Source organism: Halospina denitrificans (genome assembly GCF_004364635.1).
Classification (GTDB): domain Bacteria; phylum Pseudomonadota; class Gammaproteobacteria; order Pseudomonadales; family Oleiphilaceae; genus Halospina; species Halospina denitrificans.
In genome coordinates this window covers 1-57,490 of the sequence record NZ_SOAX01000001.1, presented here as the reverse complement: position 1 = coordinate 57,490, position 57,490 = coordinate 1, and the positions used below count along the sequence as shown (strand labels likewise).

50 protein-coding genes (1 of these 50 cut by a window edge) are annotated in these 57,490 nt (G+C 60.6%); 39 read left to right on the top strand and 11 right to left on the bottom strand.

Annotation, left to right across the window (positions count from 1 at the left end; all coding sequences use genetic code 11):
* The 11 genes from tssF to DES49_RS00195 form a co-directional block, all read left to right on the top strand.
* A protein-coding gene (tssF, locus tag DES49_RS00245) for a type VI secretion system baseplate subunit TssF (protein WP_133734388.1) crosses the window boundary here: on the top strand, positions 1–1,254 show its 3' portion. 561 nt of this gene lie to the left of the window's left edge; only the last 1,254 of its 1,815 coding nucleotides appear in the window; its start codon lies beyond the left edge, outside the window; its stop codon occupies positions 1,252–1,254.
* Entirely contained in the window at positions 1,251–2,249 is a 999-nt protein-coding gene (tssG, locus tag DES49_RS00240; protein ID WP_133734387.1) for a type VI secretion system baseplate subunit TssG, read from the top strand. The genes tssF and tssG overlap by 4 nt, the downstream gene beginning before the upstream one ends.
* Positions 2,237–4,906 carry a type VI secretion system ATPase TssH gene (gene tssH, locus DES49_RS00235; protein ID WP_133734386.1) on the top strand — a complete coding sequence of 890 codons (2,670 nt, stop codon included), beginning with the start codon at positions 2,237–2,239 and terminating at the stop codon, positions 4,904–4,906. Before tssG ends, tssH begins: the two co-directional genes overlap by 13 nt.
* A 92-nt stretch (positions 4,907–4,998) precedes the next feature.
* Positions 4,999–5,478 carry an Hcp family type VI secretion system effector gene (locus DES49_RS00230; protein WP_133734385.1) on the top strand — a complete coding sequence of 160 codons (480 nt, stop codon included), beginning with the start codon at positions 4,999–5,001 and terminating at the stop codon, positions 5,476–5,478.
* An 81-nt stretch (positions 5,479–5,559) separates the two neighbouring features.
* Complete coding sequence (locus tag DES49_RS00225; protein ID WP_166645942.1) at positions 5,560–7,407, top strand: type VI secretion system Vgr family protein; 1,848 nt, start codon at positions 5,560–5,562, stop codon at positions 7,405–7,407.
* A gap of 31 nt (positions 7,408–7,438) precedes the next feature.
* Entirely contained in the window at positions 7,439–8,476 is a 1,038-nt protein-coding gene (locus tag DES49_RS00220) for a hypothetical protein (RefSeq protein ID WP_133734383.1), read from the top strand.
* Positions 8,473–9,141 carry a hypothetical protein gene (locus DES49_RS00215; RefSeq protein WP_133734382.1) on the top strand — a complete coding sequence of 223 codons (669 nt, stop codon included), beginning with the start codon at positions 8,473–8,475 and terminating at the stop codon, positions 9,139–9,141. Before DES49_RS00220 ends, DES49_RS00215 begins: the two co-directional genes overlap by 4 nt.
* Positions 9,142–9,180: 39 nt before the next feature.
* A complete protein-coding gene (locus tag DES49_RS00210) occupies positions 9,181–10,086 on the top strand; it encodes a hypothetical protein (RefSeq protein ID WP_133734381.1) in 906 nt (301 codons plus the stop codon).
* Positions 10,068–10,859: a hypothetical protein gene (locus tag DES49_RS00205; protein WP_133734380.1), complete on the top strand. Its 792-nt coding sequence runs from the start codon at positions 10,068–10,070 to the stop codon at positions 10,857–10,859. Before DES49_RS00210 ends, DES49_RS00205 begins: the two co-directional genes overlap by 19 nt.
* 26 nt (positions 10,860–10,885) lie before the next feature.
* Positions 10,886–14,791: an RHS repeat-associated core domain-containing protein gene (locus DES49_RS00200; RefSeq protein WP_133734379.1), complete on the top strand. Its 3,906-nt coding sequence runs from the start codon at positions 10,886–10,888 to the stop codon at positions 14,789–14,791.
* A gap of 19 nt (positions 14,792–14,810) precedes the next feature.
* Positions 14,811–15,086, top strand: coding sequence for a hypothetical protein (locus DES49_RS00195; protein ID WP_133734378.1), 276 nt, complete (start codon positions 14,811–14,813; stop codon positions 15,084–15,086).
* A 201-nt stretch (positions 15,087–15,287) separates the two neighbouring features.
* Here the strand turns inward: DES49_RS00195 and DES49_RS00190 are convergent, their stop codons facing one another.
* Complete coding sequence (locus DES49_RS00190; protein WP_166645941.1) at positions 15,288–15,914, bottom strand: HD domain-containing protein; 627 nt, start codon at positions 15,912–15,914, stop codon at positions 15,288–15,290.
* A gap of 69 nt (positions 15,915–15,983) precedes the next feature.
* Complete coding sequence (locus tag DES49_RS00185) at positions 15,984–16,850, bottom strand: LysR family transcriptional regulator (RefSeq protein WP_341776769.1); 867 nt, start codon at positions 16,848–16,850, stop codon at positions 15,984–15,986.
* Between the two features lie 143 nt (positions 16,851–16,993).
* On the opposite strand from DES49_RS00185, the gene DES49_RS00180 reads away from it, so the two are divergent.
* The 6 genes from DES49_RS00180 (at position 16,994) to DES49_RS00155 (ending at position 24,396) form a co-directional block, all read left to right on the top strand.
* Positions 16,994–17,596, top strand: coding sequence for an FMN-dependent NADH-azoreductase (locus DES49_RS00180; RefSeq protein ID WP_133734376.1), 603 nt, complete (start codon positions 16,994–16,996; stop codon positions 17,594–17,596).
* Positions 17,597–17,760: 164 nt separating this feature from the next.
* Entirely contained in the window at positions 17,761–20,388 is a 2,628-nt protein-coding gene (locus tag DES49_RS00175; RefSeq protein WP_133734375.1) for an EAL domain-containing protein, read from the top strand.
* Between the two features lie 12 nt (positions 20,389–20,400).
* Entirely contained in the window at positions 20,401–20,589 is a 189-nt protein-coding gene (locus tag DES49_RS00170) for a CPXCG motif-containing cysteine-rich protein (protein ID WP_133734374.1), read from the top strand.
* 16 nt (positions 20,590–20,605) lie between these two features.
* Complete coding sequence (locus DES49_RS00165) at positions 20,606–21,007, top strand: MAPEG family protein (RefSeq protein ID WP_133734373.1); 402 nt, start codon at positions 20,606–20,608, stop codon at positions 21,005–21,007.
* 152 nt (positions 21,008–21,159) lie between these two features.
* Entirely contained in the window at positions 21,160–23,832 is a 2,673-nt protein-coding gene (gene acnA, locus DES49_RS00160; RefSeq protein ID WP_133734372.1) for an aconitate hydratase AcnA, read from the top strand.
* Between the two features lie 243 nt (positions 23,833–24,075).
* Positions 24,076–24,396: a DUF2288 domain-containing protein gene (locus DES49_RS00155; protein WP_133734371.1), complete on the top strand. Its 321-nt coding sequence runs from the start codon at positions 24,076–24,078 to the stop codon at positions 24,394–24,396.
* Between the two features lie 145 nt (positions 24,397–24,541).
* On the opposite strand, the gene DES49_RS00150 is transcribed toward DES49_RS00155, so the two are convergent.
* Together DES49_RS00150 and DES49_RS00145 are read right to left on the bottom strand one after the other, a co-directional pair.
* Complete coding sequence (locus tag DES49_RS00150) at positions 24,542–25,363, bottom strand: TatD family hydrolase (RefSeq protein ID WP_133734370.1); 822 nt, start codon at positions 25,361–25,363, stop codon at positions 24,542–24,544.
* Positions 25,364–25,383: 20 nt separating this feature from the next.
* The gene (locus DES49_RS00145) at positions 25,384–25,836 is read right to left on the bottom strand and encodes an acyl-CoA thioesterase (RefSeq protein WP_133734369.1); all 453 of its coding nucleotides are present in this window, start codon (positions 25,834–25,836) and stop codon (positions 25,384–25,386) included.
* A gap of 85 nt (positions 25,837–25,921) precedes the next feature.
* Between DES49_RS00145 and DES49_RS00140 the strand changes: the two genes are divergently transcribed.
* On the top strand, positions 25,922–26,251 hold the full coding sequence (locus tag DES49_RS00140) for a DUF6164 family protein (RefSeq protein WP_133734368.1): 330 nt from the start codon (positions 25,922–25,924) through the stop codon (positions 26,249–26,251).
* Between the two features lie 52 nt (positions 26,252–26,303).
* A complete protein-coding gene (locus tag DES49_RS00135) occupies positions 26,304–26,666 on the top strand; it encodes a DUF4870 family protein (protein ID WP_133734367.1) in 363 nt (120 codons plus the stop codon).
* An 8-nt stretch (positions 26,667–26,674) separates the two neighbouring features.
* Here the strand turns inward: DES49_RS00135 and DES49_RS00130 are convergent, their stop codons facing one another.
* Positions 26,675–28,918, bottom strand: coding sequence for an ATP-dependent helicase (locus tag DES49_RS00130; protein ID WP_133734366.1), 2,244 nt, complete (start codon positions 28,916–28,918; stop codon positions 26,675–26,677).
* A 64-nt stretch (positions 28,919–28,982) separates the two neighbouring features.
* Here DES49_RS00130 and DES49_RS00125 point away from each other — a divergent pair, with 64 nt between their 5' ends.
* The 3 genes from DES49_RS00125 to DES49_RS00115 all read left to right on the top strand — a co-directional run bounded on the left by DES49_RS00125 (position 28,983) and on the right by DES49_RS00115 (position 32,220).
* Positions 28,983–29,366: a DUF2237 family protein gene (locus DES49_RS00125; protein ID WP_133734365.1), complete on the top strand. Its 384-nt coding sequence runs from the start codon at positions 28,983–28,985 to the stop codon at positions 29,364–29,366.
* 2 nt (positions 29,367–29,368) lie between these two features.
* Positions 29,369–31,468: a tRNA(Met) cytidine acetyltransferase TmcA gene (locus DES49_RS00120; RefSeq protein ID WP_133734364.1), complete on the top strand. Its 2,100-nt coding sequence runs from the start codon at positions 29,369–29,371 to the stop codon at positions 31,466–31,468.
* A gap of 71 nt (positions 31,469–31,539) precedes the next feature.
* On the top strand, positions 31,540–32,220 hold the full coding sequence (locus DES49_RS00115; protein ID WP_133734363.1) for an ankyrin repeat domain-containing protein: 681 nt from the start codon (positions 31,540–31,542) through the stop codon (positions 32,218–32,220).
* 10 nt (positions 32,221–32,230) lie between these two features.
* On the opposite strand, the gene DES49_RS00110 is transcribed toward DES49_RS00115, so the two are convergent.
* Together DES49_RS00110 and ppnN are read right to left on the bottom strand one after the other, a co-directional pair.
* Complete coding sequence (locus DES49_RS00110; protein WP_133734362.1) at positions 32,231–33,373, bottom strand: enoyl-CoA hydratase/isomerase family protein; 1,143 nt, start codon at positions 33,371–33,373, stop codon at positions 32,231–32,233.
* A 72-nt stretch (positions 33,374–33,445) separates the two neighbouring features.
* Entirely contained in the window at positions 33,446–34,822 is a 1,377-nt protein-coding gene (gene ppnN, locus DES49_RS00105) for a nucleotide 5'-monophosphate nucleosidase PpnN (RefSeq protein ID WP_133734361.1), read from the bottom strand.
* A 131-nt stretch (positions 34,823–34,953) separates the two neighbouring features.
* Here ppnN and thiI point away from each other — a divergent pair, with 131 nt between their 5' ends.
* The 7 genes from thiI (at position 34,954) to DES49_RS00075 (ending at position 44,284) form a co-directional block, all read left to right on the top strand.
* Positions 34,954–36,468, top strand: a complete 1,515-nt coding sequence (gene thiI, locus DES49_RS00100; protein ID WP_133734360.1) for a tRNA uracil 4-sulfurtransferase ThiI — start codon at positions 34,954–34,956, stop codon at positions 36,466–36,468.
* Positions 36,469–36,522: 54 nt separating this feature from the next.
* On the top strand, positions 36,523–36,933 hold the full coding sequence (locus DES49_RS00095) for a BlaI/MecI/CopY family transcriptional regulator (RefSeq protein WP_133734359.1): 411 nt from the start codon (positions 36,523–36,525) through the stop codon (positions 36,931–36,933).
* A 3-nt stretch (positions 36,934–36,936) separates the two neighbouring features.
* Positions 36,937–37,908, top strand: coding sequence for a M56 family metallopeptidase (locus DES49_RS00090; protein ID WP_133734358.1), 972 nt, complete (start codon positions 36,937–36,939; stop codon positions 37,906–37,908).
* Between the two features lie 4 nt (positions 37,909–37,912).
* Entirely contained in the window at positions 37,913–39,193 is a 1,281-nt protein-coding gene (locus tag DES49_RS00085) for a TolC family protein (RefSeq protein WP_133734357.1), read from the top strand.
* Between the two features lie 62 nt (positions 39,194–39,255).
* Positions 39,256–39,567 (top strand): hypothetical protein, encoded by a 312-nt coding sequence (locus tag DES49_RS15435; protein WP_166645940.1) that lies wholly within the window; start codon positions 39,256–39,258, stop codon positions 39,565–39,567.
* Positions 39,557–41,152 carry an efflux RND transporter periplasmic adaptor subunit gene (locus DES49_RS00080; RefSeq protein WP_166645939.1) on the top strand — a complete coding sequence of 532 codons (1,596 nt, stop codon included), beginning with the start codon at positions 39,557–39,559 and terminating at the stop codon, positions 41,150–41,152. The genes DES49_RS15435 and DES49_RS00080 overlap by 11 nt, the downstream gene beginning before the upstream one ends.
* 24 nt (positions 41,153–41,176) lie before the next feature.
* Positions 41,177–44,284, top strand: a complete 3,108-nt coding sequence (locus DES49_RS00075; protein WP_133734355.1) for an efflux RND transporter permease subunit — start codon at positions 41,177–41,179, stop codon at positions 44,282–44,284.
* Between the two features lie 53 nt (positions 44,285–44,337).
* Here DES49_RS00075 and DES49_RS00070 read toward each other — a convergent pair whose 3' ends face one another.
* Positions 44,338–44,712 (bottom strand): DUF6746 family protein, encoded by a 375-nt coding sequence (locus DES49_RS00070; RefSeq protein ID WP_133734354.1) that lies wholly within the window; start codon positions 44,710–44,712, stop codon positions 44,338–44,340.
* 197 nt (positions 44,713–44,909) lie between these two features.
* Entirely contained in the window at positions 44,910–45,767 is an 858-nt protein-coding gene (locus DES49_RS00065) for an SIS domain-containing protein (protein WP_243864773.1), read from the bottom strand.
* A gap of 146 nt (positions 45,768–45,913) precedes the next feature.
* Here DES49_RS00065 and uvrD point away from each other — a divergent pair, with 146 nt between their 5' ends.
* From uvrD to DES49_RS00045, 4 genes are all read left to right on the top strand, one after another.
* Entirely contained in the window at positions 45,914–48,070 is a 2,157-nt protein-coding gene (gene uvrD, locus DES49_RS00060; RefSeq protein ID WP_133734353.1) for a DNA helicase II, read from the top strand.
* 135 nt (positions 48,071–48,205) lie between these two features.
* Complete coding sequence (locus DES49_RS00055; RefSeq protein WP_133734352.1) at positions 48,206–48,898, top strand: TIGR00266 family protein; 693 nt, start codon at positions 48,206–48,208, stop codon at positions 48,896–48,898.
* A 2-nt stretch (positions 48,899–48,900) separates the two neighbouring features.
* Positions 48,901–49,605 carry a TIGR00266 family protein gene (locus DES49_RS00050; protein ID WP_133734351.1) on the top strand — a complete coding sequence of 235 codons (705 nt, stop codon included), beginning with the start codon at positions 48,901–48,903 and terminating at the stop codon, positions 49,603–49,605.
* On the top strand, positions 49,602–50,543 hold the full coding sequence (locus DES49_RS00045; protein WP_133734350.1) for a TIGR00266 family protein: 942 nt from the start codon (positions 49,602–49,604) through the stop codon (positions 50,541–50,543). The genes DES49_RS00050 and DES49_RS00045 overlap by 4 nt, the downstream gene beginning before the upstream one ends.
* Here the strand turns inward: DES49_RS00045 and DES49_RS00040 are convergent.
* Both DES49_RS00040 and DES49_RS00035 read right to left on the bottom strand, forming a co-directional pair.
* Positions 50,471–51,385 carry a patatin-like phospholipase family protein gene (locus DES49_RS00040; RefSeq protein WP_166645938.1) on the bottom strand — a complete coding sequence of 305 codons (915 nt, stop codon included), beginning with the start codon at positions 51,383–51,385 and terminating at the stop codon, positions 50,471–50,473. The genes DES49_RS00045 and DES49_RS00040 overlap by 73 nt on opposite strands.
* Positions 51,386–51,617: 232 nt before the next feature.
* Positions 51,618–52,586: an integron integrase gene (locus tag DES49_RS00035; protein WP_133734348.1), complete on the bottom strand. Its 969-nt coding sequence runs from the start codon at positions 52,584–52,586 to the stop codon at positions 51,618–51,620.
* 237 nt (positions 52,587–52,823) lie between these two features.
* Here DES49_RS00035 and DES49_RS00030 point away from each other — a divergent pair, with 237 nt between their 5' ends.
* The 6 genes from DES49_RS00030 (at position 52,824) to DES49_RS00005 (ending at position 57,322) form a co-directional block, all read left to right on the top strand.
* Complete coding sequence (locus DES49_RS00030; RefSeq protein ID WP_133734347.1) at positions 52,824–53,702, top strand: tetratricopeptide repeat protein; 879 nt, start codon at positions 52,824–52,826, stop codon at positions 53,700–53,702.
* Positions 53,703–54,193: 491 nt separating this feature from the next.
* The gene (locus DES49_RS00025) at positions 54,194–54,946 is read left to right on the top strand and encodes an endonuclease/exonuclease/phosphatase family protein (RefSeq protein WP_133734346.1); all 753 of its coding nucleotides are present in this window, start codon (positions 54,194–54,196) and stop codon (positions 54,944–54,946) included.
* 130 nt (positions 54,947–55,076) lie between these two features.
* Positions 55,077–55,340 carry a BrnT family toxin gene (locus DES49_RS00020; protein WP_133734345.1) on the top strand — a complete coding sequence of 88 codons (264 nt, stop codon included), beginning with the start codon at positions 55,077–55,079 and terminating at the stop codon, positions 55,338–55,340.
* On the top strand, positions 55,330–55,599 hold the full coding sequence (gene brnA / locus DES49_RS00015; RefSeq protein WP_133734344.1) for a type II toxin-antitoxin system BrnA family antitoxin: 270 nt from the start codon (positions 55,330–55,332) through the stop codon (positions 55,597–55,599). Before DES49_RS00020 ends, brnA begins: the two co-directional genes overlap by 11 nt.
* Before the next feature lie 63 nt (positions 55,600–55,662).
* A complete protein-coding gene (locus tag DES49_RS00010; protein ID WP_166645937.1) occupies positions 55,663–56,574 on the top strand; it encodes an N-acyl homoserine lactonase family protein in 912 nt (303 codons plus the stop codon).
* A 28-nt stretch (positions 56,575–56,602) separates the two neighbouring features.
* Positions 56,603–57,322 carry a hypothetical protein gene (locus DES49_RS00005; RefSeq protein ID WP_133734342.1) on the top strand — a complete coding sequence of 240 codons (720 nt, stop codon included), beginning with the start codon at positions 56,603–56,605 and terminating at the stop codon, positions 57,320–57,322.
* Positions 57,323–57,490 lie beyond the last annotated feature (168 nt).

Here is a 57,490-nt window from a genome sequence, read left to right as displayed (position 1 = left end):
CAGCCCCACCAGAGCCATGAGCTGTACGACCTGATCCTGCGCACAGGCCTCGGTTTCGCGATGGTGCCGGTTAATGACCGGCGCCAGGTCCGCTTCTTCCCCGCCGAACGGATCAAGCCCGTGGGCTTCTCGGAAGAAGACGCCATGGTGCCCTACGGCCAGCGCAGTTTTGAGGGATACCGGCTGCTTGTGGAGCACTTCCTGTTTCCCGAAAAGTTCCTCTTCGCCCAGCTGGACGGGCTCGCGGACCAGTGGCCGGACGACAGCGAGGTGGATCTCTACATCTATCTCGGTGAAGGCTCCACGGAGCAGGAAAAGAGTTTCGTGGCCGATCACATGCGACTGTGGTGCCTGCCGGCGATCAACCTCTTCGAGGAGAACCTGGAGCCGGTGCGCCGTGACGAGACGGATCACGCGTACCACCTGGTTCCGCGTTACCGCAACAGTGATGCCTACGAGGTCGTGGGCGTGAACCGGGTTGATCTGGTCAACAATGACCGGGTCCGCGAACTGGCCCCCTATTACGGGCTTGGCCACCCACGGTGGCAGAACGACATCAACGTCTACTGGCACCTGCACCGCCAGAGCGCGGACTGGGCGGGTGGCCAGTATGAGCCGGGCACCGAGTCCTACCTGAGCCTGGTGGACCAGCGGTTCGAGCATCAGGGCATGGCGGCCCTGCCGAAGGATGAAATGCTGGTGGTGCGGGCCCAGTGCTGCAACCGCAACGTGCCGGCGAGTCTGCCCTTCGGCGGTGGCGAGCCGCGCTTCAAGGCGGTGACCGAGCCCCTGGTCAAGCGCGCCAACGCCCTGGTTGCGCCCACGGCCACGGTGCGTCCGGAGCTGGACGATGCCAGCCGGTGGCAGTTCATACAGCACCTGACCCTGGACCACTTTGCCGGTGATGACGCGCGCGAGCGCCTTAAGACGGTGCTGCAGCTTCACGATTTCCGCAAGACGCCGGAATCACAGGCGCTGATCGACGGCATCGAGGATGTGACCATCAAGCCGGCAGTCGCCCGTGTGGGCAGCGGTGTACAGCGCGGCGTCTGCCGGGGCAGCGAGATTGTCATTACCTTCTCCAAGCCCCGCTATGCAGGCACCAGCATCTATCTGTTCTCGGCGGTTCTGGATCGCTTTTTCGCGCACTTCGCCCAGATCAACAGCTTCACGCGGTTGCGCATCCGGCTCAGCGGGCAGAACCAGGATTATCACGTCTGGCCGGCCCGGACGGGAGAGAAGGCGCTGCTATGAGCATCGGACCTGCTGCTGGTAACCAGGACTTCTTCCGCACGGTCTGGCGCATCGAGCGCCAGATCCGGAACGAACGCTCACCCTATCACCGGGTCGGCCACGACGGTTGGCCGAGCCAGGAGCTGGTGCGTTTCCGCACGAGCCAGCATATGGGCTTTGCGGGGCAGGACCTGGTCGAGGCGCGGGAGGAACGGCTGCCGGAAGGCTCACTGAGCGCGGAACTGACCGTGGACAGCCTGGGCCTGACCGGCGCCCGGGGCGCGCTGCCGGCACACTACACCGAGATGGTGCTGTCACAGCTCAAGGCCCGGTCTCCGGCACTGAAGGACTTCCTGGATCTCTTCAACCATCGGCTGCTGTCGCTGTTCTATCGCAGCTGGGAGAAAACACAGCCGGCCGTGCATCAGGAACGCACAGAAGGGGATATTTTCACCACCATTCTCCGCTCCCTGACGGGCAGCGAGTCGGACTGGGAAATCCATTATGGCGCCGCCCTGGCGCGGGGCCCGCGTTCCGCCACCACCATCCGGACCATGCTCGAGGATGTTGCGGACATGCCGGTTGAGGTGCAGTCGCTCAAGGGCGGATGGGAGCCTGTTTCTCCCGGGGACCAGACAATATTGCCCAGCCGGACCATGGAGAAAGGGCAGTACGCCCACCTCGGCGAAGCCATGCTGGGCGGCCGGGCATGGATTGCGGACAAGGGCGCGGACATCGTGTTCCATCCGAAGGATAACGCCCAGCTGGAATCCCTGTTGCCCGGTGGTCGTGCCAGTGCGGCCGTGGCCAGGCTCACCAGCCGACTTGTCGGTCACCAGATCCAGCTTCGCTACCGCGCCGTGGCCAACCTCGACGGCGTCAAGGGAGTACGCTTGGGTGAGCGGGGCCGACTGGGTACGGACAGTTTCATCAGCACCTGCCGGACACAGGACCGGAAGGTCGACATCAGTTTTAAGCCAAGCCAGGGAAAGGATAAGCAGTCATGTCATCAATGACGTTGAAATCACTCGTGGAGAAGATGAATGATTCGGCCCGCCAGGCCATGGAGCGGGCGGTCGGGCTCTGCCATCAGCGCAGTCATCACAGTGTCGAGGTTGAGCACCTGCTCAAGTCGCTGTTCACGGAGCAGGACCAGGACCTGGTGCGTATCCTCGATCATTACGGGCTCGACCGGGGTCGGCTGGAAGGCCAGCTCGACCAGGCCCTGGAAGCCTTCAAGACCGGCAACGGCGCCACGCCCAGCCTGTCACCGCGGCTGGTGGACCTGCTGCGCCAGTGCTGGCTGGATACCTCCATTGAATTCGGGGAGCCGCTCATGCGCGGCGCCACGCTGCTGTTCAGCCTGCTGAACGATCCGGCCATGGCGGCGCTGTCCACCCGCTACGCCAAGGAGCTGGAACAGCTGGACGCGCAGCGCCTGCTCAGTGACTGGCCGAGCCTGCGGGACAGCCTGGGGAACGAAGGTCAGCCTCAACCCGCAAAAGGCCCGGGCAAGGAGCAGCATCTGGCCCAGTACACCATCGACCTGACGGCCCAGGCCGCCGAGGGCAGCATCGATCCGGTCCTGGGGCGGGATGACGAGATCCGCCAGATGATCGACATCCTGACCCGCCGTCGCCAGAACAACCCCATCCTCACGGGTGAGGCCGGCGTCGGCAAGACGGCCGTGGTCGAAGGCCTGGCCCGGCGCATTGCCGAAGGCCAGGTACCGGAAGCGCTGCAGAACGCCCGGCTGCTGACCCTGGACCTGGCACTGCTGCAGGCCGGCGCGGGCGTGAAGGGCGAGTTCGAAAACCGGCTCAAGGGCGTGATCGACGAGGTCAAGGCGGCCACCCAGCCGATCCTCCTGTTCATCGACGAAGCCCACAACATGATCGGCGCCGGCAACCAGGCCGGCCAGAACGACGCGGCCAACCTGCTCAAGCCGGCGCTGGCCCGGGGCGAGCTGCGCACCATCGCCGCCACCACCTGGGCCGAGTACAAGAAGTACTTCGAGAAGGACGCGGCCCTGACCCGCCGCTTCCAGGTGGTGAAAGTGGACGAACCCGACGAGGAAACCGCCGTCCAGATCCTGCGCGGCCTCGCGCCCACGCTGGAAGAGCACCATGGCGTGGGCATTACCGATGCCGCCCTCCGCTCCGGCGTTCACCTGTCAACGCGCTACCTCGCCGGTCGCCAGCTTCCGGACAAGGCCGTCGCGCTGCTCGATACCGCCTGCGCCCGGGTGGCCATGAGCCAGGCCAGCCTTCCGTCCGCGCTCGAGGAAACCCGCGCCCGCTACAACGGCCTGCAGGCCGAATCGGACCGGCTTGCGGCCGAGAGTCGCATGGGTGTCGAACACGGCCGTCGCCAGGACGAGGTGGCTACCCAGCTGCACACACTTGAGAGTTCCCTTGAGGAGCTGGAAACCGCCTGGGCGGACGAGAAGGAGAAGGTCCGGTCCGCCCGTGAGCTTGGCCGCCAGCTGAGCCAGGAAGAAGACGGCGCCCTGCTCGAGGAACTCAACGCCATTCGCGCCCAGCTCTCCGAAAGGGTTGAGCCCATGGTCCACTGGCAGGTGGACGAGCAGCTCGTGGCGGAAGTGCTGGCCGACTGGACCGGCATCCCCATGGGCCGCATGCAGTCCGATGAAGTAGCCAATGTCCTGGCACTGGATGAACAGCTGCGCGAACGGGTTCGCGGCCAGGACCATGCCATCGAGGACATTGCCCGCACCATCCGCATCGCGCGCGCCGATCTCGCGGACGAGAAGAAGCCCCTGGGCGTCTTCCTGCTGGTGGGCCCCAGCGGCGTGGGCAAGACCGAGACGGCCCTGGCGCTGGCGGAACAGGTCTACGGCAGCGAAGACAACATGACCGTCATCAACATGTCCGAGTTCAAGGAAGAGCACAAGCTCTCCCAGCTGGTGGGCTCGCCACCCGGATATGTGGGCTACGGCGAGGGCGGCGTGCTGACCGAAGCCGTTCGGCGCAAGCCCTACAGCGTCATCCTGCTGGATGAAATGGAAAAGGCCCATCCGGGTGTGCAGGACATTTTCTATCAGGTCTTCGACAAGGGCCAGCTGCGCGATGGCGAGGGACGGGATGTGGACTTCCGCAACACCGTCATCCTCATGACCTCCAACGCGGGCTCCGGCATGATCACGGATCTTTATGCCGACGAACTCACGGCCCCGGAGCCCATGGCGCTGAAGGATGCGATCTGGGATGAGCTGCTGACCATCTTCAAGCCGGCCTTCCTCGGCCGCACCTCGGTGCTGCCCTACAAGCCGCTTGAGCGCACCCAGCTCGGGGAGATCGCGCGCATCCAGCTGGGCCGGGTGGCCGAGCGCATCCATCGCCACCACGACTCGACGCTCAATTACACCGACGACGTCATCGAGGCCATCGTGGACCGCTGCACCGAGAGCACCTCCGGCGCACGCAACATCCAGCGCATCCTTCAGCAGGAAGTGCTGCCCGTCATGTCGCGCCGGGTGCTTGAGTGCCTGGGCGATGAGAAGCAACCGGGGCCGGTCAATCTGTCGGTGATCGACAATGAGCTGACGGTGGAAGTTGCGGACCGGAGCGAGTGGCTCGAACCGGAAGAGGAATTCAGCGAAGCCGGCAATACGCCGGTGGAATCTGAGCAGTATTCTGGGGCCCTTGGATAAGGGCCCGGAATGTATGCCCAACGCTTCGGCAGTGGGCAAAATCGCCATGTCCTAGTTACAGGACGTAACGTCAAGAAGAAAGGAGCTAATCAATGCAAACCAATACCTACCTCGACTTCGGTGGCCTCAAGGGTGAAGCGACTGCTGAGGATTACAAGGATCTGATCACAGTGGACACCCTGGACTTCAACGTTCACCGCGAAATCGCTGCCCCGACCGGCACCGCGATGGACCGTGAAGCCTCCGCGACCCGCCTTGGTGATATCACTATTACCAAGAAGCAGGACAAGGCATCCCCCGATCTCTTCAAGGAAGCCACTATTGGCAAGGGTAAGCCGGCAACGCTCTACCTCACCAAGCAGGGCGACAAGATCGAAGAAATCATGAAGATCGAACTCTCCGATGCCATGATCTCCGACTACAACGTCTCTGTTGAGGGCGATCGTCCGCAGGAGTCCATCACCATCAGCTACACCGAGATGACCATGTCCGTCACTCCGACTGACGACACCAACGCGGCCACTGCTCCGCTGGTCTACGGTTACAGCGGTGTTAAGGGCCAGCAGCTCTAAGAATGGCGCAAGCCATTGTTTACTGGAGAGGGCTCTGCCCTCTCCGTATCTGTTTGACCGACCAGGATGGCGCAGAGGTTCATGGCAACGGAACAGCAGCATCACCATCTCAAGATTCAGAGCTCACTGGGTAAAGACGCCCTGGCGCTTGAAAGCATCAGGGTCAGCGATGGCATGTCCCGGCTGTTCGAGATAACAGTCCGGTTCGTGGCCAATAAGCGGATCAGTGACATGCAGGGCCAGGTGGGAGAAGAGGTGACAATCAGCCTCACACTCAGCGGCCAGGCGAAAGCCAAGGAGCGCTACTTCCATGGCCACATCCGCACCATCTGTGAGCTGGGCAAGCCATTGCACAACAAGGACGGGCAGCGCTACGAAGCGGTGATCGTGCCCCGTGCCTGGTCCGCCCAGAACCGCACCAACTGTCGCATCTTCCAGGACGAGACCGCGGCGGATATCGTGGAAACCGTGCTGAGCGAACATGACGTTGATCTCACCAAGAAGATTGACGGCGAACTTCATACCTACAAATACTGCGTCCAGTACAACGAAACCGACTGGGCATTCGTGTGCCGGCTTCTGGCCCAGGAAGGTCTGTTCTTCTACTTTGAACACAGCAAGTCCGGCCACAAAATGGTGATCTCGGACAACGTGAACGCCTACCAACCCGCGGAAGAGAACAAGGTCGTTTTCCGGTCTGGCAGCACCGGCGACTGTCGCATTGCCAGCTGGTACACAGGGCATCGGGCCACGCCCAACGCCATGGTGGAGCAGGGCTTTGACTTCACCAAGCCCAAGGAAAGCATCGAGGACCCGACCGAAGAAAAGGTCCCCGGCAAGGCATTCGGGGGGCGGGAACTTTTCCGCTATATCGGCGAGGATGCGCCGCTGAACGAGAACACCAAACTGGCCAAGACACACCTCCAGGGCTTGGCGCAGGACGCGAGTCTTTTCCAGGGCACGACCAATTACCCCTCATTTGGCGTCGGCCTCACCTTCGAGTTCAGGGAACATGAGGACGCTATTCCATCCCATAACGAATTCGTGATCACGGAGATGGAACTCACCGCCAGCGCGCCCATCAACAGCGATGGCGGTTCACGTGGTGCAGCAGTCAGTTTCAACACCACCTTCGAGTGCATCCCCACGGATAAGGTCTACGTCCCGACACGTATCAAGAAGCCTTCCATACCCGGCGTCCAGACAGCCACCGTTACCGTTGGCTCTGGCGAGGAACTCCACGTGGACGAGCACGGACGAGTCAAGGTCCAGTTCCACTGGGACCGGGAAGGCAAGAACAACCACAAGAGTTCCTGCTGGATCCGCGTGGCCCAGAGCTGGGCCGGTGACGGCTTCGGCGCCCAGTTCCTGCCCCGGGAAGGCCAGGAAGTGATGGTGGAGTTCGTCAATGGCGACCCGGACCAGCCGCTGATCACCGGTACCGTATACAACGGCGACAACCGGATGCCCTATTCACCCAAGGACCAGTTCAACTCCTCGGGCATCCGCTCGCGCTCGACCACCAAGGGCGGCAAGGACAACTACAGCGAGATCCGGTTCGACGACGACAAGGGCGAGGAACTGCTGGTCCTGCATGCGGAAAAGGACCATGAGCTGACCGTCGAGAACGACGAAACCGACGACGTTGGCAACAACCGGAAAACCAAGGTCGGCAATGACGATAACCTTGCCGTCAAGAACAACCAGACGGTGGACATTACCGGGGATCAGAAGACCGACATTGGCGGCAGCCAGACCATCAAGGCGGGCAAGAGCGTCACCGTCGATGCCGGCACCAGCATCACGCTCCAAACCGGCGCCGCGACGATCACGCTGGAGAGTTCCGGAGCCATCTCCATCGAGGGAACCCAGATCAGCCTCAATGGCACAACCATCGCCCTGAAGGGGGCGAGCATCAGCCTTAACTAAGGTGCAGGGATAGCGAAAAGGGATTCAACGGATGCTCAGACGCGAACACCAGTTCAGGGCGAACCTCGGACGCATCTACTCGTTCACCCGGGGTCTGCGCATGGACGACAATGGCGACTTTCGCCGCCCGGACGTCCTGGCGTGCGAAGCCTATGCCCGCCAGACGCTGGACAGCATCGTCCGCGGCCCCGACGACCCCTTCGGGTATCGCCTGCAGGAACTCTGGCTCGACGTCTTCCAGCGCCCTTGGGACCAGCCCACGGACCTGGATGAACTGCTCGCGGATCTTGCCGAAAAGGTTGGGAACGGGGAGCTCAAGGTTTATCTGGAGTATGACCCGAATGATTGCGTGTTTGACGTGTCAGGCGCTGGGATCCGGAAGACAGGTTCCGATGCAGAGAGTGGTTCTGGAGAGGCGGATGAGGCGCGCACACAGAAAGCTGGTGGGAGTACAAACGAAGAGGGACCATTGGCCCCCTCGAATGGTGAATCACCACACCCGGGGTTGCACAATAAGGAATGGCCAAAAAAGGGCGGGATTAAGTCGGAGGGTTTCCAAACCCGTCGCGAAGTGGACATGGATGACTTGTCAGAGTCTGAGAAGCAAGCTGTTGCGCAACTGGAGGAACAAGGTTGGGATGAGCAGAAAACTAGAGAGATCCTGGGGTCGGGAAGCGATTTCCGTACCAAGGAGCTGCAGCAGGGAGACAAGTTATACGGGGTGACTTCTAAAGGATTTGCCAAGAACCTCGAGACTTCGCCCTATTGGCTCGATGAGGAAGGTTTCGCGGAACTTAAGGATAAACACTATCGAGATGGAGCCTGGGATCGGGAGGCTGTCAAAAACGAGCTTGCACTACCCTGCTTTAATCGAGCTGATGCTATTGATATTGCTGAAGTCACGGAACCAATGAATGCAGTAGAGTCTGAAATCGGAAAAGCCACCGAGCTGATCAGCTATACGGACTCGGACGGCAGTACTGGATTGATCCCGAAAATGATGAGCGGTGGCGGTACTCAACTCGCGCCGAATCCTAGCAAGCTGAAAAGCGTAGTGAGCCAAAAATGATGAGTGGTGATGAGCGTAAAGGCGATGTTATTGAGGTTTGTAACGTACTTTTAGAAAAATTGGGCGACTTCCCTCAGACCGACTCTACTCCGGAGGGGCGCATGGTATCTCAGCTTAGATGGCTTAAAGAGCGAGCTGAGGCCGGGGAGTTAGATCTGCCTGTTGATCCTCGGTACATCGGAACACTTCGATACGTTTATACCGAGGGGGCATTGGCTCGACTTTCAGACTCTTATGAGGAATATGTTCGAGAAATCGAGGTTCCTTTGTATCGCCTGATGGCTCTTACGAAGGACGGCTCTTTGCTGGCAAAGCGTTCTTATTACCCCTATGCAGCACGCTGCGTGAATAAGCTGGTAAATATTCTGACCAGTCCGCAAAGTCGTACGCTATCGCCAAGCGAGAGTGCGGCTATACCTGAGCTCGAGGCTCTTGAGGAAAAGCTTAAAAATGAGGAGATTGAGCCTCCTGTCCTGGGCTGGAGAAAGTCTTCGGCGTTTGGCAATTTTCGGAAGGTTTACTCACTGGCAGGCAGCAGTATTGATGATCTTCCCAGGGCAAAAGAAATAACTCGATTGGTGGTGGATTTCGTTTTCAATGGGAAACGGCCAGCTAGTTGGAATACCCCTGAAGCAGCAGACCAACAAACCGCGTTTTCTGATTAGTTTTTACCACCAGGGCACAATATCTGGAACCAGCAAGTTATGGAAGACGAACTAGCGCTTTACCTGAACCAGAGGGCCGAGCTGATCATCAGCGATGACGCGGACCTCGGCCAGCTCAGAAAACAGGATCGCAAGCTTCTTTCCGCCATGGATCGCGGGCAGCTGGAATCACCCCTGGCCCAGCGCGAAGGCGCGGACGAGGCGTTGCTGGAAGCGCTGGAAACGGATCCTGAACAGAACGCCCTGTTGCTGGAAGCGCGGGATCGTATCTGGCCCGGTGAGCTCGCCAGAGTTCAGCAGCAGCTGATCGCGCAGGAAGGGGACAGGGGTGCTGCCTGGTGGCTGGCTGCTCATTATTCCCATCTGCCCTGTCCGGAGGATTTCCCCTCGGCCTGGTTCTCTCAGGTCTGGGCGGCACGGGCCCTGTATCGGCGGGGAAAGATTGAGGAATTGCCGGAGCCCTGGTCGCTTTGGGTCGGGGCCCAGTCGGAGGGAGTGGCGGTAAAGGAAGCCGCGATCGCGCTCTGGGAAGCGGGTGATGGGGCTCTCTGGGAACACTGGCTGCCACGTCTACTGGTGGCGTCCGATTCGGATGGTGCCTCGGCGCTGGTTAATGGTCTGGCGCCATATTTGACGGATGAGGAACTGATCCAGCTTATGGGCATGAGCTGCCAGAGCCGCTTCCTGCCCTGGCTGGCGAGCTTCCGGCACGATGAAGAGTTGAAAGAGATGGCCCTTCGGGAAGTCCGGTGGCTTACCGGGGATCAACAGAAGCGTCACCAGGGCCGGCAGTGCTGGGGCGAGGACATTTCGGAAGCGCCCTGGCAGCAGCTTTTTCAGTCCCTGCCGCTGGGGTTCCGGAGTCGGCTCTGGCACTGGTGTGCTGATGCGGTTGAGGGCGCCTCGAACTCGTTGCAGGGAGGACGATGGTGCGCTGGCAACTGACGTCGATTGAGGGACAACTGGGAGCATGGCCTGCGGCCGACCTCCTGGCGCCCGGCCTGACGAATTCGCCCCTGATGCCGGATGAGCAGGGACAGTGCCTGATTGAGCCGAAGACGGAGGTTTCCGACAAGGAGCGCCTCTGGTCTTGGATCCAGCCATTGCTCCGTGCCGACAAGCCGAACTGGGTGCTCCTTCCGGAGGCCCAGCGTCCTAACCGGGAGTGGTGGGAAGCGCATCTGAGCGATATCGCTGAACCGGGCTTCGGACGAGGCGCGGCGGCGCTGGCACTGAGCCAGCTCAACCGGCTGGCGACCCCCGGACGTCTCATAGCGGCGCATGCGCCTGAGGAAGGCTGCGAGGGCATTGAAGGGGTGTTGGCCCTGGAGTGGGCACCGTCGGACAGGGGCATGACCTTTGACCTGACCCGCATGGACGGGCGCCTGGATGGCAAGACCGACGTGGGGGCCCTGCTGAACCTGGGCCGTGAAACCGTCAGCCAGCCGGAAGCACTTCTGTGCCCGGGCACCGGTGGCGATGGCTACCTGGAACGACTGCTGCCTTTTCTCACTGAACTGGGCCCCTGGGCGCGCCCGGAAGTGCGCTGGGAATTCCCGGAGGCACGGCTTGGGCGCCTCGGTGTGGTGGGCAGCCTCTATGGCTGGGCCTGGCTGGAAGCGGGGTACCGGCTGGGGGACTGGAGCGGCCCTTGCGCCGTCATGGAAATGGATGAAAGCCACCTGGTGGGGCTGTCAGTCGTCAGCTGGCACGAATGAACAATCTGAGCTGAGCAAGGGAACGCATGAGCCAATCAAAGCCCATTGAAATCATTGCGGATAACGGTGATGCCTATGTCTTCGGTCTGTCCGAGGTGTCGGGGCCCGGTGACGTGGTAACTCATGAATCCAAGCAGGGCTGGAAGAAGTGGTTGGGCGACCTCTTCAGTTTCACATTCTTTGATCGCGTCCAGGAGTGGGAGATTCTGCTGCAACAGGCTGGAGATACCGATCCAGTCCAACGGCCCGCCGGGACATTTGAGCGCGTGGCACCGCTGATCAATGAAGGCACTATCCAGGTCTGGCGGCGGTGCAATTCCAATTCCTCTACCAACCAGAAAAAACCGGCCGAGGGTGAACCCGCCTCGCAAATGCGTTCCCAAACCGCTGCAGGGTCCGGGAGCGGGGGAGCGGCTGCCGACGGATCGACGGCCGAGTCCCAGGGAGCCACCCACGAGGACCCCGGTCCCACCACCGTGGAAATGCAGTCCAAGGGTGATCCGGTTTCTCCTGTTACCGGCGAGGAAATCCTCATTCTGGATGATTTTTCGGTGGTGGCTCCCATGCCTTTTCATTGGCGCCGTCGTTACCGCTCTCGCCAAACCGACAGGGACCTTGGCCTTGGAGCCGGCTGGTCCGTTGATTGCCTGCGGCTGATCTGGGAAGACGAGGAGGCAATTTGGGTACTTGATCACGAGGCACGCCCAATCCGCTTCCCCTCTCTTTTAAAGGGTGGCATCGCCTGGCAGGCGGCGGCGGGTCTGCGCCTGGAGCGCAAGCAGGATGACCAGATGATCCTCACCGAACCCGATGGGCGAGTGTGGATAATGGCGCTGGCGGGCGACCAGCTGTGGTGGCCGGTCAGCGTCCAGAACAGCATGGGGCATCAGTGGCAGTTCGGTTACGACGAAGGGCTGAGATTGGCGCGGATCGAAGTGTCGCAGCAGAGAAGCATTGAGTTTGTGTACGGGGCTGAAAACCGTATTCAACAGATCCAGCTGCGCCAGGGCGAGACGAAACAGGTACTGGCCAGCTACCGCTACGATGGTGTCGGCAACCTGATCGCCGCGACCACTGATACGGGCATCGAGCGCTACGGCTACAATGGCCACCAGATTGCCAATCGCGAACTGCCCACCGGCTATCATTTCCTCTTTCATTGGGACGATGATGGGCCCGAGGCACGGTGCGTGCGAACCCATGGCGAGGACGGCGATTACGACTTCCAGTTCAACTACCAGCCCGAGTATTACCTCACGCTGGTGACCAATGCCTTAGGCCAGACCCAGGCTTTTCACTACGACGAGCGCGATCGCATTGTTGGCCGTCAGGATCCGGATGGCAGTGTCCATCAATGGGCCTATGACGAGCAGGGACGGCTAATTGCTCATCGTCTGCCTGATGGCCGCACCACCAGCTATGACTACGACAACCGAGGTTTGTTGGTCCGCGAGCGCCTGCCCGACGGACGCGAACACCGCTGGCATTACAACGCTCTGGGGTTTTGTACGGCCGAGACCATGCCCGACGGGAGTTCCATCCGGCGGCAGTTTGACGCACTTGGCCGTATTTTGTGGCAACAGCGCGCCGACGGGAGCCAGTGGTACTACCATTACGATGCCCAGGGCTGGCCCAGCGAGACCGTCAGCGACACCGGCGAGGTTCGTCGCACCGGATTTGACAACGATGGCCAACTGTTGGCCGATGAACAGCAGGGCGTTCTGACCCGCTTTGCCTTCGACCACAGAGGCCGGATCGAGGGTCGGCTGGACCAGGATCGCGTGACCGAGTATGACTATGACGGTGCCAACATCAGCGCCATCCACCAGTATCCGGAAGCCGCTCTCGAGCAGCGTCGCAGTCGTTTCTACCAGTACGACAGCGCCGGCCGCCTGACCGGCTTTACCGCCGCTACGGGCGAAGTCCATGGTTTTGAGTACGGTAGACTGGCTCACCCCGAACGCTATCAGCGTCCGGACGGAAAATACGTCTTCTACCAGTACGACCAGGAACAGCGCCTCACCCAGGTGATCCGTCCCGATGGCGGCCAGTGGGGACTGGAATACGATAGTAAGGGCCAGGTCATTGCAAGCCGGGCTCCGGATGGCCGCTACGTCCGTTTCAGCTATGACGCCGCCGGCGACATCGTCCACCGTGAACAGGAGGGTGACTGGGTTCAGCACCTCAAGCGCGACGCCGGTGGTCGTGTCCTACAGCAGACTAGCCAAGGCCGAAACCGCGATCCGGTGCGCAAGCGCTTCCATTACGATGCCTACGGGCGTCGCACCCACGCAAACGTCGCTGACAGCACCCTCTCATGGAGCTACGACACGTTCGGCCGCGTTACCCATCATCAGCAGGGTGACCATGGGGTTCGTTACGACTACGGCTCAGGTCAGCAGTTGAAGGGGCTAACGCTGCCCGACGGTACCGCCATCACCTACGAGTATGACCGGCGGGGCCGCTGGAAAACCGTCTCCATTAATGCTGAAACGGCCATTGAGCGGGATTTCGACCCCCAGGGCCGGGAGCGCCATCGCGAGGCCGCGAATAACAAGCAGAGCCAGGTCTGGGACCGCTACGACTGTCTGGTGAAACGCCGTTGGCAGGCCTCCTCCGGGAACGACGAAACAAAAACCACCCGCACCCGGCGCTACCACTGGGACGCTGAATCGCGTCTGGAAGGCTTCAGCGATAGTGACGAGGGCGAGTGCACTTTTACACGCGACCCCCAGGGCCTGCTAATCGGTGAGAACGACCAGCGGTTCAGCTACGACAATGGTGGCAACCGCCTGCCCGACGACCACGCCGAACTCGAGCGCGACCGCCTTATCCAGACGGCCGATGCCCAGCGCCGCTACGATGAACTTGGGGCCGAGACAACAGTGCTCGGAGACAGCCCCGAATACCGGCGCTTCGACGCCGAAGGCCAACTGACACAGATCAAGCGTGAAGGGCTTCAGGTCCAGTACGGCTACGACGCTCTGAATCGCCGCGCTTGGCGCAAAAGCGCCGAGGGCACGACCAACTATCTATGGCATGGAGACGTGCTACTAGGCGAACACCGCCCGGACGGAATCTGGCAGTTCTATATCCGTGATCCCCAGACGGACGCACCGCTACTGACCCTGATCAACGGCACGCCCTATTACTATGAACTCGATTGGCGCTCCATGCCTATTCGGTTGTGGAGCGAAGAAGGCAATCTTGTTTGGAAGGCGAACGCTGACGCTTGGGGTAACTGTGATCCGGAAACACCCAACGGGCCTATCCATCAACCCATACGGATGCCGGGGCAGTTCGAAGATGAGTTGACTGGTTTATACAATAATCGGTTCAGGGACTATGATCCTACCACTGGACGGTATCTGACAGCTGATCCTATTGGCATTAAGGGTGGGCTCAACAGTTATCGATATACTAAAAATCCTGTGGATTATGTGGACCCCTTGGGTTTAAAAGACAAGCAGGTTGTCACCGGAGCAAATGCTGATCGGGGCGAAGAGGCGCCTCTGGAAGACGATATTCCAGATATGGCGGAGGTGCCAATAATTGGCGAAGGTGGCAGAGTGACCGGCTCACTTCCGATTAATACCAATATGGCAAGATTTGAACCACGGGACGTGCCGACTCCAATGCAACCCCATCAATCACCGAAATACTTCGATGTGAGCAAAGCCATGGAATACGGCCTTAAACGCGATTTTTATGATGCCTTATTCGTGGTCTCCGATGATAAATTAGATCGTCTAAGAAATCTTCGAGAAAAACAGGGCTACTTTGAGGATGACGTAGTATTGCGCCAAAAGACTCTTGGAAGTATTTTGAAAGAAAACCCCGATGCCAAAGTCTTGCGTGATTATAGGTTTGATGGGTCAGTCCTTGGAGATGATGGCGGGTATATAGTTGTTTCTAAAAAATCTAAGTATTAATGGTAAGAGTTAATTATTTATGAACACAGATTATTTAACAATGGCTGACGTCAATAGGATAACTAGAGAGTGTGATAATACAGAATTATTTAAAGAAAGATGGGGGAGCGATTACGTCGATCGTGCAATGGATTTTTGGGGAGATGTTCTAAATGCATATAGAAATGGTGAATCTGTAGATTTGACGAAAGAAGAAGCAATGTTTGTAGCCGTGTATCATTATGCTGTTGGAGGACATTTGCCAGGCGAGGATGATCCTATCCCTTTCTTTAAATGGATTTTAGAAATGGCTTGATTGTATGTACAGTTCCAGTATTCCACTGACACATGCTTCCGATGGAGCCCTTATTTAAGCAGGTTTTTCATCTGCTTTGTTGTCGTTGGTTTTGGGCTGTTTGGGCGGGCCCTTCTTGAATACGCAATAAGGTGACTGGCCACTCACGTTGCGACTCTGATGGCTAAGACGGAAGGAACTTACAAGTAATTGGGGTGAATGTCAGGGAAGGGTACCCGCTTTAAGGCTCCTCACACTCCATTCGAGATTGTTCCTGGCTTGCTTCTCCCGAGCTTCAAAAAAGCCTGGTGTCCGGTAAATCGCCGTCTGCCCCAGAAACGACTCAAGAACCTCCGTTCTTTTCCTGCGATACACGCCTTCCGGAACCCACTGGTACTCAAACCGCACCTGGCGTTCATAGTCTTCAAATCCCTGGCGGTTGGCGCCGAGGATGCTCAGGTCGATATCCAACAGGAAGCAGTCATCCCGGGTCTGTGGTTCGGACGGATGCTCGGTCACGCGGATCATCCGGGCCACTTCCTGTTGGCATTCCGCTGTTTCTCCCAACTCCGTCAGCTCCTTGGTGGCCATTTGCGCACTCTGTTCCTCGTTGTCATCGGCGCGCGGGTCGTAGATGACGTCGTGGTACCACAGGGCCAGCTCCATGGTCCGGGGGTTCTGCAGTTCTGGTTTGATGGTATCCAGCAGTTCCAGGCAGCTGAGGATATGATCAAAGGTGTGGTAGGCGCGGTGGGGTTCGGCGTAATGCGCGCGGAGGCGTTTATAGGCCTCGGTGGCCCGGGAATGAGTGTCTTCCGGGAAAAGGCTAAGCCAACGGTTCAGGGCCACGGTCACGTCTCCTGCCAGGTTAACCGGAAGTTTTTCATGGTGGCGCGGAACCAGGCAAGTAATGGCCGATCAAGGGTTACCGCCTAACTGGTTCGCAGCCGTGGCTTCACGCAGCAGCGCGCCCAATTGCCGCGTTGCGGGCCCGGCGCCATCGGGGTCTGCATAGGCCAGATAGAGGTTGCCCCAACGCTCCCCACCCTGCGCGAGGGGCAGGGGTAGCAGGCTGCCGTCATTGAGTTCGTCGCGGATGATGTCCTCCGCGAACCAGGCGAATCCCAGCCCCATGCAGGCGGCGCGGATGGAGGTGGCCTTGTGGCTCACGGTCCAGCGGTGTTCGGTGACTTCCCAGCCGCCGGAGCGTTCGCGGCGTGAGCCGCTGTCGCGCACGAACAGGTGGCGGTGCTGGCTGAGGTCGTCCATGGTCAGTTCTCTCCCCAGGTGGTGCAGGGGATGGGAGGGTGCTGCCACGGCGATGAAACGGACCTGCATCAGCGGATCGCCCACGAACCCTGACGGCACGCGCGAGCAAATGGCCAGATCCACTTGACCCTGTTCCAGCAACTCCTCGCCGCCGCCGAGCACGGTCTCGTAGAGTTCAATGCGGGTGTCGGGGAAAGACCCGGCAAAGGTTTCCAGGCACTGGAGCAGCAGCCAGGTGGGGTAGAGGATCTCCGCGCCCAGGCCCAGTTCCGCTTCCACGCCGGCGCCGAGACGGGCGGCGGTTTCCTCGAGCCGGCCTGCCTGTTCAATCAGGGCACGGCCGCGCCGATAGAGCACCCCGCCTGCCTGAGTAAGTACGGCACGGCGCCCCTCAATCCGGAAAACGGGCACATCCAGCTGGTCCTCAATACGCTGGATGGCGTAGCTGACGGAGGATTGCGTCTTGTGCAGCGCCTCCGCCGCACGGGCGTAGCTGCCCATGTCCACCACCGCCACGAGGGCTCGTCATTGGTCCAGGGAAATCCTTGGCGTCATATCAATCGTCTAATTTGATCAATTCAAGCAAATATTTCCGATTTTTTATCGAACTGGCTCATTGTTCAATAGGGGCACAGTCAAAAAGACGAGGAAACAGCCCCATGACAACGATTCTGCAACTGAACAACAGTGTTTTCGGCGACAATGGCCAGTCATCCCAACTGGCGGACGAATTTGTGGCGAAGCGGCTTGAGGCCGAGCCGAATGTTCGGGTCATCCGCAGGGATCTTGCCGCGGAGCCGGTTGATCATCTCAACGGGGAGCGTTTCAAGGCTGCTCTTACGTCCCCGGAAGAGCGATCCCCGGCGCAGGCCCGGGAAGCGGCGCTGGCCGACACCCTGATCGAGGAGCTTCAGGCGGCGGATGAGGTGGTAATTGCCGCGCCCACTTATAACTTCAACGTGGCCTCGACCCTCAAGGCCTGGTTTGATCATGTGGCGCGGGCGGGCACCACCTTCCGGTATACGGAGAACGGGCCCCAGGGGCTTTTGACCGGTAAGACGGCCTATGTGTTTGTCACCAGCGGGGGTCAGTATGCCGGCACTGATCTGGATTTCCAGAAGCCCTATATCCAGCATTTCCTGGGCTTTCTCGGGATCGGTAATGTCCATTTCGTTCGCGCGGAAGGCCTGGCAATGGGCGAACAGACCAGCCAGGCAGCGCTGACGGAGGCGGGAGAGGCCATGCAGAAGCTCGCGGCATAAGATCCTCGGGGAGGCTCGTCGGCCTCCCATTCCCTTCGCTCAGGCCTCTATCCGGCAGGCAGACGACCCGAACCGGGTCTATACTCCATTACTCGGAAAGATTGTTCACGCCCGGAGCCGTCACGGAAGACCGGGTTGTGCGGTAGAAACTGAAGAGTCCGGGAATGGAAAGGGTTGCCATCGTGCTGAAACGGGTTGCTGGCCTCAGACATCTCATACTCCTGCTGTGCCTTATGACAGTCGCGGTGATCGGGATGAGTTCCAGCCTGACTCTGATGCCGGAGGCCTCCTACCAGTCGGTTGCGGACCATACCCAATACCAGCTTGAGTCCGGGCAGCGGCTGTCTCCCGAGTCAGTGATTGAGGGAGCGCGCAGTAGCGACTGGCAGGACGTCGACGGCACCATCAACTTCGGCTACACCACGAAGACTTACTGGTATCGCGTCCGGCTGGAAAATCCCACCGATAGCCGGAGCGAGCGGCTTCTTGAGGTGGATTATCCACTGCTTGATCACATCGAGTTCTATGAGGTCAGTAATGGCGAGGTTCAGGATCAGGCGCTCACCGGGGACCAACATCCGCTCAGCTCACGCCCCCTGCGACATCGCACCTTTGTTTTTCCTGTTGCAATGGCCCCCAACGGGACGACGGATGTCTATCTGCGCGTAACCACATCCGGCTCCCACCAGGTGCCACTGGCACTCTGGAAACCGGATGCCTTTTTCGAGGCCAATGAGAAAGACATGGTGGGGCGCAGCATGTTTTACGGCATGCTCGTCATCATCGTTATTTTCAATGGCTTTCTCTACCTGGTGCTGCGCGAACGCAGTTACCTGTATTACGTGCTGACCAATGCCGCGCTACTGGTCGTTATTTCCAGTCTCCACGGGGTAGCTTTCCAGTTCTTCTACCCGGAACAGCCGGAGCTCAATGAACGTATCACGCTCGTGAGCTCGGCGCTCCTCACCCTGTTTTTCAGTCTTTTTGCGCGGACCTTTCTGGGTATCAATGAGCAGATGCGGGTGGCCAACTGGCTGTTCAGGGTGCTGGTCTATGCCACCAGTGCGAACGTGGTTGGCTCTTTCTTTATGTCCTATGCCATATCCACGCGCTTCTCTGTGGCTCTGGCCGTATTGGTAAACCTTGTCATGCTTGCCGTGGGGCTTGTGATGGCGGCCAGGGGTGACCGTGACGCGCGTTACTTCATGGCAGCCTGGATTCTGTTGCTTGTGGGCGTCATGGTCTGGCTGTGTAACCTTATTGGCCTGTTGCCCGCCAACTTCGGGACGCAACACGGCATTGAAATCGGCGCCATTGCCCAGGCCTTGCTGCTTACCTTTGCCCTTGGTGACCGTTTCAATCGTGAGCGTGAGCAGCGGATCATTGAACAGAAAGCCCGGCTTAAAGCCATGGAGGAGCGTGAAACCCTGGAGCTTGACCTGTTGGAACAGGCCAGCCATCACAGCCTCACGCGACTGCCCGGACGCAATCTGCTGGAGGACGCGCTGGAGCGGTGCATCCAGAAGGTGGATGAGGGCAATGATGAGCGTCTGGCGCTGGTGCTGATCCATTTCCGGGGCTTTGATGACATCAACAAGACATTGGGTCATGAAAACGCGGACCAGCTTCTTTATCAGCTGGCACACCGGATGAATGATGTGGTCCTCAGCCTGCGGGACACGGCTGTTATCGAGGACGACGGCAACAAGCGCAGTGCCGTGGCACACGTTGAGGGCATCACCTTTGCCTGCGTCTTCCACCCGCAGCGTCGCGAGGCCATGGTGGAGCAGATGGAAACGCTGGTGGAGGCACTGCGCCAGCCCGTGGAATTCCGGGGGCTCAGCCTGGATATGCGGATGGTGGGCGGGTGTTCCTTCTACCCCGATGACAGCCATGACGTGGCCACATTATTGCGTCATGCCTTTATTGCTTTTGACCAGGCGGAATCGGGCGTCAGCCACGTCGCCGCCTACACCGAGGACATCAACCCCTACAGCGAGCGACGCCTGACCCTGATGACGGAGTTGCGGCGCGCCATCCACGAGGATGCACTCAGCCTGCATTTCCAGCCCCAGGTTCGGGTCAGCAGTGGCGAGGTATGCGGCTTTGAGGTGCTGCTGCGATGGACGCACCCGGAGCACGGTTTTATCCCACCGGATGAGTTCATCCCCATGGCGGAGCAGACCGGATTGATCAAGCCGCTTACCCAATGGGTCCTGGACAGGTCACTGGCGTTCTGCCGTGCGATGCAGGACTCGGGTGTGCGCGTGCGGATGTCCGTCAACATTTCCGCCATCAACCTGCAGGAGCGGGCCTTCGCCGAAAACATTAGCCACCTGTTGGATGAGCACGGGGTCGAGCCTGGTCAGCTCATCCTGGAGGTGACGGAAACGGCAACCATGATCAATCCGCAGGCTGCCCTGACCGCCCTGCGTGTGCTCTATGATGCGGGTATCCGACTGGCGATTGATGATTTCGGGACCGGGTATTCCTCCCTGTCCTACATCCGCAAGCTGCCCGTGCATGAGATCAAGATCGATCGCTCCTTCGTCATGGAGATGGACAGCAACCGCGACGACGCCACCATCGTGAGAACGACAATCAACATGTGCCACGATCTCGGGTTTGAGGTAGTAGCCGAGGGTGTGGAGAGTAACGACACCTGCGAATTGCTGCGTTCAATGAGTTGCGACATCATGCAGGGGTTCTATCTGGCCAGGCCCATGCCGGACGACCGTGTTGGGCCCTGGCTGTATGACTACCGTGACGGCACGGCGGTGCCCGGTGTGTGAGGAATTCCCGTGATGCTTGTTGAGACGGTTGAGCTGCAGTGCCCCTTCTGCGGCGAAATCATTTCGGTTCTGGTTGACTGTTCGCTGGGGGAGCAGAGTTACGTCGAGGACTGCTCCGTGTGCTGTCAACCAATGCTGCTGACCATTCGTATGGACGAAGACGGAAGCCCGAGCGTTGAAGCGCTTCCCGAAAATATCTGAACCCCAGAGGTAACCGATGCTTGCACCCGCAACCGCTTTCTATGCTGTCGCCCTTGTTGCACTCAAACTGTTGTTGGTCGGGCGGATCATTGCGTTGCGTCAGCGCCTTGGAGTGGGAATCGGTGATGGTGGGCACCGGGAACTCCAGACCGCGATCCGTGTTCATGGCAATTACCTCGAATACCTGCCGCTGGTTCTGGTGCTGATGTTCATTGCCGAGATGAACGGTGTGAACTATGCGGCGCTGCACGTGGCGGGCCTTGTCTTCGTGGTGAGCCGCTTCGGGCATGCCTACGGTCTCAGTGAAGGCCAGGGGGCCTGGCATTGGGCGCGGGCGGCCGGCGTTGTGGGTACCTGGCTGTCATTGCTGTTCCTGTGCGGACTGCTGGTCCACAATGGGCTCTCCGTCAGTTACTGAGCGCACTGCGGCGGTGCATCGCGAAACCCTTTGTAAGCGCACCTACAGTTTTCCCGTCATTTCCAGTACAATTCCCGCCCGATCCGGGGCGTCCTGAGCTAGCGAATCTGGTACAATCGCCCCATCGAATAACCCTACATAGGGAGGATGTCATGTCGCCTGTAGACAGTTTCAACACCGCTCAGACCCTGGAGTCTGACGGCCAGAAGTACCGCTATTACAGCCTGGAAGAGGCCGCCAAGTCACTCGGTGACCTGCAGCAGCTTCCGGTTTCGCTGAAGGTTCTGCTCGAGAATCTTCTCCGCCACGAAGACGGTTCCACCGTCACCAAGGACGACGTTCAGGCCATTGCCAGCTGGCTCAAGACGCGCTCTTCCGACCGCGAGATCCAGTATCGTCCGGCGCGTGTTCTCATGCAGGATTTCACCGGCGTTCCCGGTGTAGTGGACCTGGCCGCGATGCGTGACGCGGTGAAGAAAGCCGGTGGTGATCCCGAAAAGATCAACCCGCTGTCTCCGGTGGACCTGGTGATCGACCACTCCGTGATGGTCGACAAGTACGCCTCTTCCGACGCCTTCCGCGCCAACGTCGACATCGAGATGACCCGTAACCGCGAGCGTTACGAGTTCCTGCGCTGGGGCCAGGAAGCCTTTGACAACTTCCGCGTGGTACCCCCGGGCACCGGTATCTGCCACCAGGTCAACCTCGAGTACCTGGGCAAGGTTGCCTGGACCAAGGAACAGGACGGCGAGACCCAGGTCTATCCGGACACCCTGGTCGGCACCGACTCCCACACCACCATGATCAACGCCCTGGGTATCCTGGGCTGGGGTGTCGGCGGCATCGAGGCGGAAGCCGTGATGCTGGGTCAGCCCATCTCCATGCTGATCCCGGAAGTGGTTGGCTTCCGTCTGACCGGTTCCATGAAGGAAGGCGTGACCGCCACCGACCTGGTACTGACCGTTACCCAGATGCTGCGTGAGAAGGGCGTGGTCGGCAAGTTCGTCGAATTCTACGGACCCGGCCTGGACAACCTGCCGCTGGCGGACCGGGCGACCATCTCCAACATGGCGCCGGAATACGGCGCGACCTGTGGCTTCTTCCCGGTCGACCAGGAAACCCTGAACTACATGAAGCTCTCCGGTCGCTCCGAAGAGCAGATCCGTCTGGTCGAGGAGTACACCAAGGCGCAGGGCATGTGGCGCGACTCCAACAAGCCGGAGCCGCAGTTCACTGACAGCCTGGAACTCGACCTGGGCGACGTTAAGGCGTCCCTGGCCGGCCCGAAGCGGCCCCAGGATCGCGTCGACCTGCCGGCGATGAAAAGCACCTTCGAGAAGCTGCTTGATGACAACGGCGTTAAGGACAAGGGCAAGCGTGTTCCGGTCAAGGGTCAGGACTACGATCTGGGCCACGGCGACGTGGTGATCGCGGCGATCACCTCCTGCACCAACACCTCCAACCCGAGCGTACTGATGGCTGCCGGCCTGGTTGCCAAGAAGGCACGCGAGAAGGGCCTGGACCGCAAGCCCTGGGTCAAGTCCTCGCTGGCACCCGGCTCCAAGGTCGTAACCGACTATCTGGATACCGCCGGCCTCAGCGAAGAGCTTAATGGGCTCGGTTTCAATCTGGTCGGCTATGGCTGCACCACCTGTATCGGTAACTCCGGCCCATTGATGGACGAGATTGGCGATGCCATCAACGAAGGCGGCCTTCAGGTCTCCTCCGTGCTCTCCGGTAACCGGAACTTCGAAGGTCGCGTTCACCCGGATGTGAAGGCTAACTGGCTGGCGTCACCGCCGCTGGTCGTTGCCTTCGCCCTGGCCGGTACGACCCGTATCGACATGGAGAACGAGCCGCTGGGTAACGACCAGAGCGGTAACCCCGTCTACCTCAAGGACATCTGGCCTTCCAACGCGGAAATCGCCCACGAAGTCTCCAAGGTGGACGACGCCATGTTCCGTAAGGAATACGCGGACGTCTTCAAGGGCGACGAAGTCTGGCAGGGCATTCCGTTCAGCAAGGACAAGACGTACCAGTGGGATGACGAGTCCACGTACGTGAAGAACCCGCCGTTCTTCGAGGGCATCGAGAAGCCGCTGAAGCCGCCGAGGGACATTGAAGGCGCCCGTATGCTGGCGCTGTTCGGCGACTCCATCACCACGGACCACATCAGCCCGGCCGGCTCCATCAAGCCGGATTCCCCGGCAGGTAAGTACCTGCAGGAAAAGGGCGTGCATCCGAAGAACTTCAACAGCTACGGCTCGCGTCGTGGTAACCATGAAGTGATGATGCGCGGCACCTTCGCCAACGTCCGCATCAAGAACCAGATGCTGGATGACGTGGAAGGCGGCTTCACCAAGTACGTGCCTACCGGCGAAGTAATGCCCATGTACGATGCGGCCATGAAGTACCAGGAAGACGGTACGCCGCTGGTGGTCATTGCTGGTAAGGAATACGGTACTGGTTCTTCCCGTGACTGGGCGGCCAAGGGTACACGCCTGCTGGGCGTGGAAGCCGTGGTTGCCGAGAGCTTCGAGCGGATCCACCGTTCCAACCTGGTTGGCATGGGTGTCCTTCCGCTGCAGTTCAAGGAAGGCGAGAACCGCGAGACGCTGGGTCTAACCGGCGAAGAGAAGGTCAGCCTGCTGGGTCTGGATGAGAATCTGGAGCCGCGTAAGCGCCTGAAGATGTCCGTTGAACGTCCGGATGGCAGCACCACCGAGACTGAGGTGATCTGCCGGATCGATACGGTCAATGAGATGGCTTACTTCCGTAACGGCGGTATCCTCCACTACGTGCTGCGGAACCTGATCGCAGAGTAAGTAGTGAGGAAGTGCTGCCGGGAATCGGTAGTCTGATGAAAGCGGGTGGCCTTCGGGCTGCCCGTTTTTTTGTTTATTGTTTATCTAGCCTGTTTAGTATGAGCAGGCAGGTAATCGGGGAAGCCCCTCAGGGAATCGCCACGAATACATCCATGTAGGCTGCGCTTCCGCCATCCATGGCTCCAGAGCTTCCCTGAGGGGCTTCCCCGATTACCTGCTTCTGAGTTAAGTGGAGTTCGCCAAATGTCGCTGGAAACTGATGGAATACCGGAAAACGATGATGAACTGCGTGCCAAGCTTGTTCAGGAGACTGGCCGCATTGGTTGGCATGAGCTGCAGCGGTTCTATGCGCGGGGGAACGTCGTTCGCGTGGCCGAGGGGCAGGATCTGATCGAGGTGGGCGTTGCGCTTGTCCGTGACCGCAAGGATGAGTTCCAGCAGTGGATCAGTGATGGGATCATCACTGAAGTAAAACCCGATGAAGCGCAGCGGTGGCATGACGAAGAAGCTAGCGTCTGGGCACTGGTCGTTGCTCCCTGGGTTCTGGTGCAGCCGGTCGCCTAAACGCGGAGTTGGGAGCTCGGTAAGGAGGTTGGGGCCCTTTCTCCGGGAAGCTCTGGAGCCATGGATGGCGGAAGCGCAGCCTACATGGATGTACTTGTGGCGATTCCCGGAGAAAGGGCCCCAACCTCCTTATCGGGCTTACCCCTTAGCCAGAGTTCCGAAAAAACAAAGCCTCACTGTTCCGATAAGCCTGCGCCAGAAACTCCTCCACCTCGAGCCCCTTGTGCTGGGCAATGAACTCGCCCACGAAGGGTAGGTAATAGGGCATGTTTTCCTTGCCCCGATAGGGCACCGGCGCCAGGAAGGGCGAGTCGGTCTCCAGCAGGATCCGGTCCGCCGGCGTCAGATCAATGATCTCGCGAACATTCTCCGCCTTCTTGAAGGTGCAGATCCCATTGAACCCGATGTACCAACCCTGATCCAGTGCATAGCGAGCCAGCTTCTCCCCCGACGTGAAACTGTGCACCACACCCCGCTGCTTCAGCGTGCCCTCGAACTCCTTCAGGATCTCGATGGTGTCCTCATCCGCTTCGCGGGTATGGATCACCACCGGCATGTCCAGCTCCGAGGCCATCTGAAGCTGCTTGCGGAACACCGCCTTCTGGGTCTCCGGCTCGCTGAAGTCGTAATGGTAATCCAGTCCGATCTCGCCGATGGCCAGCAGCCGATTAGGGCTGGTCCGCATCGCATCCCGGATTTTCGTGTCGAGACCGTCGTGCCAGTTATCAGCCTCATGGGGGTGGATTCCCTGGGTGCCGTAGACGCGCGGGTGGGCGCAGGCCAGGTGGTGCACGGTGTCGAGATTCTCCGGGGAGACCGTAATGGTGATCAGACGTTCAATATTCGCCTTCTCCGCCGCCATGACCACATCTTCCAGTGGCTCGCCCTTGAGGTAATCCAGGTGGCAGTGCGTCTCGATGATCGGGTGGTGGAAGACGGGGACGGGGCGGCGTTTGTGTTTGCTCATAGGTCTCGGCGGATCGTCGCTTAAGGGGTTTGGTCTTCGCCCGCGTGGCTGATGACCACGCCAGGGGCGCCCTGTTCCAGGGATTGGCGCATGGTCTCCGGAATCGGTTTCTTGGTCAACGAGTCCGGGGAGACGAATACATAGGTCAGTTCCGCGTGGGCAACAGGCTCAGCTTCCGGATAACGGCTGAAATCCACGCCAATGGTGAACGACGTGTTGCCCAGTTTCTGTGTCTGCACACGGGCACAGAGCACATCATCAAAGCGCGCCGGAGCCTGCCAGTTGATGGTCATGCTTACCACCTGGATGTCCAGGTCCTGATCCAGCAGGTTCTGGTAGTTCCCGAAGAGGGTGCGCACAAACTCGTTCATGGCCAGGTCCGCGTAATCCCCGTAGCGGGCATTGAATACCACGCCCTGGGCATCGCACTCGGCGTAACGCACCCGCAGGCGGTATTCGAAGGGCGTCGACATCGCGTTGCTCCCTCACCGGTTCAGCTCCGGTGGCCGTGAACTGGTATACTGCGGGCCAATGATACCGCAACAGAAAGGGGTTGGCATGGCGCGTCTGCTGCTGAATCTGCGCAATGTTCCCGAGGACGAGCATCTGGAAGTACGGGAACTGCTCGACTCGCACGATATCGCGTACTACGAGACCGAACCCAGTCCCTGGATGATCTCCTTCGGGGCCATCTGGCTCCAGGACGAGGATCGTGAGGATGAGGCGCTGTCCCTTCTGGCGGACTACCAGGAGCAGCGCCAGTCCCGTGAGCGTGCCCGCTATGAGGCGGAAGGCCCTTACCCCCAGAGCCCACTGCGCCTGCTGGTTGCTGTGGTGGCTATTGGGGTGGTGCTCTACCTGGCGCTGATGCCGTTTCTCTCGCTGTGATCCGGACTTGCCGCTACACTGACCTTCCATTCACCCGCAGGAATGCCCGCCGATGAACTACATTGAGACGCCGCCTGACAAGACCTGGCCAATGATTGTTTATGTCCTTTATCTGGCCAGTTTTCTGAACGGTATTTTCAGCTTCAGCATTACGGCTGTTATTGGTGTGATCATCGCGTACGTGAATGCGACAGACCCCGACGAGCGCCTCCGAAGCCACTATCGCTTTCAGATCCGGACCTTCTGGATCGGTCTCCTCTACGCTGTGGTGGGGAGCATGACAGTACTGATTGGAATTGGCGTCCTGATCCTGATCTGGGCCGTGGTCTGGTTCATCATCCGTTGCGTGAAGGGCATGGTTGCCCTGAACGAGGGTCGGGCTCACCCGGACCCGGGCAGCTGGCTGTTCGGCTGAAACCGGCGTCAGTGTGAGAGCGCGCTGAAATACAGGTGGGCGCTCTTCTTGCTGAAGTTCAGGACCCGTCCTGAGTGGAAACGCACCTCAAAGGAGGTGTCGTCCTCGCGCAGGATGCTACCCGCTCCAAAGAGCACATGCTCCACTTCACGCGCGTGCCATACTGGCGATGCGTTATTGGCGTCGGGTTCCGGCGGCGCAGGGCAGTCCAGGTCGGTGTCATGGAGCTTGGCGTAGCGGTGGGCGATGGTTGAGGCCGGCTCTGAAAGCGTGATCCTTCCCCCTGAGTCGCGCCCATGCAGGGTGCCGCCAAGCTCGTTGCTGAGCCCGAAGTGGAACTCGGCCACGAAGCGGCTCGGCAGTCGGTCATCGCCTTCCGTGTCACTGCAGGTCAGAAGGTGCAGACTGTTGATAGCGCGCGTCATGCCCACGTAGAGCAGGCGCCGCTCGCTTTCCAGCAGTGAGGCGAGGTTCTCGTCGCCCCGGGCGGTGTAGGGGAAGACCTTCTCCTGCAGCCCGGGGATGATGACTACCGGCCACTCCAGCCCCTTGGTGCGGTGGATGGTGGACAGGTGCACCCCGTTCTGTTCGCCGGAGCCCGCCCGTGCCTTGAGTTCCCGAAGATGCTTGAGGGCCGTCGCGGCGTCCAGGTCCAGGGTGCTCAGGTAGCGCTGGAAACCGGTTACGGTGCCGATGCGCTCATCCGCCGTTTCATGGGTCAGCGCCAGGCTGCGGATGCCCTCGAACAGCTCCGTGGTATTGGCGTAGTCCTCGATGATTCTGTGGGCCGGCATTTGGCTGCTCTCCGCCGCCTCCAGGGCCTCGCCCAACTTGCGGAGCTTGCGGGCGGGCAGGGGCTTGAGGTTGCTGGTGTCCATGGACTGGAGCACCTTGCCCCAGTCGCAGCTGAACCCGGCCAGCCAGTCCGTCATGGCATTGAGTTCCGGTTCCTTCAGCCCGCAATGGGGAAAGCGCATCAGTTGCTGGAAGAGCTGGCGCCGTTCCCGGAAGGCGGTTTCGTTCCCCGGCTGGCGGTGCTCGCCGGCGGCCAGGGCCAGCAGGTGCATCAGGCTGTCCATCTCGCGGGTGAAGAGCGCGCCCTTGTGGGCGTCGATCCGGTAGGGGATCTGGCGCGCCAGCAGCTTGAGTTCGATAGGCACGCTCTGGCTCCAGACACGCACCAGCACCGCCACGTCATTGAGTGGCTCCCCGGCTTCCATGCGTTCCTGGGCCATTCGGATGATGTAGTCCGCGTCCTCGCGCACCGCCGTCAGGTGTACGTCCGTGTCCGGCGTGTCCGGATGGGAATGGCAGAGCACGTCCTTGCGGTCCTGGTTGTGGGCAATCAGGTGGTTGGCCAGCAGAGCCACCCGGTGCCCGTAGCGGAAGGTGTAGGAGAGGTTCAGGGACACCGGCTCCGGGAATTCCTCGCGGAAGCGGGACAGGATGAAATCCGGCCGCGCGCCCCGGAATTCGTAGATGGTCTGGTCCGGGTCGCCCACCACCGTGACGCGGGCGCGCTCGCCGGCGACGTACTTGAGCAGCAGGTGCTGGATCTCGTTGGTGTCCTGGTACTCGTCCACCAGGATCAGGTCCATCTTGTTGCCCACCAGTTGCTGCAGCGGCGGGTTGTTGTGGATGGCAACGACGGGTTCGTGGAGCATGTCCGCGAAGGTGATGCGGCGGTGGTCCCGGCGCCACTGCTCGAAGGCATGGAAGACGTCCAGCAGGTAACGGTGGCGATTCTCGAAGCCGAGGGCTTCGAAGACGGTCTCGGGAGGCTTCAGGGTGGTTTTTACCCGGTCTATGAAGGCGGTGGCCGTCTCCACGAATTCCTTCTTGTTGCGCCGGACTTCGTCCTGGAGGTCCTCGGGTGCCAGTTGCTGGGTCAGCAGCCAGGCCTGGAAGTTGACCTCCTGTTCGGTCAGCACTTCCCCCTGGAAGGCGGGCAGATAGCCTTCCTTGATAAAACGCCGATACAGCCGCAGCCCCATGGCATGATAGGTTCGTATTTCCGGGAGCCGTAACCGGGTTCCCTGGCAGAGTTCCTGGAGCTTGCGCTGGAAATCGGCGCGGGCGCTGCGGTTGAACATCAGGATGAGCATGCGCTCGGGGTCGTGGCCCTGCTCGAGCAGGTGGCGGATGCGCCAGGCCAGGGTGGTGGTCTTGCCGCTGCCGGCCACGGCCGTGATCACGCAGTGCTGGTAGCCCAGGGTGACAATGGCTTTCTGTTCGTCGGTCAGTGACATCATGATCGGTTCGGCTCCCGCAGCGCGCGCCTATTGTAACGGCACAGACAACCAAGAGGGTAATGGAATGAGTGAGACGCAGAGTGTGCAGCGCAATGTACTGGGCGAGTCCCTCAAAGCCTGCGGATATGACCCCATGACCGGCTTCTACCGGGACGGGTGCTGCCACGTGGGCAGAGACGACATGGGCGTGCACGCGGTCTGCAGTGAAGTGACCGAGGCCTTCCTGGAGTTCTCCAACGCCCGGGGCAATGACCTGTCTACCCCAAGGCCCGAGTTCGGCTTCGAAGGGCTGAAACCCGGTGACCGCTGGTGCCTCTGTGCCGCCCGCTGGAAAGAGGCCCATGACGCCGGCTGCGCGCCCCGGGTCGTGCTGCAGGCCACCCATGAATCCATGCTGGAATACGCGGGTTTGGCAGAACTGAAGCCCTACGCGGTAGACCTGAACTGACCATGGAGGCGGTGCTGTCCGACTGGGTGACACGGGCTCGATCTTCCCTGGCCCGCAGCCGGCACCGGGCGGTGCTGGTAATTGCCGGGCCGCGCGACTGGGGACGGGAGCAGGCTGCGGCCGTGGCGGGCGCGATCGGTGGCGAGGGCCTCTGGGTTGGCGACGAAACCCAGGCTCTCGGCCTTTTCCAGTGCAGCGGTTCCGAGGCACGGCAGTGGCTGGGGCGGGATCTGGAACTGATTGTCTGGGACAGTCATTCGGGTACCCATCCCTCCGGATTGGGCGCAGTCAGCGGTGCCCTGGTCGGCGGAGGCCTGCTGGTCTGGGTGGTGCCGCCGCTGGACGAATGGGCCCAGGGACCGGATCCGGACTATGACCGGCTTCGGCATCATCAGCCGCCTTACCGATTCCTCGCCCGCCTGGCCCGAATCCTGGAAACAGAGGCGGTTCAGCCGCCTCATGGGCTTATTACGCCCGAGGCACAGTACCTCTCGCCACCGTTAACGCCGACCAAAACGGTGGAGCGACCTGCCGGCCCAACGTCGGACCAACAGAGCGCCGTGGATGCCATACTCGCGCTGGCGCGCGAAACAGTGCCGGCACCGCGCGTACTCAGGGCGGACCGGGGCCGGGGCAAGTCTGCCGCGCTTGGGATGGCGGCAAGCCGGTTGGTCAGGGAGTCGGGTTGCAGGGTGGGCATCACGGCGGCGCGGCCCTCGGCTCTGGGCAGCTTCTGGGATTTCATCGCGCCGGAGTCTCGGGACGGGGTCCATTTCGGGGCGCCGGATGAATTGCTGCGCAATCCACCAGAGCTGGACCTGTTGCTGGTGGACGAGGCGGCCACACTGCCGGTGCCTATGCTCAGCGCCCTGGTGGCGCATTGGCCCCGCATGGCACTGGCTACCACGGTGCACGGTTACGAGGGCACTGGGCGGGGGTTTGACCTGCGCTTTCGCGCCATCCTGGACCGCGACCATCCGGGCTGGCAGCAGATTGAACTCACCACACCGATCCGTTGGGCCCCGGATGATCCGCTGGAGGCGCTGATGAACCGTCTTCTCTGTCTGGACGCGGACCTTCCGGAGTCCAATGCCAGTGAGCAACGCCCCGTTTACGAACCTGTATCCCAGGATCAGCTGCTCGCGGATGAGGGGCTCCTGTCGGATCTGATGGGGTTGTTGGTCAGTGCCCATTACCAGACCTCCCCGGATGACCTTCGCCAGCTCCTGGACGACCCGGACACGGAACTGCATGCCGCCCTGGTTGACGGCCGGCCTGTGGGTGTCGCCTGGGTGCTCCACGAGGGGGGACTGGAGGAAGCCCTTGCGCGGGCGGTCTGGCTGGGGCAGCGGCGCCCCCGGGGGCACCTGATGGCGCAGTCCCTGGCCTTCCAGGGGGGTGATCCGGAGGCGGCCCGGCTGCGCTATTCACGGGTGACCCGTATTGCCGTGCACGCCGCGTGGCGGCGCCGCGGTATTGGGCTGGAGCTGCTGGCGCGGGTGGAAAGGGCCGTTCTGGAAGGGGGGGCGGATCTTCTCGGAGTGAGCTTCGGCGCCACCCCGGACCTGTTGGATTTCTGGACGGCGGCCGGCTTCCGCCTGCTGCGGCTGGGAACCCGGCGCGACGCCGCCAGCGGGAGCCACGCGGCCATGCTCGGAAAACCCCTGACGACTAAGGGTGAGACTCTCTGCGAGGCTCAGCGCCAACGCTTTGCCCAGCACTGGCCCTGGCTGCAATCGAGTTTTCAGCGCCTGGAGCCCGAACTGCTAAGCCGGTTGCAGACACTGCTGCCCGAACCGCATGACCCGGAAGGATCAGCCCTGACGGACGCGGACCGGCGGGAACTCTACGCTTTTGTTCACGGCTTTCGCGAGCTGGAACCGACCCGCCTGCCCCTGAACCGCCTCGATGCACTGACGCAAGACGCCGGGCTCCGTTGGCCGCAAGCGGACCGACAACTCTGGCAGCGCGCGGTCATCGACGGGGCCGGGTGGGAAACCCTGCGCCGGGAGGCGCTGATCGACGGGCGCCGCCAGGGCCTGAAGCGGCTGCGCGAACTGGCCCTTCAGTGTCTGCCCGAGACCCTCAGCCCGGGTTTGTGACCGCTTCGGTTTCATTTTGCATGTGATCCACCAACAATACGCCAAACATTCAAGACTGAGAGCGCCTCCTCATGAACGCGATTGAACGGTTTGGTCTGAAAACCCTGCTGCTTGCCGGCATTCTTGGCCTGTCGGCCTGCGGCAGCACTCCCGAGGTGGATCGCAGCCGGATCGAAACCAGCGAACGGACAACCCTCATGGATGCCGCCGCCAAGGGCAACGTTGACTGGGTCGAGTCGCGGCTGGACGCTGGTGCCCAGATCAACGCCATGAGCCCTGATGGAACGCCGCTCTTCCTGGCGGCTGCGAATGAGCACGATGCGGTGGTCTGGACCCTGCTGCGCCAGGGCGCTGACCCGGACCGGGGCCGGCCGGATGGCACAACACCCCTGATGGCAGCCGCCAGTGTCGGGTATGAGCGCATTGTGGATATGTTGCTCACCGCCGGGGCGGACATTGAGGCCAGGAATGATAACGGAGATACCGCGCTGAGTTACGCGGTGCTCAACAGCCAGCTGGTGGTCACCAAGCGGTTGCTCAGAGCCGGCGCCGATGTGAACGTTGTCAACGAGGCCGGGGAGTCACTGCTGATGCGGGTCGTGGCGCGCAACGACCTTCTGCTCGCCGGCGTCATCGTGGATGCGGATGCCAATGTGGGCTACGAGAGCCCGAATGGCCGAACGGCACTGGACATTGCCAGCGCCAATGGCAACCAGGACCTGGTGATGATGCTGCGCAACGCCAGGGATTGACACCCGCCGGTTACAGATCCCTAAGCGGATGTTCCCCGTCCGGCCAGGGCGAGGTGAAATGCGATTTCACCCAGGCCTTCGGAACACTCGCCACATCCTTGTGAATCCAGCGTGGCTGGTTGTCCTTGTCCACCAGGCGGGCACGCACGCCCTCCAGGAAATCCCGGTGGCGGGTGCAGTTAACCGCCACGGTCAGCTCCATCAGGAATATATCGCGCAGGTCCTGCTGCAGTCCCCGGTGGAGCAGTTCAAAGACCAGGTGTGCTGATGCCGGGCAACCGCTGCGAAGATTATCCTGGGCCTGTCGGAACCAATCGGTCTCCGCCTCGGCCTCCAGGATCTCATTGACTACGGCCACTACATCCGAGCCCCGGCAGACGCGGCTGATGAACTGTTCGTGGTGCTCCAGCTCGGAGTGCGACAGGTCGAGCGGATACTGGCCCGCGAAGTCATGCAGGATTTCCTGCAGATAGCGGTCGTTTGTGGCTTCCGAGTGTGCCCAGTCCTGCTCGCTCAGGCGATCCAACATTTCCGGGAAGGCGTCGTTGGGAACCCCGAAATCCGCCAGCCCCACCCGAAGCGCGTCCGCGATATTGAGCGTGGCTCCGGTCAGGCCCATGAACATGCCAATGCTGCCCGGCAGGCGATTGAGGAAGCGGCTGGCGCCCACATCCGGGAAGAAACCGATGCGCACTTCCGGCATACCCATCTTCAGGTCCGGGGTAACCAGGCGGTAGCGCGAGGCGTTCATCATCCCCAGCCCACCGCCCATGACGATGCCCTGACCCCAGCAGACAATGGGCTTGGGGTGGGTTGCCAGGGTGTAGTCCATGCGGTACTCGGCCGCGAAGAACTGTTCCCCCTCATTCTCGGGGCGGCCCTTGGTCTCCTTCACAACGTCGTGAATGGTTCGGACGTCGCCCCCCGCGCAGAAGGCTTTCTCCCCGGCGCCACAGAGCACGATCAGTGCAATGTTGTCGTCCTCGGCCCAGTCCTCCAGCTGTTTCTGGATGGCCCGGACCATGGGCAGGGTCAGGATGTTGAACTTGCGCGGGTTGTTCAGGGTGATGATGCCCATGGCGCGCTCACGGCAGGGGCGTGTTTCGAACAGTACCGCGTCGCTCTGGTTGTCTTGTGGGGTCTCGGCGCCCATTGCGCGCACTCCTTACAGCGTTGGCCTGACTTGGGGTGTGGTTATCGTACCGGAAAAGGCCTGAACCACAAATCAGCCGCCCTCAATAATCCGGTAACAGGGCCGGTAAGCCTGCCCCGGGAGTTTCATCCGGTTCTGGTCCACGAATGCGTTGAGCAGTGTCTCCAGGGGCTCCAGAAAGTCCGGGTCGCCTACGATCTCGAAGGGACCGTGTGCGTCCACCTGGCGGATGCCTTCGGCCTTGACGTTACCCGCAACGATGCCACTGAAGGCACAGCGCAGGTTGGCGGCGAGCTGGTGGGGCTCCTGGTTACGGCTCAGCTCCAGCGCACGCATGCTCTCGTGGGTGGGCTCGAAGGGCGTCTGGAAGACCGGGTCCACCGTCAGCATCCAGTTGAAGTAGAACGCATCGCGGCTTTCCTGGCGGTAACGGCGCACATTCTCCATGCCTTCGTTCATGACGCGGGCCACTTCCGTGGGGTCATCAATGATGATGCGGTAGCGGCTGGCCGCCTCGTCGCCCAGGGTGTTGCGTATGAAGTGGTCGATCATTTCGAAGTAGTCCGCGTTCTCCTTCGAGCCACTGAAGATCAGGGGGAAGGGCAGGTCGCGGTTCTCCGGGTGCAGCAGCACGCCGAGCAGGTAGAGGATTTCCTCGGCGGTGCCCACGCCGCCCGGGAAGACCACAATGCCATGGCCGGCGCGAAGGAAAGCTTCCAGGCGCTTCTCGATGTCCGGCATGATCACCAGTTCGTTCACGATCGGGTTCGGGGCCTCGGCGGCGATGATGCCGGGCTCGGTGATGCCCATGTAGCGGCCGTTGTCGATGCGCTGCTTGGCGTGGGCGATGGTTGCGCCTTTCATGGGGCCCTTCATGGCGCCCGGGCCGCAGCCGGTGCAGATGTTGAGCCCGCGCAGGCCGAGCTCGTGGCCCACGTCTTTGGTGTAGTCGTACTCCTCGCGGCTGATGGAGTGGCCGCCCCAACAGACCACGATGTCCGGCGGGCTCTGGGGCCGCAGGATGTCCGCGTTGCGCAGGACCTGGAAGACCAGGTTGGTCACGTCCTCGGAGCGCTCCGGGCTGTACCAGTTGGAGGTGGCCAGTATGGAGTTGGCGTAGACAATGTCGCGCAGTACCGAGAACAGGTGCTCGCGGATGCCGCGGATCATGGTGCCATCAACGAAGGCCTCGGGCGGGGCGTTGTGCAGCTCGATCTTGATGCCTCTTGGCTGTTGAAGCAGTGCCAGGTCGAAGTCGTGGTAGGTCTCAAGGATCGCCTTGCTGTCGTCGGTTACGGAGCCACTGTTGAGTACCGCCAGCGCACACTGGCGGAAGAGGCGGTAGAGACCACCCTCGCCATCGTCCTTGAGCTGGTTGACCTCCTTGCTGGAGAGGATCTCGAGGCTGCCTTCCGGCGAAACCCGTGCATGAACGCCCTGTCGGGACATAATGTTTTTGCCTTTGGTTACTGCATCAGCGATACAATGGTGGAAGTCATGCAATGATGCCATTTTGCCGTTAGAATCGCGCCCTCATTGATTATAGAGCACCATTAACGACTACGAGCGCAGTGTTGCCCATGGTCCATTACCTCATCAAGATCTCGCCGGAAATGGCGGTCAAGTCCGATCCCGTGCGCCGCAAGCAGTTGCGGCAGATGCGGCGCAATGTCCGTCGCATCATGCGGCAGCTGGACGAGGGCATAACCGTGCGCCCGGGCTGGGACCGCATTGATGTCTTCGTGCCGGATGGCGACCCGGTGGCGGAGCAGCAGCGCGAGAAAGACAATGGGCCGGATGCGGACCTGGCGGAGAAGGTGATCCACGCCCTGCAGCGGGTGCCGGGCACCCAGTTCGTGCTGCTGGTGGATGAGCTGCCCTGGCAGAGCTTCGAGGACGCGGCCGAGCGTGTGCGCGAGGTGTACCGCGAGCGCCTGGAGGGGAAGACCTTCGCGGTGCGGGTCAAGCGCCGGGGCACCCACGATTTCAGCTCCAACGAACTGGAACGCTATCTGGGCGCGGACCTGCTCCAGACCACCGGCGCCAAAGGGGTCAACCTGAAACACCCCGAGGTGCCGGTCAACCTGGAGGTGAAGCGCGGGAATATGGTGGTGGTGCGCCGTCGTTATCCCGGCCAGGGTGGTTTTCCCCTGGGCACCCAGGAGCCGGTGTTGTCACTGATCTCCGGCGGCTTCGATTCCGCCGTGGCGTCCTACCTGGCCATCCGCCGTGGCCTGCAGACCCACTTCCTGTTCTTCAACCTGGGCGGCACCGCCCACGAGGCCGGCGTGCGCCAGATGGTCCGCCACCTCTGGGCCAACTACCAGGCGTCCCACCGGGTCTACATGATCTCGGTGCCCTTCGAGGGCGTGGTGGGCGAGCTGATGCGCCGGATTGATCACTCCTACCGGGGGGTGGTGCTCAAGCGGATGATGCTGCGGGCGGCCGAGCAGATCTCCGAGGACATGGGCATTACCGGGCTGGTGACCGGGGAAAGCATCTCCCAGGTTTCCAGCCAGACGCCGATCAACCTGAGCCTGATCGACAAGGCCACCGACCTGTTGGTGATGCGTCCGCTGGTGTTCATGAACAAGGAAGAGATCATCAAGATCGCCGCCGAAATCGATGCCTACGATATGGCGGCGAACATGCCGGAGTACTGCGGTGTGATTTCCGACCGGCCGACGACCAAGGCGCAACGCAAGCGGGTGGAGCGCGACGAGTCCTTCTTTGACGATGCGGTCCTGGACGAGGCAGTGGCCAATCGTACCGTGATGGCGGTGGACGAGATCTTCCAGTCCGAGGTGGGCATCGACCAGGTGGCCCGGGTGAGTACGCCGGACGTGGGCGATGTGGTCATCGACATCCGCCATCCGGACCAGGAAGAGAACAAACCGCTGGACCTCACCAACAACGAGATCATCCGGATCCCGTTCTACGAGCTCAACAGCCGGTTTTCGGAACTGCCCGACGACAGGCGCTATCTGCTGTTCTGCGACCACGGCACCATGAGCGCCCTCCACGCCGACCATCTGAAGGCGGAAGGGCACGACAACGTGGTGGTCTATGAGCCGGAAGCCGGGGTCCGTGCTTGACGTTCAGCTGCCAGGGCTGTAAAACCGATCACCAATCGGTTTTTGGGGTGGGTCATGAGTCAGGGAACCATCCAGCTTGGTGAGTTGGAACATGCAGTGCTTGAGGATCTCTGGGACCGGGGGGCTGACCACGCCAAGGGGGTGCATGGCCGGCTCGGTGTTCAGCGGGGTATCACCCATAATACCGTCCAGTCGACACTGGAACGTCTGTACCGCAAGTCACTCCTGACCCGAACCAAAGAGCGTCACGCCTACGTTTACCGCCCGGCGATGAGCCGCGAAGCCTTCCTGGCCCGATTGATTGATCAGGTCACCCACCCGTTGGCTGAGAATCTGCCGGAGGAATCCCTGCTGAGCGCTTTCGTCGACTTTGCCGCCGAGCGGGATGAGCGGGGTCTGGACCGCCTGCAGGCGCTGATTGAGCGCAAGCGCCGGGCTGACTCAACCGGTCGGGACCTGGAGTAGACCATGGCGTCATTGATGCTGGTGTTTCTCAAGGTTGTGCTGGTCGGGGCGGTGGCCACCGCGCTGTTGGCGCCGCTGCTGGGCAAGGCCCTGATGCCGGTCATCCGTCGGCTGCCCCCGCCACGGCGCGCGGCTGTCCTGCTGGCCGCCTGTTGGCTGCCACTGCTGGGCGGTGTCCTGCTCGCCGCCGTGGTAGCCGGACCCTCGATTGCCTCCCTGTTTGGCCTCTATGACGGCCACTGCCCGGCCGGTGCCGGGGCGAGTCATCACCATTGCGTGCTGCACCCGGGCACGGAGCTGGAACTGCCCTGGGCTTCACTCTGGCTGGGTCTCATTGGCGGCGGCCTGGCGATGCTGCTGGCGCGCAATGTTCTGACACTCTCGCGCGAGTACCGCTCCTATCAGTCGCTGGTGCGAATGGCGCGTGGCGGCAGTGGTGGTGAGGGAGCCCTGATGCTGCCCACGGAACGCCCTTTTGCCGGCGTTCTGGGGCTCCTTCATCCACGCATGGTGCTTTCGAACGGCCTGGTTAATCTGTTGAGCGCTTCCCAGAGGCGCGTGGTCGAAGCGCATGAGTCGGCCCACTGCGCGCGCCGCGATCCCCTGCTGCTTCTGCTGGCCCGGTTCGGCGCACTGCTGCATCTGCCGGCGGTGCGCCGCGTGTTGTTGCAAGAGTTCCTGTTGGCCACAGAGCAGACAGCGGACGAGCGTGCCGCCATCGTGGTGGGTGATCGACTGATGGTTGCGGAAACCATTCTTGCGGTGGCCCGTGCCAACCCATACCGGGTTGGCGATCTGGCATTTACGGGGGGCCTGATCGACGAGCGGGTGGAAGCACTGGTTTCCGTTTCGCCTGCGTTTCGCCCCCGTGGCGTGCTGCTTTCCGGTGTCCTCGTCCTGCTGTTGGTTGCCGTGATGGCCTCACCGGCGGCTCACCATGCACTGGAATCCTTTCTGAGTTCTTTCCTGGGATAAATCGATGCACAAGCGCAATCCAACACAACTACGGCTGAAAAAACCGATTACGGCTCGGTTTTTGGGCGGGTGGATCGTCCTGCTGGCCGGTTTTGCCGTGACCCAGTCCGGGCTAGCGGAGCCCCGCCTGACGCTGGACCAGGCCCTGGAGAAAGCGGCCAGTTATCAACCCCTGAGCCGCGAGCTGGCGGCCCGCGTGGAAGGCGCCGAGGCACGGAAGGAGCAGGCCGGCCGCTGGGCCAACCCAACGTTTGAGGTCAGTCAGGAAAGCGTTGATGCCGGGGGCGCCACGACCACGGAACGGATCTATTCGCTCTCTCAACAATTTGATTTTTCCGGTCAGAAGGGGCTTGAAGCGCGCGCCGCCCAGGTCGAGGCCGCCGGCATTCGTTACGGCAATGACTGGCGCCGCCTGGGGCATCGCGGTCTGGTGCGCAGCCGGTTCTACGCGACACTGCTGGAACAGCGGCGCGTCAAGGCCCTGCGTGACGCGCTCGAGCGTATGGAAGAGGTTGTCGCCATGGTGAAAGAACGCCGTCAGGCGGACGATATTTCCGGCTACGACCAGAGCCGGGTCGAACGTGAACGGGCGGGGCTCAGGGCCCGGCTGGATCAAGCGAACGCCGCGTTGCAATACAGGCGCGAATCGCTTCATGTCTTGCTGGGTACCAATGAAGAGCACAGCGGCCAACGTCTGGCGGGTGAACTCCAGCCCGACGTATCGGCGCCTCTCCAGACCTATATGGATCGGCTCGACCAGCGTCCTGACCTGAAGCGGCTTGAGGCCAGCGCAGAGTCATCCGAGTTGGCTCAGCGGGCTGCAAGCCGCGCCTGGGTTCCCGATCCGACGGTTGGCGTTGGATTGAACCGTGTCGAACAGCCTGGTGCTGACGGCGGGGGGCTGCTGCTCAGCGTCAGCCTCCCTCTTCCTGTATTCAACCAGGGACAGGCGGAGGCTGCTGAGGCCGCGGCGCGGGGTAACGAGGCGGAGGCCCGCCGCCTGCGGCAGTTGCAGGAGGCCCGCGCCAGGGTGCGCGGACTCTGGCGCAAGACCCGGTCCCTCATCCAGAGCATCGAGACCTTTCGGAGTGAGGCCCTGGCGCGATCCCGGGAACTGACCGAGTTCGCCGAATCCAGTTACAGCGCTGGTGAGATCGGCATCCTGGAATTGCTCGATGCCTACAGCGGTCACCTCGATGCGCGCCTGCGGGCGCTTGAGATGGCGCACGAAGCCCGTGTTGCTGCCATTGAGCTCCATCAGTCCAGCGGGGGCTGGGAGCGTTGAACGCACGCCATCCCCCTGAACCCAGAACCCTTTGATTATTCAGTCCATAAAGGAGAACCACGATGAGAGCCATCATCCGATCCACCCTGTTCCTCTTCTGCCTTTGCGCAGGCCTGGCTGTTGCCGGTACCGGCCACGACCACGACGGGGAGCATGACCACTCCCATGATTCTGATGAACCGGAGACCGAGGCATTCTACGGTGATGAGGACTCCGACAAGAGCAAGGCGGAGCAAAAGGACGAGCATCATCAGGGCTCTGATGGCGATGACAGCAAGCACGATGAGGCCCATGAAGGCGCGGAAGACAAAGACGAAGACCATAGCCACGGTGACGGGAACGGCCATGACGGGGAGCACGGCCATGATCACTGACTGGCGCTCCGCGTTCAGTGTCCTGGCCGTGTGTGTTGCGGTCATGGTTCTGGCCGGGTGTGGGGATCATTCCGATGACCATGGCCACGACCATGGCGACGCCGGTCACGGGGAAGAGGCCCATGAGCCGGACTCCGAGGGCAGGCCCTCGGCGGTGGTCACCCGCTATAACGACGATACCGAATTGTTTCTCGAGTATCCGGCTCTGGTCGCAGGGGAGGGATCGCGCTTTGCGGTCCACCTGAGCCGCCTTGAGCAATATGATCCGGTCACGGAGGGCGAACTCACCGTAACGCTGGAAAAGAACGGTGAGGTTGTTGCCGGGTTCCGTGTTTCCCGGCCCACCCGTGATGGGCTCTATACACCCACCATCGAGCCCCGGGACGCGGGCACCTTCGACCTGAAGATTGCCTGGAAGAACGATGAGCGCAGCAGTGAGCACATTATTCCGGACGTCCGTGTCTACGCGGACCCTGAGTCGGTGCCGGAGCAACTGGGCGACTCGCCGGAGGGCGAAATCCAGTTCACCAAGGAACAACAGTGGCGGGTGCCATTCCATACCACGACCGTGGGTGAACGCCGGCTGCGCGAGTCCGTTCCCGCAACGGGGTACCTCAGGGCCCTGCCCGGCCGGGACCGCCGGGTCCATGCGCCTGTTCCGGGCCGGGTTCAGCCACCCGAGGATGGCTGGCCGGAGCCTGGTCAGCGGGTTGAGGCCGATACGGTCGTTGCGCGACTGGTTCCCCGGCTCGGTGTGGGCACCGATGTGGGCAGCCTGCGACTGGCCGTTGAGGAAGCTGAAGGACAGGTGCGCCTTGCCCGGCGCGAACGGCGTCGCCTGGAGGGGCTCTTTGAGAAGGAGGCGATTCCGCAGCGGCGCGTGATTGAGGCGCGGGTTGAAGCGCGGGTTGCCGAGGCAGGGTTGAAAGCCGCGCGACAGCGACTTGAGGCCTATCAGCAGGGCGATGAACCCGTTGAGGCGGCAGCAATGGTCCCGGTCATGGCCGGGACTGCCGGGACCGTGGCCGAGGTGATGACGGGTCCCGGCAGCTACCTGGACGAGGGTGAACCCATGCTGCGGGTCGTTGACCGCCAGCGGCTGCGCCTTGAGGCGCGCGTTTCCGAGTCGGAGGCGCTGGAGCAGCCCGCCGGAGCCTGGTACACGCCGGCGGGCAGTGATCAGCGCTTCACGGTAGACCCGGACAACGGTGCCCGTCTTGTATCAGCGGGCGAGCTGATTGATGCGTCGAGCCGGACCCGGTCCGTCATCTTTGAGCTGTCGAACGAGGCTAATCACCGGGTAGGAACCGCTGCCAAAGTTCGTGTGTGGAACGGTGACAGCAAGCGTGCCCTGGCGGTGCCGGTTTCCGCTGTTCAGCGTGAATCCGGCGAGACCGTGGTGTACCTCGCCAACGGCGGCGAAACCTTCGAGCGCCGTGTGGTCAACCTCGGCATCCGCGCCGGTGACTACGTGGCGGTTCGCCGGGGGCTTGAAGACGGTGACCGGGTGGTCGTCGACGGCAGCTACCTCGTCCGGCTCGCGGCCAGTGGCGGCGGCGATGCGGGGCATGGGCATACCCACTGACCCCGGGACCAAAAAGGAAAATCAATGATTGCTCAAACCATCCAATGGTCGCTCCGCTTCCGCCTGTTCGTGATCGTGGGCGCCGCCATTCTGTTCGGATGGGGCGTTTACGAGTCCATGCGCAGCCCGGTGGACGTGTTTCCGGAGTTGACCTCGCCCTCGGTCACCGTCGTCACCGAGGCGCATAACATGGCGCCCGAGGAGGTGGAGCGCCTGGTCACCTATCCGGTGGAGACCGCCCTGAACGGCTCGAACGGCGTACGCCGTCTGCGTTCCTCGACTGGTGTCGGGATTTCCGTGGTGACCGTGGAGTTCGACTGGGGGGCCGATATCTATCGGGCGCGACAGGTGGTTTCGGAGAAACTGCAGTCGGTGCGCGATGATCTGCCGCCGGGCGCGGGGGAGCCGACGCTGGCTCCGGTGACCTCGGTGATGGGCGAGGTGATGTTCCTGGCGGTGACCGGAGATGCCGACCCCATGACCCTGCGCACGGCCGCCGACTCGCAGGTCCGGCGGCGGCTTCAGGCGGTGCCCGGCGTGGCTGAGATCATCACCATCGGTGGCGATATCAAGCAGTATGAAGTCAGGGTCCAGCCCGAGCGATTGGCGGCTCACGATATTGCGGTCAATGAGGTGGCCGATGCGGTTCGCTCGACCAACAGGAACGTCTCGGCCGGGTTCTACGTGGATAACGGGCGTGAGCTGCTCATCCATGGTAGTGGGCGTGTGAGCGGCGTTGAGGAGATCGGCAATACCGTCATCCAGAAGCGGGACGGGCAGCCGATCAAGGTCCGTGATGTGGCCGAGGTGAGCGTGGGACCGGCGCCAGTTCGGGGCACCGGTTCACGCAACGGGGAAGACGCTGCGATTCTGGGCGTCAAGAAACAACCCGGCGAAAATACCCTCGCGTTGACCCAGCGTCTTGACCGGGAAATTGACAGTCTGCGTGAAGAGTTGCCGGACGGCGTCACGCTCAGGACGGATCTTTTCCGCCAGGCGGACTTCATCGACACCGCCGTGGACAACCTTCTGGAAGCGCTGCGTGACGGGGGCATCCTGGTGGTTGCCATCGTTATGCTCTTCCTGGTGAGCCTGCGCGCCAGCGCACTCAGCCTTCTGGCCATCCCCCTGTCATTGATCGCGGCTGTACTGGCGCTGCGGGCGCTCGGCGGAACGCTCAACACCATGACCCTGGGCGGGCTCGCCATCGCCATCGGCGTCGTGGTGGACGACGCCATCATCGTCGTGGAGAACATCGTTCGAAGGCTTCGGGGCAATGCGGCCCTTCCGGAACACGAGCGCCTACCACCGGAGAAGATTGTCGGGCCGGCGACCGTGGAGATCCAGGGGTCCATCGTCTTCGCCACCTTCATTATTATGCTGGTGTTCACACCCCTGTTCTTCCTGCCCGGCATCGAGGGCAGGCTTATGGGGCCTCTGGGCTTTGCCTACATCGTGGCGCTGGGCGCCAGCCTTCTGGTAGCGATCACGGTGACGCCGGCGCTGGCGAGCCTCATCCTTCCGAACTCGCGCACGGTCCGCGAGGCGAAGGAACCACGCCTGGTGGAGCGGACCAAGGAGGTCTTCGCGCCGATCCTGGACGCGACCCTCCACCGCTGGAAGCTGGTTGCCGGCGTGGCCGTTCTGGGGCTGGCGGGGGCCTCGCTGGCGCTGAGTCTGGCGGGCCAGTCCTTTCTGCCCGAATTCAACGAAGGCTCGCTGACGGTGAGCGCGGTCACGAAGCCCGGCACCGCCCTGGAGGAATCCGACCGGCTGGGAGGCATGGTTGAGGACATCCTGCTTTCGCATCCCGAAGTCACCTCCACGGCACGCCGGACTGGGCGCGCAGAGCAGGATCCCCATGCCCAGGCGGTTTATGCCAGCGAGATCGACGTGTCCCTGGATATGGGGGATCGTTCCAAATCGGCGCTGCTCAAGGAGCTGCGTGAGGAGCTGTCTGCCGTGCCCGGAACCAACATCGTCATCGGTCAGCCGTTGTCACACCGCATTGATCATATGCTTTCGGGAACCCGGGCGAACCTTGCCGTTAAGTTGTTTGGTCCCGAGCTGGATCAACTGCGGCGGCTGTCGAAGGACGTTGAGGGTGCGATGGAAAGTGTGCTTGGTATCGTGGATCTGACACGTCAGCCCCGCGCGCAGATTCCGTTCCTGAGCGTCGACTTCAAGCGCGATGCCATTGCCCGCCACGGGCTGCGTGTTGAGCAGGTGGCTGAGGCTATGCGCACGGCGTTCACCGGAGAGACCGTTTCCCGGGTGATGGAAGGCGAGACGGCCTTTGATCTGGTCGTGCGGTTGCCACCCGATGCCAAGCGCGACAGCAAGGCCATTGGTGAGCTTTCGGTTGCGACGCCGGACGGGGCGAGGGTTCCGCTCCATGCCCTGGCGGACATTCGCGAGACGCGCGGGCCCAACACCATCATGCGCGAAGATGTGGAGCGCAAGATGATCGTGAGCGCGAACGTCGATGACCCGGACCTTGTAGGCGTTGTCCGTGACGCCCAGCAGCGGGTGTCGGACGAGGTCACGCTGCCCAAAGGTTATCGCGTCGAATACGGGGGGCAGTTCGAGGCCGCCCAGGAGGCCTCAACGGCCCTGTTCTGGCTGGCCCTGGCCGTTCTGGCCGGCATCTTCCTGTTGCTGTACGTCGCCTTCAATTCGGTGCGTGATGCGGTACTTGTGATGATCAATCTGCCGCTGGCGCTGATTGGTGGCGTCGCCGGTCTGTTTGTTGCCGGCGGGATCCTGTCCATCGCCACCATGATCGGGTTCATCGCGCTGCTGGGAATCGCGACACGTAACGGGGTCATGCTTGTGAGCCACATTCACACCCTGCGCGAGCAGGAAGGCGAAAGCGCGGTTGGTGCGGTACGGCGAGGCACGCTGGAGCGGCTGATCCCGATTCTGATGACGGCACTTTCCGCCGGTCTGGGGCTGGTGCCGCTGGCCATGGGTGCTGGTGAGCCGGGCAGTGAGATCCAGGCGCCGATGGCCATGGTGATCCTGTTCGGGCTGCTGTCGTCCACGGTGCTGAATATGGTGGTTCTGCCGGCGCTGTACCTGCGTTTTGGCAGTGCGACACGAGTGAACCGGGATACGGGGTCAGTCGGCTGAAGCCAAGGCGAGTCCGTCAGCTGTTGCTGGAGGGCTCGCCTGGCGCGAAGGCTTCAATCCGTCAGGATCTCAACTTTTTCGACGAACTTTTCCCCGTAGCGGCGGACCTGCTCCACATCGCGGGCCTCCGAGCCGAGGTGAACCCGCTCAAGGTCTTCAGCCATGATTTCGGCTTCCTCACGAATCCTTGCCATTGCTTTCTCCAGCGTGTAGGTGAGTCTGTGGATCTCACCCATTTCCGACCCGCTCAGATCGTCTTCCTCTAGAAGCTCTTCCATCCGTTCACTGGCTTCTTCAAGGTTTTCAACCGCCTCTTCCAGGGTTTCCGAGTCTTTGCCCTCGAAGTGTTGCGGCTGATCCTCGGCGCTCACACTGAGTGCCCCGAAAAGCAGTGATAGTAAACACGCATATCGGATCGTGACGTTCATGGAATGTTCCTTCTAGTCTTTTGCGCGTGGCGTAAATGCCATATTAATATTAGTATATTCTAATACAGAATAACATCAATCAGCCGATTGGAGAGGGTGCTGGTATTATAGAGCACCTTGCAGAATAGTCGCATTCAATGCACCAGATTTCATTGCCCAGTCGAGGCGACTCAAGAAGGCCTGCGCCTGTTGCCGGGCTAGCCTCGGGGCGGCTGTTTCAGTGGCAACAGGCTGCTTTTGACCGCATCCAGGGTGCTGTCGATTTCGGGGCTTTTCTGCAGGTAGACGCCGGTAGCCAGGGTATCCAGCATCACCAGGTGGGCCAGGCGCGAGTTCATGGGCGTGAAGGTTTCGTTGTCCTCGTTGATCTCCACCGGGATGGGGATGTCGCAGAGTTCGAACAGCGGGGTGTTGCTCGGGCAGATCGCGATCACACTCGCCCCCTGCATCTGGGCATAGGTGCCGCTTTCCAGCAGGCTCTTGGTGCGGCCGCTGTGGGAGATGGCGACAACGGCATCCTCCCGCCCCAGGGTGGCGGCCGCCATGTGCTGCATGTCCGGGTCCGAATAGGCGCTGGTGGAGACATCCAGGCGGAAGAACTTCTGCTGGGCGTCCCGCGCGACAATGCCCGAGGCCCCGAAACCCCAGAACTCGATGTGGCGCGCCTGGCTGAGCTTGCCGATGGCGCGCTGCACCGCCTCCCAGTCCATGGCATCGCGCACTTGGGCGAGGCAGTCGCGGGTGTTGTTGATGAGCTTGTGGCCCAGGGCCTCCGGGTCGTCGGTCACATCCACCGCGAAGGGCACCAGTGCCTCCTGGCGCACCAGCTGCTGGGCCAGCGCCAGCTTGAAGCCCTGGAAGCCGTCCTGGTCCAGCGACCGGCAGAAGCGCACGATGGTGGGCTCGCTCACATTGGCTTCCGTGGCCAGATCCACGATCCGCATGTGGATGACTTCCTGCGGGTTCTGCAGGACGAACTCCGCCACCTTCTGCTCGGACTTGCGCAGTTCATGGCGGTGGTTGCGGAGGTGTTGCAGGATCTGTGGCTGTTTCACGGTCGTTGGCCCCGGGGCTGCGTGATCCCACCATGATAGCCGCCGGGTGAGGGATGCGGCAAAAAAGGCTGTATGGATACGCAGTAGCGCCGTCCCCTGTTATACTGCCTTTCGCTTTCAGACACCGGAATAGAAGGTCACGCGGCATGGATGTTTCCCCCATCCTCGATCCCCTCAACGACGCCCAGCGCGAGGCCGTCACCGCGCCGGACAGCCATGTGCTGGTGCTCGCCGGGGCCGGCAGTGGCAAGACGCGGGTGCTGGTGCACCGCATCGCCTGGCTGATCCAGGTGGAGCAGGTGCCCGCCTCCAGCATCCTGGCCGTGACCTTTACCAATAAGGCCGCCCGGGAGATGCGCGGGCGCATCGAGCAGATGCTCAACATCTCCACCCGCGGCATGTGGGTGGGCACCTTCCATGGTCTGGCACACCGGCTGCTGCGTGCCCACTACAGCGATGCCGGCCTGCCCGAGAACTTCCAGGTGCTGGACGCGGACGACCAGCTGCGGCTGATCAAGCGCGTGATGCGCGAACTCCAGCTCGACGAGAGCCGCTGGCCGCCGAAGCAGGTGCAGTGGTTCATCAACTCCAGCAAGGACGAAGGCCTGCGCCCGGACTACATCGAGGACCATGGGGACGTGTTCACCACCACCATGATCAACCTCTACCGGGAGTACCAGAAACAGTGCAAACGCAGTGGGCTGGTGGACTTCGGCGAGCTGCTGCTGCGCTCCCACGAGCTGTGGCTGGAAAAGCCCGAGCTGCGCAGCCACTACCAGCGCCGCTTCCGCCACATGCTGGTGGACGAGTTCCAGGACACCAACGCTGTGCAGTACGCTTGGCTGCGCGTACTCAGCGGTGACCAGGTACCGATGACCATCGTGGGTGACGACGACCAGTCCATCTACGGCTGGCGTGGCGCTCGTATCGAGAACATCCAGCAGTTCCAGCAGGATTTCGGCAGCAGCCGGCTGGTGCGCCTCGAGCAGAACTACCGCTCCACCCAGACGATCCTCTCCGCCGCCAACGCGGTGATCGAGAACAACCAGGGCCGCCTGGGCAAGGAGCTGTGGACCGACGGCGAAACCGGCGAGCCCATCGACCTCTATTCCGCCTTCAACGAGCTGGATGAGGCCAACTACATCGCCGACACCATCAGCGCCTGGGCCCAGCAGGGCAATGCGCGCTCCGAATGCGCCATCCTCTACCGCTCCAATGCGCAGTCCCGGGTGCTGGAGGAGTCCCTGCTGCGCCAGGACATTCCCTACCGCGTCTACGGCGGCCTGCGCTTCTACGACCGCCAGGAAATCCGCAACGCCCTGGCCTACATGCGCCTGGTCAACTACCGCCACGACGACGCGGCCTTTGAGCGGGTGGTGAACCTGCCCACCCGGGGCGTGGGTGCCAAGGCACTGGAGACCGTGCGCGAGGCCGCCCGGCGTGAAGGTGTCTCTCTCTGGCAGGCCACCGTGAACCTGCTCCACCACGAACTGCTCAAGGGCAAGGCCCGCACCGGCCTGCAGAGCTTCGTGGACCTGATTGAACAGATCGCCGACAACCACGAGAACCTTCCCCTGCACACCCTGGCCGAACGCGCCGTCCGCGACACCGGCCTGCGCGATTACCACGCCCGTGAAAAGGGCGAGAAGGGCCAGGCCCGGGTGGAGAACCTGGACGAACTGGTGGGTGCCACCCGCGAGTTCCGGGTGGAGGACGACCAGAACCCACTGAGCGAGTTCGTGGCCCGCGCGGCCATGGACGCGGGTGAATCCCAGGCCGAGGCGGACGAGGACAGCGTCCAGCTGATGACCCTGCATTCCGCCAAGGGCCTGGAATTCCCCATGGTCTTCCTCGTCGGCATGGAAGAGGGCCTATTCCCCCACAGCATGTCCGCCGAGGAGCCCGGCCGCATGGAAGAGGAGCGTCGCCTCGCCTACGTGGGCATGACCCGCGCCATGCAGAAACTGGTGATGACCTTTGCCGAGTCCCGCAAGCTCTACGGCCAGGAACGCTTCAATGCGCCCTCGCGCTTCATCCGCGAAATCCCCGACGAACACCTGCGCGAAGTGCGCCTGCGCAACACCGTCTCCCGCCCGGCCATGTTCAGCAGTGCCGGCTCCGCCGCCACCAGCAGCGATGCGGACACCGGCTTCCAACTCGGCCAGAGGGTGATCCACCCCAAGTTCGGGGAAGGGGTGGTGATGAATGCCGAGGGCGCGGGCGCCCACGCTAGGGTGCAGGTGAACTTCTCCGATGGGGCTAAGTGGCTGGTGCTGGCTTACGCGCCGCTGGAGCGGGCGTAATAGCGAGTCCCCCTTCAACAAATCCCCGCGCGGTTGAGGGGCTTGCGACCGCCTCCTTGGCAACCACCGCGAATCTGCTTTACTTGAAGCCAAAGGCAAGGCAGTTTCGATGACAGCAGGCACAGGAGTCCGCTAATGGAGACGGAGATCAAGGGGGGTAAGGCGTTCTCGTACCTGAACGTGAATCTGGCGCCCGGCGAGACCATCATCGCTGAATCCGGCGCCATGTCGAGTATGGCGCCGGATGTGGAGTTGAGGGCGAAGACCAACGGAGGCTTCTGGCGGGCACTTCTGCGTAAGCTCTTCGGGGGCGAGTCGTTCTTTATCAGTCATTACACCAACCAGTCCGGCGGCTCGCGCCGGATAACCTTTGTGCAGTCAACCCCGGGCCAGATGCAGTATCTGGACCTTGAACAGAACGACCGGTTCTGCCTGCAGCCGGGGGCGTTAATCGCCTCCAGCGAGGGCGTGAAGCTGGGGCTTAGGTGGGCAGGCTTCATTTCCTGGCTGGCCAGGGAGGGACTGTTCAAGCTGGTGGTCAGTGGCAAGGGCCGCGTCTGGTACGGCGCCTGTGGTGCCCTGGTGGAGAAAATGATCGACGGCGAGTATATCGTTGATACCAGCCACCTGGTGGCCTACTCCCCGTCACTCAGACTCAGGATGCGGCGTTCCGGCGGTGAAGGAGGCGTTACACGGGTTGTGGGCAAGGGCAAGCTGGTCGTCCAGACGCGCTCCGTTCGCAGCATCAGTGAGTGGGTGAACCCGAATTTGCCGCCTGGCGGCGCAATTGGCAGTGCTGAGCGATCAGCAAACAGCGAGCAAGGGTGATTATGCAGATCCAATTTGTTCATCAGCCCGGTGCAACCGCTGCAAAGGTGGAGCTCGGTGAGGGCGAGGCGTGCACCGCCGAGGCGGGTGCCATGATTGCCATGACAGGCAACATGAAGGTTGCCACAACAACCCGCAGGAGGGATCAGAGTGGCTTGCGGAAAGCGGCCAGGCGAATGCTCAGCGGTGAAAGTCTGTTCCTGAACCACTTCGAGCCCTCCGAAGGTGGCGGTGACCTCTGGCTGGGCAGCGCTCTGGTGGGCGACATGATGGAGTTCGAGCTGGACGATGAGAGTCTGCTGGTTCAGGGCGGCTCATTTGTGGCCTGTGGACAGGGTGTTGGGGTGGATCTTGGCTGGCAGGGGGCCAGGACCCTTCTCTCTGGCGAAAACATGTTCTGGGTACGTCTCAGTGGCGCTGGCAAGGTGATCGTCAATGCGTTTGGCGCCATCTACCCCATAGAGGTGGAGGGCGAGTATGTTGTGGACACGAGGCATATTGTGGCGTTTGACGACAGCCTGGATTTCCGGATAGGCAGGGCCAGCAAGAGCTGGTGGCATTCCTTTCTCGGCGGGGAAGGGCTTGTGTGCCGTTTCCGGGGCAAGGGCAGGGTCTGGTGCCAGTCCCACAATCCGGAAAGCTTCGGTGCTGCACTGGGGCCGCATCTGCGCGAGCGCCGTGTCCAACGGCAAGGAGACTCACCATGAGTGAAACGCGCTACCAGATCGTTATCACTGGTGACATCAATACCGATCAGCCCCGTGAACAGGTGCTTGCAACCTTTGGCAAGCGTTTCAGGTTATCGGACGATAAAGTACGTGCGGTCTTCGACAAAGCGCCGATGACCATCAAGAAGGGTCTGGATTCGGCCGGTGCCGAGAGGTATCAGAAGGCGCTGCAGGCTATTTGGGTGGATTGCCGCGTCGAGGTCATGTCGAGTGGCGGTGGCAAGCCCTCGGAAAAGCCGACCCAGTCCGGCCTGGCGTTTGAGATTGAAGGAAGGCCGGATTACAGCTTCGCAACGGTCCAGTTGCCAGCCGGCCAGACCCTGAACGTCGAAGCTTCCGCGATGGCAACCATGGATACCAACATCCACATGAAGACAAATGCTGGTGGTGGCCTCAAGCGCTGGGCCTCCGGCGAATCGCTTTTCATCAATGAGTTCACCGCCGAAGGCGGACCCGGAGAGATCGGCATTGCACCGGGTGCACCAGGGGACATGGTTCATCGTTATCTGCGGGGTGAAACGGTCTTCCTGCAGAATTCTGCCTATGTTGCCTCGACGCCGGAGGTTGAGGTCGATACCCAATGGCAGGGGCTGGCCAAGGGGTTTTTCTCCAGTGAGAGCCTCCTCCTGGTCAAGTGCAGCGGGACCGGCGATCTCTGGTTCAACAGCTACGGCGGACTCATTGAGGTTGACGTGAGCGATGAGTATGTCGTGGATACAGGCTATATCGCTGCGTTTGAGGACACGCTGGATTACCGGATCAGCACGCTAAGCGGTTACAAGTCCCAGCTGTTCTCGGGGGAAGGTTTCGTCTGCCGGTTTTCCGGACAGGGGAAGCTGTGGATTCAGACCCGGCGCGTGGATGCCTTTGCGTCCTGGCTTCGTCCATTCCGCCCGGTGAAGAAATCCAAAGGCTGAGCCGCTCCCAGACGGCCGGTCAGGCGCCCGAGTAAACCGGGTGCCTTGCGCGCGCGCTGTTTCCTGATGGTTTCAATGGCCTTGCTGCAGGCATCATAGCCTTTTTCGAACAGTGCTCCGCTCTGGTGGGCATCGGTTCGGTCGTAATCGGCAAGATCCAGTGACAGCACGTAATCCGCCTCCGCCAACTGGGTCTGGGTGTGACTGTCGATGGCGATGTCGAAGGCGGTTACCAGGGCATCGAACATCCCGCCCGGCTCACGCCGCCGCCGGCTGCCGTTAAGATCAATCCCCATCACAAAGTCCACACCCCAGCGTTTCAGGGGCGAGAGCGGCACGTTCTCAACCAGCCCCCCATCCACCAGCAACTGGTCATCGCGCTCGATTGGGCTGTACAGCCCCGGCACGCAGGCGCTGATCATGGCTGCCGTGGCAACGTCCCCCTCGTCCAGTATGACTTTCGTTCGCGAGGCAAGGTCCGTGGCAATAAACGCCATGGGATAGGGCGATTCGGAAAAATGCCGGTTACCAATGTGATGGCGCACGAAATCACCCATGGCCGAATTGTTCATGATCCCGTATTTCGACCACCCGAAACTGGACAGGTGCCACCAGTCCAGCTCCGAACAGGCATCCCGGATGGCTTCCGGCGCATGCCCGAAGGCATAGAGCGAGGCCATGATGGCCCCAATGCTGGTGCCCGTAAGGTGCGTGGGGCGCAGTCCATGTTCTTCCAGTGCTTTCAGCGCACCCAGGTGGGCGATGCCGAAAACAGCACCACCGCCCAGGGCAAGCCCGAAGGTGGGTTCACGGTTGACGAACGGCGATTCAAAACGGGCCATGGGAGCGGTTCTTGATCCGGTTGCGTGGAAAACAGTGCCCATATTGTCCGGAAAGGGTTGGCGTTATGCCACTGGAATTGATGTAAAGCTTTGTGACAGCACGAGCCTGAGTGCCTGGATGGAATGTCGTCACAGCCCAGTCCTGGCAGGTTGCGCCGGGTTTTGGGCCCAACTACGCTCACTAAACGGTGACTAAAGTCCGCCGGGCGGTAGCGTGCCCGAACAAAGCCACTCAGCCCAGCGGACTCGAAACCCCGGCAAAGCCCTGGCCAAGCACATGCGTGTAGATCTGGGTTGTGCGTATGTCCGAATGGCCCAATAGTTCCTGAACCGTGCGGATATCGCTACCCCGCCTGAGCAACTCCGTAGCAAAGGTGTGTCTCAAGGTGTGACAACCCGCTGCCTTGCCGATGCCAGACCGTTTGACCGCGGCTTTTACCGCTTTCTGGACACTGCTGGTGTGGATGTGGTGACGAACAATGTTGCCGGATTCATCGGGAACGCAGTCATGGGATGGGAACAGCCATTGCCATTCCAGTGACTGCCCGGCGTTGGGGTATTTTCTGGCGAGGGCAAAGGGAAGGCTTACAGGAACCCAGTAATCAGGATTGGCCATTTTCCACTCCGCCTGGATCCGTCCCATATGGTTCTTTAGTTTTTCCAGAAGAGGGCCGGGGAGTAACGTTGTCCGGTCCTTGCCACCTTTACCGTCACGGACCGTGATGATACTCCGGGAGAAGTCCACGTCCTTGATTCGAAGGCGCGTCGATTCAACAACGCGCAGCCCCGCCCCGTACATCAGCGAGGCCATCAGATCGTAGGGAGACGACAGCTCCGCGATAAGCCGCATGGCTTCATCATGGGTGAGAACCACCGGGAGTCGAGGAGGCCTCTTTGCTCGGGTGGTGCCGCTGATATCACCAACGGGAATACCCAGGACTTTATCGTAGAGAAAGACAATAGCGTTCAGTGCCTGATTCTGGGTGGCGGCTGCTACGTTGCGTTCAACCGCCAGCCAGGTAAGGAACTCCTGAATCTCCTTCGGGCCCATTTCCTGGGGATGACGAACCCCGTGGAAGCGTATATAGAAGCGAATCCAGTACCAGTAGGACTGTTCGGTGCGAATGCTGTATCGGTTAAGCCGGATCACCCGGCGGACCTGGTCGCGTAGTTTGAGGTTGGTGCTTCCCGTTGATGCCATGGCGCCTCCTTGCCTAATACTGGTCAAGTATACAGTATTATTGAAAGAGCAAAAGCGAGAAGTCAAACGATTACACAGCACGATCCAGGATTCTGCGCTAAGGTGCTATTTGTTAACGGGTTTGCGTCAGAATCTCCGATAGAAGAAACTGGCGCTATACCGACGTCACGAATATCGATAATAAAGAGTTCTAACCATTACCTGTTAAATTTGTAGATCACACCCACATGGTGAACCTTGGAAGCGCAAGAAAAGGATAAAGGGGTGCGTTGTCTCAGCTGCGGTGGTGACACCAATTGGGTGCTCCCGCTGGATTTTGAGAACATCGCTATTTTCTTACTGCGCTTCATCCTGTTCTTGGGTGGTGTTGGTGTTTTATTTCTGCAAGTAAGCGCAGGGGTTTCCCTCCTAGGTGGATTCTTTCTTATTGGCGCTCTGGGCTTGTCGGGAAAGCTCCATAAGACACGGCTACTTTGTAAAAGCTGTGGGGCCTCAGTCACTGACCGTAAATTACAGTGGACCCATTGCCGACCTTCATTTGGTCCTATCAAGAGCATCCCATGCCTGCGTCGCAATAATGTTCCGGTGGCTCGCGGAGTTTTGGCCAGACTCATGCCCAGTGGTCTTATGACCAAATTCAGAATCTTTTATCACCGGATAATGGCTGACGCTAATGAGGAGCACAGCGAGGCCAGAGCCATCCGTCACCTAAAGGAGTTGGAGGTGTTGGGTAGCGAGCAGGGCTTGATCGAGCTTGGTGCCCGATATTCGGATGGGAAAGGGGTAAAAGAAGACCATGAGAAGGCTTATCGATACTTTGAGAAAGCTGCCAGTAAGAATGGCAAGTTGAGAATGTACGCAGAATACAATCTTGGGACTATGCACTTGGAAGGTCTTTTTGTGCCTCAGGACAGCGCCAAAGCTGGAGAGTTCTTTGAGAAGGCTGCTCAAAAAGGGTATCCACCCGCTCAGTATAACTGTGGATTAGCGTTGATTGATGGGTGGATGGGTTACGAGGATTATGAAGCAGGTGTTCAGTGGATGGAGAAAGCAGCTGCTGGAGGAATAACCGAGGCTCAAGAGGCCTTGGAGCGACTTGAAAAATTTAACCAGTAGATGAAAACCGACCGGTACTGCGTTCCACGCAGAACCGGCGGTTTATCTTGGCGTTAGTGGGCTGTGGCTCCGGGCCTTTCGTTGGCCGTGTGCCAAGGGCCTTGGCGGAAGGTTGTCAGAAAGCCGGAAATGTCGTTGCTCGGCCAAGGCCGTCAGCATCGGAGAGGGAGTTGGTAGCTCAGCTGAGTTCGGCCTGGTTAGAGAAGTGGGTGCCACAGTCGTGGGGCTGTTCGGCGCAAGCCAGTTGCAGATCGGTTACCTTTGAGTTCAGGTTCGTTCACCGCAACGCTGGCGGTGGTTTCAATCACGGAGCATCGGCGGTAGCCGGTGCAGGGGCAACGGAGTGGGCGGTTGTTGTTTATTGGCGGGGAGCGTGCTCCCGTAGGGCCTGCCACTAACAAGTCGGTCAACCGGACGCCAAAAGCGTGCCGCTTTTGGTCCCCTACGCTGTCGCTCCGGCGCCGGTTACCTCTGCGTTAACTGTCTTATCTATGAAAGTCGTAACCTGGAACTGTAATGGCGCACTCAGACGAAAGCTTGCAGAAGCAGATAGCTTGCGAGCTGATGTCTTGGTGGTTCAGGAATGTGAAGATCCTGCGCTGTCGACCCCCGAATATAGAGAGTGGGCCGGTTCTTACCTGTGGGTGGGCGAGTCAAAAAGTCGCGGCATCGGCATTTTTCCGCGAAACGGTCATCGAGTCGAAAAGTTAAATTGGAGTGGCAGCTTTTCCGTCCCTGGGCTTTTCAGCAAAAGTGAAACACTGAATTGGAGCACGGAGGATCTCAGGCTTTTTCTCCCTTTCACTATCAATAGAGATTTCACCGTGCTGGCCGTCTGGACGAAGGGGCGCAATGAAGAAGCATTTGGCTACATGGGGCAATTCTGGAAGTACCTTCAGATTCACCGTGACGATCTTAGCGGGCCAAAGACAGTCATTCTCGGTGATTTTAATAGCAATGTGCGCTGGGATAAGCCGGACCGCTGGTGGAATCACTCGGACGTAGTTGCCGAGCTTAGTGAGATGGGTTTCAAGAGCCAGTATCATCGAGTCTTCGAGGAAGAACAGGGCAATGAGACCAGCCCGACATTTTTCTTGCAGCGGAACCGCGAGAAGGCCTATCACATTGACTACGTTTTCACCTCGTCAGACGTTGCAGAAGAATGTAATTTGCAGGTCGGTCAACACGACGAGTGGATTTCAATAAGTGACCACGTACCGCTGACGTTGAGCATCAACAGTTAACAATCGGCTGCACAGCGACCGATTTTCCGCCGCTTCGCGGCTCCAAACCGGCGCGTGAGCCGGGCGTTAGCAGCTGTACCTACCCCTCCATGATCTTGCCTAATGAGTAAAAAAGGGATAATTTATACTCATGGAAGAATTCGAGTTCGACGACGAAAAGAGCAGGGCCAATCTTTTGAAGCACGGCATTGGCTTCGAGGCGGCGCAAGAGCTCTGGCAAGACCCCGATCTTTTGGAAATTCAGGCTAAAACAGAAGGCGAACTGCGCTTTCTTATCATTGGCCGGATCGGAGCAAAGCATTGGTCTGCTGTCGTTACCTATAGAGAAGGTCGAATCCGCCTGATCTCTGTCAGGCGGGCTCGCAAGAGAGAGGTAGAGCTGTATGAATGCTGAAGAGTTCGAGGAAAAGTTTGATGCGGATAAGGAAGATGTCGTTGACGATCTGGACCTTTCGACAGCACGCCGGGTGAACCAGGAACAGAAGCGTATCAATGTTGATTTTCCGTCCTGGGTTGTTGAGGCGTTGGATCGTGAAGCAGCCCGAATAGGCGTCACAAGACAGTCGATTATCAAGGTCTGGTTGGTTGAGCGCCTGGAAGCTGATGCTGCTAACAAGGCGCTTAGCGGTGACGCCGCAAGCGGCGCACGTTAGCTCTGCGTTGGGCGCAACTGACCCACCCGAAATCAGGGGTGCGAAAAGGGAGAAATGTCACCAATGGCCGAGGAACATAGCCCTATTGGAGGACTGCACGTCTTTTCTACGGGTACCGGGAGCATCCACACGGAACATCGATATGGAACCAGACTCCCGCAGATGTGGTGGGTCCTGTTCTCGCGCAACTGGGTCGAAGTGCCAATCAACGTCTTTGTGCTCGAGCATCCCGAAGGTTTGATTTTATTCGATGCCGGGCTGGATACAGCCGTGCTGACGAACCCGACGTATGTGGATAGCCGTATCGGGCGATTTTTTATGCGCAGGCTGTTTCGGCTCACGATGCGAGCAGAGGAGACGCTAACAAACAAGCTTGCTGGTTTGGGGTTCGATGTCGCTGATGTCCGCAAGGTCGTCGTCTCGCACTTGCACTTTGATCATGTCGGAGGCATTGCAGAGGTGCCGCAGGCAGATCTTCTTGTCAGTCGTAACGAGTGGGCTCAACTGTCTGGGCCTCACCCGGAGAGAGACTTTATCTTCGGGGAGCATGTGCAGCGTCCCGGCGCCCGGTGGCAGGTGGTGGATTTCGAGCACACTGATGATCCTCTTCTGGCACCGTTTGGAGGCTGTCATGACGTCATGAATGACGGCTCGCTGATCCTGCTGCCTACGCCTGGGCATACGCCGGGGTCGATTTCCATGTTGGCAAGAATCAAGGGCAGAGCACCAGTGCTGCTGATCGGTGACCTGGCATACGAAGCGGAGTTGCTGATGAAGGATCAACTACCTGGTACGGGAAACAAGGCTCAACTGCTTGACTCGTATGAAAAGGTACGTGAGCTCAAGCGGCATTTACCGGAGCTCGTTATCTTACCGTCGCACGACATCGCGGCTCAGGAGTACTTGTCGTCCAATCCCGCCCAACAAGGTGCTCCAGCCGACCACTCAACCGCTGCGCGGTTCAGCGTCGGCTGAGCGTCAACGTTAGGCGTAAGGAAACCAGATGGAAGATCTTGCTTGTACATGGACTCCCCAAGTAATTGTCGAGATTATCAACGCTCTCGCTTGGCCGGTAGTTGTGCTGTTAATCGCGCTGAGATTTCGATCCAGCATCGCAGATTCTGTCCGCAACTTTCTGTCTAGGAATTCGGTTTCAGAGGTATCTGCAACGACCACTGGTATTTCGGCAAAGTTCGTGGCCGCCAAGCAGTCATCTGAAACCAAAGAGTCGATGGGAACCAGCTCAGCCGCACTACCTGAAAGCATGACTATTGAAGCCATTAGAGATAGGCATTCAAAAGCAGTTACGGAGCTGAGTGAGGAAATTTACGAAGGGGTCTTAACACATTTGCAGGCACTTGACCTCTCAAGCGAGGAGGAACGGGAGATTCTCGCCAAAGAAATATCTCTGCTTCAGAGCGCAATTCAGTTTTCAGATATAAATAAAGTATTGTTTAGGTCTCAATTTAATTTGTTCTCAATCATGTCCGAAAATAACAACTACATATCAAGGGAAGGTCTGCAGAAACATTTCGATGAGATCAAAAAATTCGTAGGTGATGGCTTTGAAGGCTGGGATTGGGTTAAGTATGTTTCGTATCCCGTCAGCACTGGCTTGTTAGTGGATGAATGCGGTGGTTATACCCTATCTAAATTAGGTCGGTCGTACCTCAATTTCATGAGTCGGAACCCACAACTCATAGATGACTTGGCAAAGCTGTGATGTGGAGTTTGAATTATAAAGCGCCTAACAAGTCGCGCCACGCGGACGCACTAAAGTGCGCCGGTGCGCATTGGCGTTGAGACTGTAGAAAAACCCCCGATTTGATAGGCTGGCACCGAGCAACAAGGAGCCGTTCGCATGCCCCGATTCAAGCCCTACAACTACGAC

What these genes read in the sequence shown, in the direction of transcription:
- tssG (WP_133734387.1), top strand. Translation starts at nt 1,251, where the DNA reads ATGAGCATCGGACCTGCTGCTGGTAACCAGGACTTCTTCCGCACGGTC.
- tssH (WP_133734386.1), top strand. Translation starts at nt 2,237, where the DNA reads ATGTCATCAATGACGTTGAAATCACTCGTGGAGAAGATGAATGATTCG.
- DES49_RS00230 (WP_133734385.1), top strand. Translation starts at nt 4,999, where the DNA reads ATGCAAACCAATACCTACCTCGACTTCGGTGGCCTCAAGGGTGAAGCG.
- DES49_RS00225 (WP_166645942.1), top strand. Translation starts at nt 5,560, where the DNA reads ATGGCAACGGAACAGCAGCATCACCATCTCAAGATTCAGAGCTCACTG.
- DES49_RS00220 (WP_133734383.1), top strand. Translation starts at nt 7,439, where the DNA reads ATGCTCAGACGCGAACACCAGTTCAGGGCGAACCTCGGACGCATCTAC.
- DES49_RS00215 (WP_133734382.1), top strand. Translation starts at nt 8,473, where the DNA reads ATGATGAGTGGTGATGAGCGTAAAGGCGATGTTATTGAGGTTTGTAAC.
- DES49_RS00210 (WP_133734381.1), top strand. Translation starts at nt 9,181, where the DNA reads ATGGAAGACGAACTAGCGCTTTACCTGAACCAGAGGGCCGAGCTGATC.
- DES49_RS00205 (WP_133734380.1), top strand. Translation starts at nt 10,068, where the DNA reads ATGGTGCGCTGGCAACTGACGTCGATTGAGGGACAACTGGGAGCATGG.
- DES49_RS00200 (WP_133734379.1), top strand. Translation starts at nt 10,886, where the DNA reads ATGAGCCAATCAAAGCCCATTGAAATCATTGCGGATAACGGTGATGCC.
- DES49_RS00195 (WP_133734378.1), top strand. Translation starts at nt 14,811, where the DNA reads ATGAACACAGATTATTTAACAATGGCTGACGTCAATAGGATAACTAGA.
- DES49_RS00180 (WP_133734376.1), top strand. Translation starts at nt 16,994, where the DNA reads ATGACAACGATTCTGCAACTGAACAACAGTGTTTTCGGCGACAATGGC.
- DES49_RS00175 (WP_133734375.1), top strand. Translation starts at nt 17,761, where the DNA reads ATGGAAAGGGTTGCCATCGTGCTGAAACGGGTTGCTGGCCTCAGACAT.
- DES49_RS00170 (WP_133734374.1), top strand. Translation starts at nt 20,401, where the DNA reads ATGCTTGTTGAGACGGTTGAGCTGCAGTGCCCCTTCTGCGGCGAAATC.
- DES49_RS00165 (WP_133734373.1), top strand. Translation starts at nt 20,606, where the DNA reads ATGCTTGCACCCGCAACCGCTTTCTATGCTGTCGCCCTTGTTGCACTC.
- acnA (WP_133734372.1), top strand. Translation starts at nt 21,160, where the DNA reads ATGTCGCCTGTAGACAGTTTCAACACCGCTCAGACCCTGGAGTCTGAC.
- DES49_RS00155 (WP_133734371.1), top strand. Translation starts at nt 24,076, where the DNA reads ATGTCGCTGGAAACTGATGGAATACCGGAAAACGATGATGAACTGCGT.
- DES49_RS00150 (WP_133734370.1), bottom strand. Translation starts at nt 25,363, where the DNA reads ATGAGCAAACACAAACGCCGCCCCGTCCCCGTCTTCCACCACCCGATC.
- DES49_RS00145 (WP_133734369.1), bottom strand. Translation starts at nt 25,836, where the DNA reads ATGTCGACGCCCTTCGAATACCGCCTGCGGGTGCGTTACGCCGAGTGC.
- DES49_RS00140 (WP_133734368.1), top strand. Translation starts at nt 25,922, where the DNA reads ATGGCGCGTCTGCTGCTGAATCTGCGCAATGTTCCCGAGGACGAGCAT.
- DES49_RS00135 (WP_133734367.1), top strand. Translation starts at nt 26,304, where the DNA reads ATGAACTACATTGAGACGCCGCCTGACAAGACCTGGCCAATGATTGTT.
- DES49_RS00130 (WP_133734366.1), bottom strand. Translation starts at nt 28,918, where the DNA reads ATGATGTCACTGACCGACGAACAGAAAGCCATTGTCACCCTGGGCTAC.
- DES49_RS00125 (WP_133734365.1), top strand. Translation starts at nt 28,983, where the DNA reads ATGAGTGAGACGCAGAGTGTGCAGCGCAATGTACTGGGCGAGTCCCTC.
- DES49_RS00120 (WP_133734364.1), top strand. Translation starts at nt 29,369, where the DNA reads ATGGAGGCGGTGCTGTCCGACTGGGTGACACGGGCTCGATCTTCCCTG.
- DES49_RS00115 (WP_133734363.1), top strand. Translation starts at nt 31,540, where the DNA reads ATGAACGCGATTGAACGGTTTGGTCTGAAAACCCTGCTGCTTGCCGGC.
- DES49_RS00110 (WP_133734362.1), bottom strand. Translation starts at nt 33,373, where the DNA reads ATGGGCGCCGAGACCCCACAAGACAACCAGAGCGACGCGGTACTGTTC.
- ppnN (WP_133734361.1), bottom strand. Translation starts at nt 34,822, where the DNA reads ATGTCCCGACAGGGCGTTCATGCACGGGTTTCGCCGGAAGGCAGCCTC.
- thiI (WP_133734360.1), top strand. Translation starts at nt 34,954, where the DNA reads ATGGTCCATTACCTCATCAAGATCTCGCCGGAAATGGCGGTCAAGTCC.
- DES49_RS00095 (WP_133734359.1), top strand. Translation starts at nt 36,523, where the DNA reads ATGAGTCAGGGAACCATCCAGCTTGGTGAGTTGGAACATGCAGTGCTT.
- DES49_RS00090 (WP_133734358.1), top strand. Translation starts at nt 36,937, where the DNA reads ATGGCGTCATTGATGCTGGTGTTTCTCAAGGTTGTGCTGGTCGGGGCG.
- DES49_RS00085 (WP_133734357.1), top strand. Translation starts at nt 37,913, where the DNA reads ATGCACAAGCGCAATCCAACACAACTACGGCTGAAAAAACCGATTACG.
- DES49_RS15435 (WP_166645940.1), top strand. Translation starts at nt 39,256, where the DNA reads ATGAGAGCCATCATCCGATCCACCCTGTTCCTCTTCTGCCTTTGCGCA.
- DES49_RS00080 (WP_166645939.1), top strand. Translation starts at nt 39,557, where the DNA reads ATGATCACTGACTGGCGCTCCGCGTTCAGTGTCCTGGCCGTGTGTGTT.
- DES49_RS00075 (WP_133734355.1), top strand. Translation starts at nt 41,177, where the DNA reads ATGATTGCTCAAACCATCCAATGGTCGCTCCGCTTCCGCCTGTTCGTG.
- DES49_RS00070 (WP_133734354.1), bottom strand. Translation starts at nt 44,712, where the DNA reads ATGAACGTCACGATCCGATATGCGTGTTTACTATCACTGCTTTTCGGG.
- uvrD (WP_133734353.1), top strand. Translation starts at nt 45,914, where the DNA reads ATGGATGTTTCCCCCATCCTCGATCCCCTCAACGACGCCCAGCGCGAG.
- DES49_RS00055 (WP_133734352.1), top strand. Translation starts at nt 48,206, where the DNA reads ATGGAGACGGAGATCAAGGGGGGTAAGGCGTTCTCGTACCTGAACGTG.
- DES49_RS00050 (WP_133734351.1), top strand. Translation starts at nt 48,901, where the DNA reads ATGCAGATCCAATTTGTTCATCAGCCCGGTGCAACCGCTGCAAAGGTG.
- DES49_RS00045 (WP_133734350.1), top strand. Translation starts at nt 49,602, where the DNA reads ATGAGTGAAACGCGCTACCAGATCGTTATCACTGGTGACATCAATACC.
- DES49_RS00040 (WP_166645938.1), bottom strand. Translation starts at nt 51,385, where the DNA reads ATGGCCCGTTTTGAATCGCCGTTCGTCAACCGTGAACCCACCTTCGGG.
- DES49_RS00035 (WP_133734348.1), bottom strand. Translation starts at nt 52,586, where the DNA reads ATGGCATCAACGGGAAGCACCAACCTCAAACTACGCGACCAGGTCCGC.
- DES49_RS00025 (WP_133734346.1), top strand. Translation starts at nt 54,194, where the DNA reads ATGAAAGTCGTAACCTGGAACTGTAATGGCGCACTCAGACGAAAGCTT.
- DES49_RS00020 (WP_133734345.1), top strand. Translation starts at nt 55,077, where the DNA reads ATGGAAGAATTCGAGTTCGACGACGAAAAGAGCAGGGCCAATCTTTTG.
- brnA (WP_133734344.1), top strand. Translation starts at nt 55,330, where the DNA reads ATGAATGCTGAAGAGTTCGAGGAAAAGTTTGATGCGGATAAGGAAGAT.
- DES49_RS00010 (WP_166645937.1), top strand. Translation starts at nt 55,663, where the DNA reads ATGGCCGAGGAACATAGCCCTATTGGAGGACTGCACGTCTTTTCTACG.
- DES49_RS00005 (WP_133734342.1), top strand. Translation starts at nt 56,603, where the DNA reads ATGGAAGATCTTGCTTGTACATGGACTCCCCAAGTAATTGTCGAGATT.